Origin of the sequence: Celeribacter baekdonensis (genome assembly GCF_900102315.1) — a bacterium.
Classification (GTDB): Bacteria; Pseudomonadota; Alphaproteobacteria; order Rhodobacterales; family Rhodobacteraceae; genus Celeribacter; species Celeribacter baekdonensis.
Genome location: NZ_FNBL01000004.1, coordinates 112563 through 169251, shown reverse-complemented (window position 1 = coordinate 169251; position 56689 = coordinate 112563). Strand labels below are relative to the sequence as shown.

The following is a 56689-nucleotide window of genomic DNA, read 5'->3' as shown; positions in this document are numbered from 1 at the left end:
CCGTCGACCGTGATCTCTCCGGCTTCCGGCATCACAAGACCTGCGATAGAATAGAAACAGGTGGTTTTGCCTGACCCGTTGGGACCCAGCAGCGCCACAACCTCACCACGGCCAAGATCAAGCGATACGTCGCGGATCACGGTGCGTTTGCGATAGCCTTTGCGCAGGTTGCGGACCTTTAGCCCGGTTGTGTCGGACATTACTTTTTCCCAGGCTGGAGTATGGTTTTCACGCGCCCGTCCATGCGACCGGTGCCAGTGTTGAGATCAATCAGCATGCGTTCACCCGAAAGTGCGCTGCCCGCTTGGGTCAAAAGCACGTTACCCGTGAGCAGTACAGTTGATGATTCGAGGTCATATTCGGCCTGTGCGGCTTCTGCCGTTTCGCCCGCATTGGTGATCGTCACGCCGCCAGAGGCCAAAAGCCGGGCGATTGTGCCGCCGGTTTTGGCATAGACAACCTCAACGGTTTGCGCCGTGAGGCGAAGTGTGCCTTGGCCGATCACCACATTGCCGGAAAACAGCGCTTTGCCGGTTGCTTGGTCAACACTCAACTGATCTGAAGTGACTTCAACGGGTTGCGAGCTGTCATGTTTGAGGCCGCCGAACGCAATCTGCGCGCTTTGAGCCATCACGGGGAGGCTTTGAAATGCCAATGCAATGATCAGCGCCACGCTCAGGGACAGGGTTTGAATGATGCGCACGGGATTTTCCTTTAAATTCACGGTTGATATACCAGCTTTACACCGTCCTTGAAAACCAGAAGGTAGGTATCCGTCCCCTCATCATGTGAGATTTGCATGGCCCCGGCGGTCAGATGCCCGGTTGGTCCGTCGGCTGTGACTGTGCCGGGGCTTTCGATGTTGGAGACATCAAGCATCGTCGCGATCCGATCAGAGTGGATCGTGTAGCCCGTTGATGTTTTGATTTGCACCTGACCTGACAGTTCGGCAATTTTTCCAGATCCGTCAATCACGCCGTCATTGGCCTGAAGTGTGACAGAGCCATTACCAGGAATGCGCAGGGCACCACGAATGGCGGAAGAATTTACCACGTCCTGAGTGGACAGGTCCGGGCGAACTTGATCGGCAGACAATTCCAACTGCGCACCATCTTTGGTCACTGTCGCAAAGGCCGGACCATCCACACGTTGTTCGCGCGCCAGTGTTTCTAAATCGACTTGCGCGTAGGGAATGGACATTTCGAACTCGCGCCCGCGCGCAAACAAAAACAGCGTGGCCAACACCACAAGGCTGGCCAGGGGGAGGACGATCTTTGCGAGCGCCACGAAACGAGAATAGCTGTTGTCAAACCGCGCCATAGGGCTGTCTTACACGACGCCGGCGCGAAGACAGTCCTGTATTTTCAAAATCCCACAAGGACGGCCATCCTCGGCAGGATCCCGCACAAAAAGACAGGTGATTGCCCGCTCATCCATCCGCGCCACGGCTTTTTCGGCCAAAGCGTCGGGGGAAATGGTCATGGGGGCGGCGGTCATGATGTCGCCTGCGAATTTATCGAGCAATCCGTCAATGTTACGGCGCAAATCGCCGTCTGTGATGATGCCTGTCAGGTGGCCCTGGGCGTCAACCACGCCGACAACGCCAAAACCCTTTGCGGAAATTTCTGCAAGCGTATCCCGCATTGGCGTCTCGGCGGTCACCAAGGGCATGTCCTCATGCATCAACGCGCGGACCTTGGTCAGGCGTGCGCCCAGTTTGCCACCGGGATGCAGCACACGGAAATTATCGGCGGTGAAGGCATGTTGCTCCATCAAAGCCACGGCGATGGCGTCGCCAAGCGCCAGCGTCATCGTGGTTGAGGTGGTCGGGACGATGCCATGACCACAGGCTTCGGGCATTTTCGGCAGGATCAGAGCCACATCACAGGCGCGGATCAGCGAGCTGTCCGGGTTTGAGGCCACGCCGATCATCGGGATTTTAAACCGGCGGGTGTAGGCGATGAGATCGGCAAGTTCGGGGGTTTCGCCGGAGTTGGACAGAACCAGACAGACATCGTCGCTGCCGATCATGCCAAGGTCGCCATGGCTGGCTTCGGCGGGATGGACGAAATGCGAAGGCGTGCCCGTGGATGCCAAAGTGGCGGCGATTTTGCGGGCGACATGGCCGGATTTGCCCATGCCTGTTACAATCGTGCGTCCCTTGGCGGCAAGAATAAGCCCGACAGCTTCGGCAAAATTTGCGCCGATGCCTTCGGCCAATTGGGTCAGCGCCTCGGCTTCGAGGCGGATCACGCGCTGGGCGGTGGCGATAAAGGCGTCCGATTGGGTCATGGCGACCTCCTCAGTGGCAAAATGGGCAAGAGCAGATCAGTGGGTGAAAATGTCGATCTCGGGCCAGCCTTCGAGATCCAATTTGGCCCGCGTTGGCAAGAAGTCGAAACAAGCCTGAGCGATCTCCATCCGGCCTTCGCGTTCCAGCATCACGTTGAGCTTTTCACGCAGTTGGTGCAGGTACAAAACGTCTGAGGCGGCATAGTCGAGCTGCGCATTGGTGAGATCTTCGGCCCCCCAGTCGCTCATCTGTTGGTATTTGGAAATATCGACCTTCAAAAGCTGTTCAAGCAGGTTTTTCAATCCATGCCGATCGGTGAAGGTGCGGACCAGTTTGGAGGCGATTTTGGTGCAATAGACCGGTTCGGTCACGGTGCCAAAGGCGTGATACATCGCGGCAATATCGAAACGGCCGAAATGAAACAGCTTCAACACATTCGGATCGGCCAGCATTTTGCACAGATTGGGGGCCTCGGTCTGGCCGCGCGCAACCTGAACCAAATGCGCATTGCCGTCCCCGCCGGACATTTGCACAAGGCACAAACGATCCCGATGCGGATTCAGCCCCATGGTTTCACAATCAATGGCGACAATCGGACCAAGATCAAGATCATCGGGGAGGTCATTTTTATAAAGGAAATTCGCCATGGAGAGGGGCCTTTGCGCTAAATCTGGCTATCGCCTGTCAATACGCATTCTGCCCATCCGGGGCAAGGGATCGCACTCTTTGATGTCGGGAAAATGGTTTGATCCGGCCAAAGACATATGGTTAATCCGGCCAGTGCTGAGTTGATTTTGAGTTAGATCGGCACTTTCCCATCGGAAAGTGGTGGTGCCCAGGAGAGGACTCGAACCTCCACATCGTTGCCAATACTAGCACCTGAAGCTAGCGCGTCTACCAATTCCGCCACCTGGGCAGGTGTCGTAGAGCCGCGATGTAATGGGCCTGAAGGGCACTGTCAACGACGATTTTAAAGGATTTGTGGAACAGCAATAGCGTCTTGTTCATTTCCGCTCTAAAAGCTAAAGAAAAGCGGTAATTGGCATTGGAGATGCAGATGACGAAACTGGTCACCATCTATGGCGGCGCTGGCTTTGTCGGGCGGTATATCGCCCGTCGTATGGCAAAGGAGGGCTGGCGTGTGCGTGTCGCGGTTCGTCGCCCCAACGAGTCGCTTTATGTAAAACCTTACGGCGCTGTGGGTCAGGTCGAACCGATCTTTTGCAACATTCGCGATGACGCTTCTGTGCGTGCGGCCATGACCGGAGCGGACGCGGTTGTGAACTGTGTTGGTGTTTTGACCGAGCGCGGCAAAAATTCTTTTGCGGCGATTCAGACCGATGGCGCGGGACGCATCGCGCGCATTGCCGCCGAGCAAGGTGTGGAACAGTTGGTTCATGTGTCCGCCATTGGGGCCGACATGCAATCGGACAGCGCCTATTCCCGCACCAAGGCGGAAGGCGAGGCCAAGGTTCTTGCTGCCTTCCCGAATGCTGTGATCCTGCGCCCTTCGGTGATCTTTGGCACCGAGGATGAGTTCTTTAACCGCTTCGGCAAAATGGCCGAGAAAAGCGTTGTTTTGCCCTTGGTTGGCGGCAACACGAAATTTCAGCCGGTCTATGTGGACGATGTGGCACAAGCCGCAGTGAAAGCGGTTTTGGGTCAGGCGGATGCTGGTGTTTACGAACTCGGTGGCCCGGATGTGGACACACTCAAAGGGCTGATGGGCGAAATGCTTGTCGTGCTTCATCGCAACCGTTTGGTCCTGAACCTGCCGTTCTGGGTCGGCAATATCATGGGCGGTGCGCTGTCCTTGCTGCAATCCCTGACGGGCGGCCTGTTCCACAATGGCATTTTGACCCGCGATCAGGTGGCGAACCTTCGGGTTGATAATGTGGTGTCAGAGGGGGCAAAAACCTTTGCGGATCTCGGCATGACGCCAACCGCGCTTCAGGCTGTTTTGCCGGATTACATGTGGGTCTATCGCCCGTCAGGTCAGTATGACGCGATCCGCGAAAGCGCAAAGAACATGAATATCTGAGCGATCAGAACCGCAAGACTTGAAACGCGCGCTCATTCGGGCGCGCGTTTTTATGAGCTGTAAGAGACCACCAAAAGCACCACGCCCAGGATCACGCGATAGATCACATAGGGTGTAAAGCTCACGGATTTCAAAAGCTTCATCATCAGAGACAGGGCGAGGATGGCGGCGCCAAAGGCAAAGACTGCACCAATGGCCGCGTCTTTCATCATCGCCCAATCTGCTTGGCCAACAACTTCTGCGCCCAACAAAATGCCGGAGGCCATGATCGTCGGGATCGACATCAGCATCGAAATTCTTGCCGCATCTTCGCGTTTGTACCCCATGGCGCGTGCGCCTGTGATGGTGATGCCGGAGCGCGATGTGCCGGGGATCAAGGCGACCGCCTGCCAAAGGCCGAGTTTCACGGCGTCCTTGATCGACCAGTCCCGCGCCACTTTTTCTTCAGCGCCTTTTTGGTCGAACCAATAGAGCACGATGCCAAAGACCAGCATGGCCCAGCCGATCACTGCGGTGGAGCGCATCAGGTCCGACAGACCGGTAACTTTCAGGACAAGGCCAAGAAGGACGACAGGGATGGTGGCGATGAGCAGGAGAAAGGCGAGTTTCGATCCGGGGGTGTCGATCCGCCCGGTTGCAAGTCTGGGAATGCCCAAAAGGCCTTCGCGTACATCGCGCCAAAAATAGACGATCACCGCCCCAAGTGTGCCAACGTGAACCGCGACATCAATCGCCTGACCTTGGTCTTGCGCCCCGAGCAGGTGGGGTAGGAGAATCAGGTGGCCGGAGGATGAAATCGGCAAGAATTCCGTAATGCCTTGAACAATCGCAAGAATGAGGAGGTAAAAGAGAGACATGGGAGGTGCGCCTTTGGACAGATTTAAGGTAGCGTAAACCCATTTGTTATCAATAAGAAGGATGAATATAAGTCAGCATATATTACCTAAATACACCATTTTCCCGCTTGATTTTGACCGACTGGCCCAAAAGAAAAGAAAATAAGACAGTACTTCTGACTTTTCTTTTTTCCCGACTGCGCGTATTTAGACACAAACTCACAACCAACCTATTCGGAGATGTGGTGTCATGGCGAAAGAGCCGATGCTCAAATTCGTGACCGTAGGCAGGGATATGCCATCCAAGCGGGACGCGGAGGATCGTAAAGACGATTTCCTTGAAATCTACGGCGAGTACGTGGAGGCCAAGGCCGAAGAACAGGCGTCGCGCTGTTCGCAATGTGGTGTGCCCTATTGCCAAAGCCATTGTCCGTTGCACAACAACATCCCGGATTGGTTGCGCCTCACCGCAACAGGGCGGTTGAAAGAGGCTTATGAGCTGTCACAGGCCACCAACACCTTCCCGGAAATTTGTGGTCGCATTTGTCCGCAGGACCGGTTGTGCGAAGGCAATTGTGTGATCGAACAATCCGGCCATGGCACTGTGACCATCGGTTCGGTTGAAAAATACATCACCGATACGGCATGGGAAAACGGTTGGGTCGAAATGATTGCGCCCACTGTTGAGCGCGAGGAAAGCGTGGGCATCATCGGCTCTGGCCCTGGTGGTCTTGCGGCCGCGGATCGTCTGCGTCGTGCCGGATTTAAGGTCACGGTCTACGAACGCTCTGATCGCGCTGGCGGTTTGATGATGTACGGCATTCCGGGCTTTAAGCTTGAAAAAGACATCGTGCTGCGTCGGGTGAAACAGCTCGAAGACGGCGGTGTTGAATTCGTACTGAACTGCAATGTCGGTGAAGACATTTCCTTTGATGCGATCCGTGGCAAACATGACGCTGTGCTGATCGCAACCGGCGTCTACAAATCCCGCGATCTGAAAGGTCCGGGCTCTGGCTCCGCCGGCATCGTGCGCGCGCTTGATTATCTCACGGCCTCCAACAAAGTGTCCTTTGGTGATGAGGTTGAGGATTATCTAAGTGGCGAATTGAACGCGGCGGGCAAAAAGGTTGTCGTGATCGGGGGCGGTGATACCGCGATGGACTGTGTCCGTACCGCGATCCGCCAAGGCGCGACTTCGGTGAAATGTCTCTATCGCCGCGACCGCGCCAACATGCCCGGTTCACAGCGTGAAACCCAAAACGCCGAAGAAGAAGGCGTCGAATTCGTCTGGCTCTCTGCGCCGAAAGGCTTTGCGGGCGATCCGGTCTCGGGCGTCATGGTTCAGAAAATGCGCCTCGGTCAACCCGACGTCTCCGGTCGTCAATCACCCGAGGTGATTGAGGGGGCGGATTATGTCGAAGACGCCGATCTGGTGATCAAAGCACTTGGCTTCGAACCTGAAGACCTCCCCACGCTTTGGGGAGTTGAGGGTCTTGATGTCACGCGTTGGGGCACCGTCATGGCGGATTTCAAATCCCATGTGACCTCGCTTCCGGGTGTTTATGCCTGTGGGGACATTCAACGCGGTGCCTCCCTTGTGGTGTGGGCGATCCGTGACGGGCGCGAAGCGGCGGATGCGATGATCGAGTATATCGACCAATCCGTCTCTGTGGCCGCCGAATAATCCTAGTTTTTCAGGAGGGTCCACCCTCCCGCCTTTATCCGAAAGGTATCCGATATGACGAAGTTTGACCAAGACTGGGCCGCCCGCGAAGACGCCAAGCGCCAATGGATGACAGAGCATTCCCTGTTCCGCGAGGAGGATGAACACTCCTCTTGTGGTGTGGGTCTTGTGGTGTCGATTGATGGCTCCAAATCCCGCAAGGTTGTGGAAAACGGCATCACCGCGCTCAAAGCGATCTGGCACCGCGGTGCCGTGGACGCCGACGGGAAAACCGGCGATGGCGCGGGCATTCACGTTCAAATCCCGCATCATTTCTTTGGCGACCAAATCCGTCGCACTGGCCACGAAGCGCGCGATGGCGAACTTTTGGCTGTCGGCCAAGTGTTTTTGCCGCGCACGGATTTTGGTGCTCAGGAAACCTGCCGGACCATCGTGGAAAGCGAAGTGCTCCGCATGGGCTATTACATTTACGGCTGGCGCCACGTTCCGGTGAACACCGAATGTTTGGGCGAAAAGGCCAATGCGACACGGCCCGAGATCGAACAAATCCTCATTTCCAACACCAAGGGTGTGGATGAGGAAACATTTGAGCGCGAGCTTTATGTGATCCGTCGTCGGATTGAAAAAGCCGCCCAAGCCGCGGGTGTCAGCAGCCTTTACATATGTTCGCTGTCCTGCCGCTCGATCATCTACAAAGGCATGATGTTGGCTGAACAGGTTGCGGTGTTTTACCCGGACCTGATGGACGAACGTTTTGAATCGGCCTTTGCGATTTATCACCAGCGCTATTCCACCAACACCTTCCCGCAGTGGTGGTTGGCCCAGCCGTTCCGCATGTTGGCGCATAACGGCGAGATCAACACGATCAATGGCAACACCAACTGGATGAAGTCGCACGAAATCCGCATGGCTTCGACGACATTTGGCGACATGGCTGAGGACATCAAGCCGATCATCCCGCAAGGCGCCTCCGATTCCGCCGCACTCGATGCGGTGTTCGAAGTCTTGGTGCGTGCAGGTCGTTCGGCACCTATGGCGAAGACCATGTTGGTGCCTGAAGCGTGGTCGAAAAACGCCGAAGAACTGCCGCAGGCATGGCGCGACATGTATTCCTATGTGAACTCCGTGATGGAGCCGTGGGATGGTCCGGCCGCTTTGGCGATGACCGATGGCCGCTGGGTCTGTGCCGGTCTTGACCGCAACGGGCTGCGTCCGATGCGCTATGTCGTGACCGGGGATGGGCTGGTGATTGCGGGTTCTGAGGTGGGCATGGTGCCGACCGATGAGGCCACTGTGGTCGAAAAAGGCGCGCTTGGGCCGGGGCAATTGTTGGCCATCGATATGGCCGAGGGCAAATTGTACCACGATGTCGAAATCAAGGATCGCTTGGCCAATGCCCGTCCGTTTGGCGACTGGGTTGGCAAGATCAACGATCTCGAAGATGAGCTGTCTGGTATCACCGAGACCGCTTACTACACCGGTGCCGAGCTGAAAAAGCGTCAGATTGCAGCCGGGTACACGATTGAAGAACTGGAACAAATCCTCGCGCCGATGGCCGAAGATGGCAAAGAGGCTTTGGCGTCGATGGGGGACGACACGCCCTCTGCCGTGCTGTCGACCAAATACCGACCGCTGTCACATTTCTTCCGACAGAACTTTTCTCAGGTGACCAACCCGCCGATCGACAGCTTGCGTGAATTCCGTGTGATGTCGCTTAAAACCCGGTTCGGAAACTTGAAAAACGTGCTGGATGAAGACAGCTCCCAGACCGAGATTCTTGTGTTGGACAGCCCGTTCGTTGGCAATGCGCAATTTGATGCGCTGAAAAATCATTTCAATGCGCCGATGACGGAAATCGACTGTACGTTCCCGGTGGATGGCGGCCCCAACGCGCTGCGCGATGGGTTGGATCGGATCCGCGCCGAGGCCGAAGAGGCCGTGCGCTCCGGTGGTGGTCACATCATCCTGTCCGATCAAGGACAGGACGAGAAAAACGTCGCCATGCCGATGATCCTTGCGACCTCGGCGGTGCATAGCTGGTTGACGCGTAAGGGCCTGCGGACTTTCTGTTCGCTGGGTGTACGCTCCGCCGAATGTATCGACCCGCATTATTTTGCGGTGTTGATCGGTTGCGGCGCAACCATCGTCAACGCCTATCTGGCGGAGGACAGCCTGTCCGACCGTATTGATCGTGGTTTGTTGGATTGCACCCTTTCCGAGGCGGTTTTGCGTTACCGTGCCGCTGTGGACGCGGGTCTGTTGAAAATCATGGCCAAGATGGGGATTTCGGTGATTTCCTCCTATCGCGGTGGTCTGAATTTTGAGGCCGTGGGGCTGTCTCGGGCTTTGTGCGCCGAGTTTTTCCCAGGGATGCACAGCCGGATTTCCGGCATCGGCATCGGCGGTATCCAAAAGAAACTTTTGGCGGTTCACAAACAGGGCTGGCTTGGTGGCAACACGCTTCCGATTGGTGGTTTTTACAAAGCGCGTAAATCGGGCGAAACCCATGCGTGGGAAGCGCAGTCGATGCATATGCTGCAATCGGCCTGTGACCGTGCCTCCTATGAAATGTGGAAACAATATTCCGCAAAGATGCAGTCCAACCCGCCGATTCACCTGCGCGATCTGTTGGATTTCAAACCGCTGGGCAAACCCGTTCCGATCGAAGAGGTCGAATCGATCACCTCGATCCGCAAACGCTTTGTGACGCCGGGCATGTCTTTGGGCGCTTTGTCTCCTGAGGCGCACCGCACACTTTCCATCGCGATGAACCGGATCGGCGCGAAATCCGACTCGGGCGAGGGTGGCGAATCCCCGGATGATTTCACACCGGAACCCAATGGGGACAACGCCTCTGCAAAGATCAAACAAGTGGCTTCGGGGCGCTTTGGCGTTACGGTCGAATACCTTTTGGCCTGTGAAGAGCTTGAGATCAAAGTCGCCCAAGGTGCGAAACCCGGTGAAGGTGGGCAGTTGCCCGGTATGAAGGTCACCGACCTGATCGCCAAGCTGCGTCATTCGACCAAAGGCGTGACGCTGATTTCTCCGCCGCCGCACCACGACATCTACTCGATCGAAGACCTTGCACAGCTCATCTATGACCTCAAACAGGTCAACCCGCGCTGTAAGGTGACGGTCAAACTTGTGGCTTCCTCCGGCGTTGGCACGATTGCTGCCGGTGTGGCCAAAGCGAAAGCCGACATCATCCTGATCTCTGGTCACAATGGTGGTACGGGTGCCTCGCCTGCGACGTCGATCAAATTCGCGGGACTGCCGTGGGAGATGGGACTCACCGAGGCGCATCAGGTCTTGGCGATGAACAATCTGCGCGAACGTGTGACGCTGCGCACCGATGGCGGTTTGCGCACGGGGCGTGACATTGTCATGGCCGCGATGTTGGGGGCCGAGGAATATGGGATCGGCACCGCCGCATTGATCGCGATGGGCTGTATCATGGTCCGTCAGTGTCAGTCGAACACCTGTCCGGTGGGCGTCTGTACCCAAGACGAAGCGCTGCGCGCCAAGTTCACGGGCAATGCCGACAAGGTCGTAAACCTCATCACCTTCTATGCCCAGGAGGTGCGTGAATTGCTGGCTTCTCTTGGCGCGCGTTCTCTGGATGAGGTGATCGGCCGTGCGGATCTGTTGACGCAGGTCTCGCGGGGGGCGGCGCATCTTGACGATCTCGATCTGAACCCGCTTTTGATCTCCGTCGATGGCGCGGATAAAATCGTCTATGATCGCTCCAAACCGCGCAATGCCGTGCCAGATACGCTTGATGCACAAATCGTCTCGGATGCGGCGCGTTTCTTGAATGATGGCGAAAAGATGCAGCTGTCCTATGCGGTGCAAAACACGCACCGGACCATCGGCACACGCACCTCGTCGCATATCGTGTCGAAATTCGGCATGCGCAACGCGCTTCAGCCGGACCATTTGACGGTGAAACTCACCGGGTCTGCCGGTCAGTCTCTCGGTGCTTTCGCGGCACCTGGTCTTAAGATCGAGGTGTCGGGTGATGCCAACGACTATGTCGGTAAGGGTTTGTCGGGGGGCACGGTCGTGGTCCGTCCGCCGATGCATTCGCCGCTTGTCGCTTCTGAAAACACGATCATCGGCAACACCGTTCTTTACGGCGCAACCGACGGTTATCTCTTTGCGGCGGGGCGTGCGGGCGAACGGTTTGCTGTGCGCAACTCTGGCGCCACGGCAGTGATCGAAGGCTGCGGGTCCAACGGGTGTGAATATATGACCGGTGGTTTGGCCGTGATCCTCGGCTCCATTGGCGCAAACTTTGGCGCCGGTATGACGGGCGGCATGGCTTATCTCTATGACCCAGATGGGCTTGCGCTCAATCTGATCAATATGGAAACACTTGTCACCTGTCCGGTCACTGTCGATCATTGGGAAACACAGCTCAGAGGCTTGGTTGAACGCCACGCCGTGGAAACCGGATCGGTGAAAGCCAAGGACATTTTGCTCCATTGGGATGAACAAAAAGGGTATTTCCTTCAGATTTGCCCGAAAGAGATGTTGATCCACTTGCCGGTGCCGCTTGCCATTGAAAGAGGCGCGATGCCGGCCGAGTGAATGTGACCCGAACTTAGCGAAAAGCCCCCGATTTCGGGGGCTTTTTTCGTTTTGTCGAACCGACCACTTGACCTTAATACGGCCCGCGTGGTTCCTCGTCCGCATGGCACGCAAGACACAGAAAAAATCGACCAAAAAAACGACCAACACCGGCCCCGGTCTGTTTCGGCGCATTCGTCGGCGGGTGTTGCGATTGGTCGCGGTGGTCGCGGGGTTGGGTTTGCTGTGGATTCTGGCCTATTCCATCCTTCCTGTTCCGACGACACCCTATATGATGGCCGAAGCTGGCCGTCAGAGTGGATCTGTGGATTATCAATGGACACCCATCGAGCGCATATCCCCGGCGCTTGCGCGTTCTGTTGTGGCCGCCGAGGATGCTAATTTTTGTACCCATTGGGGGTTTGACCTGACTGCCATTCGTGCGGCGATTGACGCGGGTGGGCAACGTGGGGCGTCGACGATCACGCAGCAAGTGGTCAAAAATAGCTTTTTGTGGCACGGGCGAAACTGGTCTCGCAAAGCGCTTGAGGCCCTGATAACTCCCATTGTTGAGCTGACGTGGAGCAAGAGGCGCATCCTTGAGGTCTACCTCAATGTCGCTGAATTTGATGCGGGTGTCTTTGGGGCTGAGGCTGCGTCACGCCATTATTTTGGCGTCGGACCAGAGGCCCTCACAGTGCAACAGGCGGCCCAGCTTGCCGCGGTTTTGCCCGCACCCAAAGACCGGGATGCCGGAAATCCCGGTCCGTTTGTTCGGCGGAGAGCCGCCCAGATTGTCGATGGAGCCGCGACAATATCCCGTGATGGCCGCGCATCTTGTTTCGACCATTGAACTGATCGCACAATCGCGGCAAGTAGAAGAAAAACAAGAGTAGCGAACATGATCCGACTTTTTCACGTCCCCCTTTCCCCGTTTTGCCGCAAGGTGCGTCTCTGCTTGGCGGAGAAAAGGCTTGAGGTGGAGCTGGTTGAGGAGCGCTATTGGGAACGCGATCCCGATTTCATGCGTCGCAATCCCGCTGGCAAGGTTCCGGTGTTGCGGATTGACGATATGCACCTCGCTGAAAGCACACCGATTTGCGAATACCTTGAAGAGCGCTATCCAACGCCGCTCTTGATGCCCAAAGACATCGAAGGCCGCTACGAGGTCCGGCGGTTGGTGGCATGGTTCGACGATAAGTTTCACAGAGAGGTCACCGCAAATCTTTTGTACGAACGAGTCAATCGCAAGTTGATGAAGGGCGGTTATCCGGTGTCCGCCAATGTGAAAGCCGGGGCGAAGGCGGTCAAATATCATCTGGATTACATGGCGTGGTTGTTGGAACGTCGGCGCTGGCTTGCAGGCGACGCGATGACGCTTGCCGACTTTGCCGCCGCCGCGCATTTGTCGTCTTTGGACTACATTTCCGATGTCGATTGGAACCGGCATGAGGTGGTCAAGGATTGGTACGCAAAGATCAAATCGCGTCCAGCCTTTCGATCGCTTTTGGCGGATCAAGTTTCCGGTTTCCCGCCGCCGTCCCATTACGCAGACCTTGATTTCTGAGGCTCAATCTGAGGAAAACTGACCCAAAAGGGGCGCGATTTGGCTGGATTAGACAAAGAAACAGTGCGCGCCCGTGCTTTGGAGGAAGGGTTTTCCAAGGTGGGCTTTGCCCGACCTGATTTGCCCGATGCCATGGATCGGTTGAAAGCCTTTGTCGATGCGGGACATCATGGCCAAATGGGCTGGATGGAAGAGCGCATGGCGTGGCGTGGCGACCCGACCGCCCTTTGGCCTGAGGCAAAATCGGTGATCATGTTGGCCGAGGTTTACACCCCTGACGATGATCCGATGGAGGCTGTGAAGAGACCCGAATCCGGCGCAATTTCCGTCTATGCTCGCAACCGTGATTATCACGACATGGTCAAAAAGCGCCTTAAACGGCTGGGGCGATGGCTGATAGAGCAGGCGGGTGAGGGGACGGAGATCAAGGTGTTTGTCGACACCGCTCCGGTGATGGAAAAGCCTCTTGCCGCCAAGGCGGGGCTTGGATGGCAAGGCAAACACACCAATCTTTTGGCGCGGGATTTGGGCAGTTGGTTCTTTCTCGGTGCGATTTTCACAACCCATGATTTCGACCCTGATCCAGCAGAAAAAGACCATTGCGGGTCTTGTCGCGCCTGTTTGGATGCCTGTCCGACGCAAGCGTTTCCTGCGCCCTTTCAACTCGATGCGCGGCGGTGCATTTCGTATCTGACGATTGAACATCACGGGCCGGTTGACCTTGAGTTGCGCGAAAAGATGGGCAACCGGATTTATGGCTGTGACGATTGCCTTGCGGCCTGTCCGTGGAACAAGTTCGCGGCCACAGCGAAGGAGCTTCGTTATGCGGCGCGGGATGATCTCATTGCGCCGCCTTTGCGTGATCTGGCGCTGCTGGACGACGCGGCGTTTCGGGCAAAGTTTTCGGGCTCTCCGATCAAGCGGATTGGTCGTGACCGCTTTGTGCGCAATGTGCTTTACGCGATTGGCAACTCGGGCGCGGCTGATCTTGAACCCATCGCGCGAGCGTTGTGCGAAGATGCCGATGCCACCGTGCGCGATGCTGCGCAATGGGCCGTTGCACGGCTTGGCTCCGCGTGAAACCCTTGGCCTGTCTGATCAGCGCGCGGAATCGTTCATATGACCCCCTTTCGAGGCATAGCCCTCAAACTTGCTTCGGTGTTTTGCTTTGTCATTATGGCCGCGCTGATCAAAGCCGCGAGTGATGAGGTGCCGCCGGGTGAGGCGGTGTTTTTCAGGTCGTTTTTTGCGTTGCCAATCATCTTTATCTGGCTTGCGCAGCGGCATGAATTCACTGCGGGACTTCGGGTTAAATCTCCGATGGGGCATGTCTGGCGCGGGATGATCGGCGCAAGCGCGATGTTTTTGAATTTCTATGCTTTGGCCTTGTTGCCGCTGCCCGAGGCAACAGCCATTGGTTACGCTTCACCGCTTCTTTTGGTGATTTTTGCCGCAATGTTTGCGGGGGAAAACGTCCGGTTGTTCCGGTTTTCCGCTGTGCTGGCCGGGCTTGTTGGGGTGATTGTCGTACTTTTGCCGCGCATTACCGTTATGCAAGGTATGCCCGACCCGCTTGAACAATTGGGGGCAATAGTTGCTCTTGGTGGGGCCTGTCTTGCGGCAATTGTGCAGCTGCATGTGCGCAACATGGTGCGCAGTGAGTCAACGACGTCGATTGTCTTTTGGTTCTCAATGTCCTGTACCGTAGCAGGCCTGTTGACCATTCCCTTTTCCGAGTGGGTGATGCCCAGCCCGACCGTCTTTATATTTCTTATTCTTGGCGGCTTGATTGGTGGCGTTGCGCAAGTGTTTTTGACCTCCTGCTACCGCTACGCCGATGCATCTCTTCTGGCACCATTTGACTATGCGTCAATGCTTTTTGCTTTGATCATTGGCTATACGGTTTTTGGCGAGGTGCCGACTGTGCCGATGATAATTGGGGCCAGCATTGTGATCTCTGCCGGGATTGCGATTATTTTGCGGGAGCGCGCCCTTGGGCTGAGCGCCGATCGGCGGCGCAAAACGGATACATTTTAATCAAATATCTTTTGCCAAAATGCACTTTTTGTCATGGACGCACGCCGCTCCTGCTCCTTTGCCACAGAGTGCCTCTGGGCGACGATCATCCGTTCCGCTTGCGCGGCAGCAAGAACACCCTCGGCTGCGCGTTCAACGGGAAAAGGCCCAATTCGACTTTCACCGACAATATAGGTGATCGTTGTTTGGGTACTTCCAGGGACAGAGCGAAATTTGACATTCGCTTTGGTTTCAAGCCGATCAAAGGTGGTTTCGATCGCTTGCTTATAAGACTGTTTGCTGGCGGTGCCTTTGGCCTCAGTCCCGATGTCGATCACTGCGATGATCAGGCTTTTGTTTTCAAGCTGACCAGCTTCTGACAGGCGTTCGACCGTGATGCCGAGGGGGCGCAATGACGGGTTTTTCGTCACAAAATAGGCCCCAAGCGCAAGAATGGCCGGAGTCACGATGAACACCGTGATCAAAAGAATAACAATGGTGTCTTTTTTGAGCACAAGAACCTCCCGCCAATCCGTTCAGACACAGATTGGCAGAAAGGCCTTATTTCTTGGTTAAATTTAGCTGCGCACCAGCGTTTCGTAGCTTTCCGCGATGTCGCGGGTCAAAGCGCCCACTTCGAATGTGTAGTCCCCAATCTGACCGACAGGCGTGACCTCCGCTGCCGTCCCGGTCAGCCAGCATTGTTCAAACCCTTCGAGCTCTTCGGGCTGGATGCGACGCTCATGCACAGTGATGCCTTTTTGTTTGAGCATCTCGATCACGGTCTGCCGGGTGATGCCATTGAGGATTGCGTCGGGGATCGGCGTGTGAACTTCGCCGTTTTTGACGAAAAAGATGTTCGCACCAGTCGCCTCGGCCACATAGCCGCGATAATCCATAAACAGTGCGTCAGAGCACCCTTTGGCTTCGGCGGCATGTTTGGACATGGTGCAGATCATGTACAGACCTGCGGCTTTTGCAGCGGTCGGGATGGTTTCTGGCGAGGGGCGTTTCCATTTTGCGATGTCGAGTTTTGCGCCCTTCATTTTCGCGTCGCCGTAATACGCACCCCATTCCCAAGCTGCGACCGCCATGCGCACGGGGTTCTTGTTCGACGCCACGCCCATGTCTTCGCCAGCACCGCGCCATGCGATCACGCGGACATAGGCATTGTCCCAGCCATTGGCCTCAAGCACTGCATATTTCGCCGCCTCAATCTCTTCGACGGTGTAGGGGATCGGCATATCAAGCAGCGCACCGGAGCGCAGAAGACGCTCGGAATGTTCGACGGATTTGAAGATCTTGCCATTATAGCAGCGCTCACCCTCGAATACGGACGAGGCATAATGCATCGCATGGGTCAGGATATGGACCTTGGCGTCTCGCCAATCGACCAATCCGCCATCCATCCAGATTTTGCCGTCCCGGTCTTCGTAGCTTCCCGCCATGAGGTATCTCCCTTTTATCCGCCGCTTGAGTTCACGATAGTTGCGCAATAAGGTCGCTCAAAAGACTTATTATTGCGCGAAATCCCAGTTTCGCTATCAATTCAAACTTGGAATGTCAACAACACTGACTTAAAGTGGTCTCAAAATATGCAATTTGTGAGCGGGGCATGACATGGCGGATGGCAAGGCAGGCGGGACAAAGGGCGGACAAGCGCTTTTGTTTCTCACAGATGAGCAGCTTCGAAAGGGGATCGAAGCCATGTTCTTTGCCTACCGTGGATTTACCGCCGACCCGGACCGCATTTTGGAAAAATACGGCTATGGTCGGGCTCATCACCGGGCAATCCATTTTATCAGTCGCGCGCCCGGAACCAATGTGAACAACCTGCTTGGGATTCTTGGCGTTACCAAACAATCTCTGAACCGTGTCCTGCGTGCTTTGATTGAGGACGGTTTGGTCGAAAGCCGGGTGGGGGTTCAGGACAAACGCGAACGCCACCTCTACCTGTCTGAAAGCGGCAAGGCTTTGGAGGCGGAACTGTCAGAAGCACAACGCGCCCGGATGCGCGTGGCCTACCGTGAGGCAGGGCACGAAGCCGTCGCTGGCTTTCGCCGGGTTCTTGAGGCAATGATGGACCCAGATCAGGCCGCATATTTTAATGCGATGGCAACGAAGGAGGACAAAGGGTGAGTGGTGAAATTCACCTTTTGATTGTCGATGACGACGAACGAATCCGGGGGCTTTTGCAAAAGTTTCTGATCCGCCATGGCTTTTGCGTGACGGCCGCCCGCGATGCCGCCCATGCGCGGCGATTGCTTGCGGGTCTTGAATTCGATTTGATTGTTTTGGACGTGATGATGCCCGGCGAAGATGGCATCAGCCTGACTCGCGATCTGCGCAGTAAAATCGCCACGCCGATCATGCTTTTGACCGCAAAGGGTGAAACCGAAGATCGCATTGCCGGGCTTGAGGCGGGGGCGGATGACTATCTGCCGAAACCGTTTGAGCCAAAGGAACTGCTGTTGCGGATCAATGCGGTTTTGCGCCGGATGCCTCAGCTCGAAGAAATTGAAACGGCTCCGAAATATATTCATCTGGGCCGATTCCGCTACGATGTGGAGCGCGCGGAGCTTTGGGAGGGGGATCAGATCGTGCGTTTGACCGCGACCGAATCCCAGCTGATGCGGATTTTTGCCGCAGCGCCTGCTGAGCCCGTGACACGCAATGATTTGGTCGAACGGCTTGGACGTGATGGTGGACAGGCGCAGGAACGCGCCGTTGATGTACAAATCACCCGGCTGAGGCGCAAGATCGAGGATGACCCACGCCAACCGCGCTATCTTCAAACCGTGCGCGGATCGGGTTATATGCTGACCCCGGAATAGGGCCATTGGATAAACGGGAACTGGTCAATCGGGGCGGTTTCCCTATATGCAGGTCACAAAGCAATCGGGAGCACATCAAATGAGCGAAACGCCAGTATCCGAGATGTCCTTTGAATCCGCTATGGCCGAACTTGATCAAGTTGTGGGCAAGCTGGAGCATGGTGATGTTGCGCTGGAAGACAGCATCAAACTCTATGAGCGCGGCGCTGCTTTGAAAGCGCATTGCGAGACCAAGCTGAAAGAAGCCGAGGAAAAGGTCGAAAAGATCACGGTTGGCCCTGATGGTACAGCCGCCGGCACCACGAAAGTCGAAGGCCTCTGATGCAAGACGATCTCGCACGCTGCAAAGCGGCTGTTGCGGCCTGTCTTGAGACGGCTTTGGCCCCGCTTGGGTCCATGCCGGTCGAGGAGGGGATGCGCTATGCCTTGACTGGCGGCAAGCGATTGCGGGCATTTTTGGTCATGGAGGGCGCGACCCTTCATGGCGTGTCGGCTGAGCACTCCGTTTGGGCCGCCGCCGCGATTGAGGCGCTCCACGCCTATAGTCTGGTGCATGATGACTTGCCTTGTATGGACGACGACGACCTGCGTCGGGGCCAGCCGACGGTGCATAAACGTTGGGACGAGGCGACGGCTGTCCTTGTCGGCGATGCGCTTCAGACCCTAGCGTTCGCGTTATTGACCCGGCCAGAAATGGCGGTTTCAAGCCAGATTAGGGTCGAATTGATTGCCTCTTTGGCCAAATCATCCGGGGTTCAGGGTATGGTTTTGGGGCAAGCCCAAGACATCGCCGCGGAGACCTCCGAGACACCGCTTGATCTGGCGCAGATCACCGAGCTTCAGGGCCATAAAACCGGTGCGTTGATTGAATGGTCCGCTTGCGCCGGGGCCATTCTTGGCGGGGCCGATCCTGCCCCGTTACGTGCCTATGCCAAAGCCCTTGGGCTTGCCTTTCAAATTCACGATGACATTTTAGATGTTGAGGGCGACGTTGCCAAAACCGGCAAAGCCGTGGGCAAAGATGCCGATGCCGGGAAGGCGACATTCGTGTCTCTGCTTGGTCTTGAAGAGGCCAAAGCCCGTGCCGAACGCCTTGTGGAACAAGCCTGTGCGGCATTGAGCCCCTATGGAAGCCGCGCCGAACCCTTGCGAGACCTTGCCCGCTTCGTTATTTCGCGGGAAACCTGAGAAAGCGAGACGCTATGTCTGACCGTCCAGCCACACCCACCCTAGACCGTGTTCATGTTCCGGCCGATCTCAAGGCTCTCTCTGATACGGAGCTAAAGCGTCTGGCGCATGAGTTGCGGCAGGAAACCATTTCAGCCGTCTCTGTGACGGGCGGGCATTTGGGTGCTGGGCTGGGCGTGGTCGAATTGACCGTGGCACTGCATGCGGTGTTTGATGCGCCAAAAGATCGTCTGATCTGGGATGTGTCGCATCAATGCTACCCGCATAAAATCCTCACCGGACGTCGTGACCGTATCCGCACCTTGCGCACCGAAGGTGGCCTGTCCGGCTTCACCAAGCGCTCGGAAAGCCCCTATGACCCCTTTGGTGCGGCGCACAGTTCGACTTCGATTTCTGCGGCTCTCGGTTTTGCCGTGGCGCGTGATCTGGGCGGTGCGCCTGAGCACGGTATCGGTGATGCCATTGCGGTGATTGGCGATGGATCGATGTCCGCCGGCATGGCCTTTGAGGCGATGAACAACGCGGGCCATTTGGGCAAGCGGTTGATTGTGATCCTCAATGACAATGAGATGTCGATTGCGCCGCCCACGGGTGCGTTGTCCTCCTATCTCACCCGTCTTTATGCGGGGGCGCCGTTCCAAGAGTTGAAGGCGGCTGCCAAAGGGGCCGTCTCGCTTTTGCCGCATCCGTTCCAAGAAGGGGCAAAACGCGCCAAGGAAATGCTTAAGGGCATGGCCGTGGGCGGCACCCTGTTTGAAGAGTTGGGATTTTCCTATGTCGGCCCGATTGATGGTCACGATCTGGATCAACTCCTGTCGGTGTTGCGCACTGTGAAAGCGCGTGCAACCGGGCCGATCCTGATTCATGCGATCACCCAGAAAGGCAAAGGCTATGCCCCCGCCGAAGGTCGGGCTGACAAAGGTCATGCCACTGGCAAATTCAATATGGTCACCGGCGAGCAGAAAAAAGCCAAATCCAATGCGCCGTCTTATACCTCTGTCTTCGCCAAGGCTTTGATCCAAGAGGCCGGGTTTGACGATAAGATCGTCGCCGTCACGGCGGCCATGCCGGATGGCACGGGCTTGAACCTCTTTGCCGAACGGTTTCCGAGCCGTTGTTTTGACGTTGGCATCGCCGAACAGCATGGCGTGACCTTTTGTGCCGGCTTGGCGGCTGGCGGGATGAAACCGTTTTGCACGATGTATTCGACCTTCCTTCAGCGCGGTTATGATCAGGTCGTTCATGATGTTGCGATTCAGCGGTTGCCTGTGCGCTTTGCCATTGACCGCGCGGGGCTTGTCGGTGCCGATGGGGCAACCCATGCGGGGGCTTTTGATGTGGCGTTTCTCGCCAATCTGCCTGGCATTGTGGTGATGGCGGCCGCGGATGAGGCGGAGTTGGTCCATATGGTTGCCACAGCCGCCGCCCATGATGACGGTCCCATTGCCTTTCGCTATCCGCGTGGGGAAGGCGTGGGCGTGCAGATGCCTGAACGTGGTGTGCCGCTTGAGATTGGCAAAGGTCGTGTCGTGTGTGAAGGCACGCGCGTGGCGCTTTTGTCCTTTGGAACCCGTCTCGAATCCAGCCTAAAAGCTGCGGAAAACCTCGCCGCCAAAGGCATTTCCTGTACCGTGGCTGACGCGCGTTTTGCCAAACCGCTCGATCATGATTTGATCCGAGATCTGGTCGCAAATCATGAGGCTCTGATCACGATTGAAGAGGGCGCAGTGGGTGGATTTGGGTCACATGTGGCCGATTTTCTGGCCAATGAGGGTCTGTTTGATCGCGGTCTCAAATTCCGCTCGATGACCCTGCCGGACACGTTCATTGATCAGGCAAGCCCTGAGGCAATGTATGCGATGGCGGGTCTCAACACACCTGATATCGAGGCCAGGGTACTGTCGGTGCTTGGCGTGACCGATCTGTCGAGCAAGCGCGCCTAAGGCGCGGTTCGCCAGATTTTGCAAGGCGGCTATGAGCAAAGCATTGCGGCCTTGTTGTTGAACCACATTGCCGAATAGGGGAAGTGTGGTGAGCACCCTTTTCAGGACTCAACACAATGGCAACCGCCTCCTACGTCCCTTCTGCTACGCGCCCGGGGATCGTTCTTTTTGCGCTCGCGATGGGCGGGTTTGCGATTGGAACAACCGAATTTGCTTCGATGAGTCTTTTGCCTTTCATGGCAGAGGGGTTGGACATCACGGAAGCCACGGCGAGCCGGTTGATTTCGGCCTATGCATTGGGCGTGGTCGTCGGCGCGCCTTTGATCGCTGTGGCCGCGGCGCGGATTGAGCGGCGGCTTTTGCTCATCGGTCTTATGGTCGCCTTTTGCTTGGCACATGTTTTGTCTGCGCTTGCCGCCAATTATCCGATAATGTTGGCCGCGCGGTTTCTCAGCGGTGTGCCGCATGGGGCCTATTTCGGTGTTGCGGCTCTTATGGCGGCGTCCTTGGCGGGGCCGAAAAATCGCGGCAAGGCGGTGGCGCGGCTTATGCTTGGGCTGACCGTGGCGACGGTTGTCGGTGTGCCTGTCGCGAATGTGTTGGGGCAAACGGTGGGCTGGCGTTGGGCCTTTGCTTTGGTTGGGATTTTAGCTGCGATTACGGCGCTGATGATCCTGATCTTTGCCCCAAAAACCGAGATCGGCACCGGCGCCAACGCCCTGAGTGAACTGGATGCGCTTAAGAATCGTCAGGTGCTTTTGACGCTTTTGAGCGGGGCCATTGGGTTTGGCGGCTTTTTTGCCTTTTATACCTATCTGACCTCAACGCTCATCGACGTCACTCATGTCACCGAGGGCAGCATTCCGCTCTATCTCGCCCTGATGGGCGCAGGGATGACGATTGGTGCGCTTTTGGCCGGGTGGGCGGCAGATCGGGCGCTCAATGTCTCGGTCTTCGCCACCTTGTTCATCAACATCGCGCTGCTGTTGATCTATCCGCTGATTGCCGATCAGGCCTATGCGATGGCGGTTCTGGTGCTCGCCATGGGCATTGCGAACGGGTATCCGATCTTGCTCCAAACCCGGCTTATGGATGTGGCACGCGACGCGCAATCGCTTGCCGCCTCGTTGCACCATGCCGCCTTTAACGCCGCAAACGCATTGGGGCCCTTTGCGGCTTCGATCTTTATTGCCAAAGGCTATGGATTTCCCTCGTCAGGCTATGTCGGTGCCGTGCTTACATTTGCAGGCGTCATCCTTTATGCAGTCACGGTGTTCGACCATCGCCGAAACTGGCAAAACAGTCACTGATCCTGCGCCAAAAGCGCCTTTAGACCCGTTTTGTAATCGGGATAGATCAGTTTCACGTCCAAATCTCGCTTCATCTTTTCATTGCTGACTTTTTTGCTCTCGGCATAAAAGCTGCGGGCCATCGGCGTCATGTCGGCAGTTTCAAAATCCTCTTCTGGTGGCAAAGGCAGACCCAAAAGTTCGGCTGCATAGCCAATCACATCTTGTGGTGGCACGGGCAGATCATCGCAGACATTGTAAATCCCGCTGAGTTCGGGTCGATGGATTGCGGCCTCAACCACTTGGGCGATGTCTTCCACATGGATACGCGAAAAAATCTGACCCGGTTTGATGATCCGCCGCGCTTTGCCAGAGCGCACTTTGGCAAACGGACCGCGTCCGGGGCCATAGATGCCAGCAAGGCGGAAAATCGACAGATTAAGACCCAAATCCCGCGCAAAAGACTGCCAAGCGGCCTCGGCTTCGACCCGGGCGATCCCGCGTTTTGTGGCGGGGGCGAAGGCCGTTTCCTCTGTCACCCAATCCCCGGCGTGATCGCCATAAACGCCAGTGGTCGACAGATACCCGACCCAAGTCAGATGGGGCGCTGCTTTCACCAGTTCGTCCCGATAGTGCTGTAACATCGGGTCGCCGTCAGGACCGGGCGCGGCGGATATCAAAAGATGCGTGGCTTGGGACAGTTGCGGTAAAATCGGATCTTGTCCGAGAACCAAAGGGGTCACGCCTGCACTGTCAAATTCTTGTGCTTTGTCTGCGCTACGGGTTGTACCTGTGATCGCCCAGCCGCGGGGCAAAAGGCGGCGCGCAAGAGCCTGGGCGCTATAGCCATGGCCGAAGGAAAACAGGTGCGGTTGGATCATTGTTGGCCTCTCGTGTCTGATCTCAGGTCACATCTCTGGGCCTTGCGCCCGTCGCCCACTTGGTCTCAATTGGACAGCAAGGCTGATTTCTCAGCATTCGACAAAACGGACCCCAAGAGAATGAGGGACCGTCTTACCGCAAGAGGATATAAGAGTGAATACGACAAGCAAAAGCCTCGCCCTTGAGACGCCGCCCTTGAGCGCGCCGCGCAATTTTACCGATCCGGCGGCAGCGGTCGCTTTCCTCGAAGAACTCTATTTCGAGGCCACATCGTTTTTGGCGGAAAAGTTTTCCCAAGTGGCCAGCGGGCAGGCGCCAACCGCGCGCTACCGGGCCTTTTATCCCGAAATCCGCGTTGTGACGACCTCCTATGCCGCAATGGACAGCCGTCTGTCTTTTGGACATGTCGCCAAGCCGGGGATGTATTCCACCACGATCACGCGCCCAGATTTGTTTCGCAATTACCTTACCCAACAGATCAAACAGATCGTGCGTAACCATGGTGTGAGCGTCGAAATTGGCATCTCTGACACGCCGATGCCGGTGCATTTTGCTGTCGCCAACGACGAATCCGTGACCGTCCCGCAAGAGGGAGTCATGTCCTATCCGCTGCGCGATGTGTTTGATGTGCCGGATTTGACCACAACCCATGACGATATCGTCAATGGGTTTGGCTTTGTGCATGAGGATGGGTCTGCCGCGCTTGCGCCCTTTACGGCGCAGCGGATTGATTACTCACTGGCCCGTCTGTCCCATTATACTGCGACGGACGCGAGTCATTTTCAGAACCATGTGCTGTTCACCAACTATCAATTCTATGTCTCGGAGTTCGAAGCCTATGCTCGTCAGGTTCTGGCCGATCCGAACAGCGGTTACACAAGTTTCGTCTCAACCGGGAATGTTGAGATTTTTGATGCTGAGACCGAGATCCCGCCCACGACCAAAACGCCACAAATGCCGACCTACCATTTAAAGCGTGCCGACGGCTCGGGGATCACTTTGGTCAATATCGGCGTGGGTCCGTCGAACGCAAAAACCGCAACCGATCATATTGCGGTCTTGCGGCCTCATGCCTGGATCATGGTTGGACATTGCGCCGGTCTTCGCAACTCTCAGCGGCTGGGTGATTTCGTTTTGGCGCACGCCTATCTGCGTGAAGATCATGTGCTGGATGCCGACCTGCCGGTCTGGGTGCCGATCCCTGCCTTGGCGGAAATTCAGACCTCTTTGGAAACCGCTGTCGAACAGGTGACCAAATTGGAGGGCTATGAGTTAAAGCGGATCATGCGCACCGGCACGGTCGCGACCATCGACAACCGAAACTGGGAATTGCGCGATCAATCCGGGCCGGTTCAGCGTCTCAGTCAGTCGCGGGCCATCGCGCTTGATATGGAATCTGCCACCATTGCCGCCAACGGATTCCGGTTTCGGGTGCCCTATGGCACGTTGCTTTGCGTGTCTGATAAGCCGCTTCATGGTGAGCTAAAGTTACCCGGTATGGCCTCTGATTTCTACAAATCACAGGTTGCGAGGCATCTTTTGATCGGCATTCGTTCGATGGAAATCCTCCGTGAAATGCCTATCGAGCGCATCCATAGCCGCAAATTGCGGTCATTTGAGGAGACTGCTTTCCTTTAAGGGAGGTTTTTTCACCCAAAATGCGCGAAAACATACCGCTCTGTTACACTAGGCGTTGTGCGGCCCCTCAATATTCGCTTAGAAATGCGCAATAACCCTCTACTGCATGAGGGACTACGAGGAGATACAGACATGTCGAAACCGATGACCAAGACCCAACTCGTTGCTGCTCTCGCCGAAGAGATGGGCTCCGATAAAAAATCTGCAGGGGCTGCTCTTGATGCAATCACTGCGCTCATCACCAAAGAAGTTTCCGCCGGTGGCGCTGTGACTCTTCCGGGTGTTGGCAAAATTTATTGCCGTGAACGTCCTGCACGCATGGTCCGCAACCCGCAAACGGGTGACCAGATGCCGAAAGACGCCGACAAGGTTGTGAAAATGACCATCGCCAAAGCGTTGAAAGACAGCGTAAACGGCTAATCGGTCGATTGAGTTATTTCTGGGAGGGGTCGCGCACAGTCGCGGCCCCTCTTCGTTTGGGGACGTAAATATGGATATCAGAGCGATCGTAATGGGTTTGGCCTTCGTGCTGATGTGGTCCTCGGCCTTCACATCGGCGCGGATCATCGTTGCGGACGCGCCAGCGCTTGCGGCCTTGTCCGTGCGGTTTGCCCTTTCTGGTTTGGCGGGGGTAGCGCTTGCCAAAGTGTTTGGTCAATCTTGGAATTTTACCCGTACACAATGGAAAAGCATCCTCCTCTTTGGCTTGTGCCAAAACGTGGCCTATCTGGGTCTGTATTTTTTGGCGATGCGGACGGTCGAAGCCTCTCTTGCTGCGGTTCTTGCCTCCTCTATGCCGCTTGTCGTGGCTTTGCTATCAACTCTAATCCTGCGCGAAACCTCTAAACCTATGGCGATCTTTGGCCTCGTGTTGGGGTTCATGGGTGTGTTGATCATCATGGGCACACGCCTGTCGAGTGGCAGTGATCTTGTGGGGATTGCCATGTGTAGTGTCGGCACTGTCGCGCTTGCGATTGCGACGCTGGCTGTGCGGTCTACGAATGCCGGAGGCAATGTTTTGATGGTGGTTGGTGTGCAAAGTCTGATCGGATCGGCTGTGCTTGCTGTGCTATCCCCGGCGATTGACACATATGAGCTCACCATGTCCGCCAAATTGGTCTGGGCGATGCTCTATACAACCTTCGTTCCGGGGCTCATGGCCACTTGGATTTGGTTCAAACTGGTTGAGCGCATTGGAACCGTCAAATCCGCAGCCTTCCACTTTCTCAACCCGTTTTTTGGCGTCGCAATTGCGGCGCTTTTGCTGGGCGAACATGTCAGCCAATGGGACATTTATGGCGTTTTGACCATCATGGCGGGCATTTTGGCAGTTCAGATGTCTAAGGCATGATTGGGTCGGATTGGGGTCTTATTTGGCCCCAAATCTACCTCGCAATCCTTCGCCAACTTGACCACGATGCAGCAGCAGGTGATCCAAGATGACGCAAGCCATCATTGCCTCGCCCACAGGCACAGCGCGGATACCGACACAGGGGTCATGACGCCCCTTTGTGATCAGGTCGGTGTTTTCGCCCGCCTGATTGATCGTTTTGCGCGACGTGAGGATCGAAGAGGTGGGTTTCACCGCAAACCGCACAACAAGGTCTTGCCCGGTCGAAATCCCACCGAGAATACCGCCCGCATGATTAGACCCAAACTCAGGCCCATTTGGCCCCATCCGCATCTCATCGGCGTTTTCTTCACCAGACAGACAGGCGGCATTCATACCTTCGCCAATTTCGACACCTTTCACCGCGTTGATCGACATCATCGCCGCAGCCAAATCCGTGTCTAACTTGGCATAAATCGGCGCTCCAAGCCCGGCTGGCGCGCCTTTCGCGACCACCTCGATAATGGCTCCAATAGAGGACCCGCTTTTTCGAATGCCAGTCAGATAAGCGGCCCAGTTTTCGGCGGTTTTGGCGGAGGGCACCCAAAACGGGTTGTTGTCGATCTCAGAGAAATCGCGTTCGCCTTCGATCCCATGCGGGCCGATCTGGGTCATGTAGCCCTTGATCTCAAGGCCCGGCACCAATTCGGCCAAAACCGCGCGTGCAATACCGCCAGCGGCCACACGCGCCGCGGTTTCGCGCGCACTGGAGCGGCCGCCCCCGCGATAATCGCGGATGCCATATTTTTGGAAATAGGTGATATCGGCATGGCCCGGACGAAAGGCTTGCGCGATCTCACCATAATCCTTTGAGCGCTGATCGGTGTTGCGGATCAGCAATTGGATCGGCGTACCCGTGGTCTTACCCTCAAACACCCCAGACAGGATTTCCACTTGGTCCGGTTCGCGCCGCTGAGTGGTGTATTTCGATGTTCCCGGCTTGCGTTTATCAAGCCAGACCTGAAGCATCGCCTCATTGATTTCGATACCCGGAGGGCAACCATCCACCGTCGCGCCAAGCGCCGGACCGTGGCTTTCACCCCATGTCGTGAAACGAAAAAGATGTCCGAATGTGTTCATGCTCATCGGGTGCTCCTCAGGTTTCCCCTGCTTTACCCGATGTCACTTGTTTGAGCAATCAAGGGAAATCATTCTATGGCGCTCATAAAGCACATCCTGAACCAACCGGTCTCTCCCGCACTGTAGGAGGGGCTTGAACTTCCTTCAAAGGGGCAATAGCGTCACGGACACCTCGGGGTGCCCGTGTGCAACACGGCTGAGATGCGAAAGCGGACCCGTTGAACCTGAACCGGCTAACACCGGCGGAGGGAAGGTATCAGCGATCACCATTCGCCACCTTTTTCTTCGCCCATTTTTGAATGGAGCGAGCCATGAAATATGGATTTACACTTGCGGCACTGGTTGCGGCCTCGGCGGCTCACGCAGACCCTCTGACCATCTATGCCCCCGATTATTTTGCCTCAGAGTGGGGTCCGGGCCCTGCGATTAAGGCGGCATTTGAGGCCGAATGTGACTGTGAGATTGAATATGTCACAGGTGATGTGTTGCCGCGTATTCTGTTGGAAGGCGAACGGACCAAGGCGGATGTGGTTATCGGGTTCAATTCAGATGTGACCAAGAAGGCACGTGAAACCGGGCTTTTTGCGCCGCATGGGTTGGACCTGTCGCCGTTGACCCTGCCGCTTGAGTGGACGGACGACACGTTCTTGCCGTTCAACTGGAGCTATACGGCCTTTGTTTATGACAACACCAAGATTAAAAATCCGCCCGCGTCCTTCCATGACTTGGTGAATTCGACTGAGGATTGGTCCATCGCAATCCAAGATCCGCGCACGTCGATCTCGGGGCTGGCTCTGGTGCTGTGGGGCAAAGAGGTGTTTGGGGACGACGCCGAAGCGGAATGGGCAAAATTGGCACCGAAAGTCACGACAGTGACTAAGGGCTGGTCCGAAGCCTACGGCCTGTTTACCGATGGTGAGGTGGACATGGTACTCTCCTACACGACCTCACCCGCATATCACATCATTGCTGAAGAAGATGAAACGAAATCCGCCGCGCTGTTCGACGAAGGCCACTATTTCATGGTCGAACTCGCCGCAAAACTGAAAGGCACCGATCAGCCGGAGCTTGCGGATGCGTTCATGGCCTTCATCCTCTCACCGACGTTTCAAAACATCATTCCGACGGCCAATTGGTCCTACCCCGCCGCTTTGCCGCGTGATCAATGGCCCGAGGCATTCTCTGAATTGAACTACCCGGAAAAGGCCATTTTCCTTGATGAAAATGAAGCGGATGCGTTGCGGGACAAGGCGATTGCCGAATGGCGCACCGCGTTTTCGCAATAAGACTTTGGCCGGGGCTCATCGCGGCGGCTTTGGTCGCCGCCTTGAGCCTTGGCACTCTGGGCGTTGTTGCGCTTCGGGCTGAAAGCTTTTCAACACTGTCCAAATTTGACTGGATGGCGGTCCGTTTCACCGTTGTTCAGGCACTGATCTCTGCGGCGCTGTCGGTGGTCTTGGCGGTTCCCGTCGCACGCGGCTTAGCGCGGCGTGATTTCCCTGGGCGTCGTTTTTTGATCACCCTCTTGGGCGCACCATTTATCTTGCCAACGATTGTGGCCATTCTCGGATTAACGGCGGTGTTTGGCAAAACGGGATTTGTCTCGATTGCGCTCAGTTGGGCTGGATTAGAGCCTGTTTCGATCTACGGATTCCATGGTGTGATCCTTGCGCATGTGTTCTTTAATCTGCCGCTTGCAACGCGGTTGTTGCTTCAGGGTTGGGGCGCGATCCCGTCCGAGAGGTTCCGCCTTGCGGCCTCGCTTAATTTCGCTCCGCGCGACATGTTTCGCCACATCGAAGGACCGATGCTCAAAGAGATTGTGCCCGGCGCGTTTGCCGTCATTTTTCTGATTTGCACCACCTCCTTCGCCGTCGCCCTGACCTTTGGTGGCGGCCCCAAAGCCACCACCGTTGAACTCGCGATCTACGAAGCGTTTCGCTATGACTTCAACCTCGGTAAAGCCTCACTTTTGGCGCTGATCCAAGTGGTGATCTGTGCGGTTGCTGCGTTTATCTCGCTGAAATTTCGCGTGCCTCAGGTGGGAGGGGCTGGATTGGACCGCCCTGTGCAGCGGTTCGATGTTCGTAGGTTGAGTGCTCGGGGGTTGGATTTGTTTTGGATCGTGATGGTCAGTCTCTTCTTGCTCCTGCCGCTTCTGTCCATCGTCCTGCGCGGCGCACATGGGGTGTTTGATCTGCCCATCTCCGTTTGGTCCGCGGCCCTGCGTTCCCTTGTGACGGCCCTCGGATCGGCGGCTTTGGCGATCATCTTGTCCCTGTCTCTTGGCCTTTCGGCGCTACGGTGGCGATGGTTGGAAGGTGTCGGCATGACGGCCATCGCAGCCTCGCCCCTGGTCATGGGCACAGGGCTTTACATTGTGCTTTTTGCTGTGGCCGATCCGGCGGATTGGGCTTTGTTCATCACCGCTTTGGTCAATGCGGTGATGGCCTTGCCGTTTATCTTGCGCGCGATTGGGCCCGCTTTGGCGGCAACGGAGCGGACCTATGGGCGCTTGTCTGACAGTCTTGGGCTGACGGGATGGACCCGCGTGCGGCTTGTGCTGTGGCCCCGGTTGCGCGGGCCTGTGGGCTTTTCGGCCGGGTTGGCTGCGGCGCTGTCGATGGGGGATCTTGGGGTGATCGCCCTTTTTGCGCGTCCAGATTCCGCAACGCTCCCGCTTCAAATCTACCGCTTGATGGGATCATACCGGATGGATCAGGCGATGGGGGCGGCTTTACTGCTTCTTGGGCTGAGTTTGGCTCTGTTTTACATCTTCGATCTCTGGGGGAGACGCCGTGCTTGAGTTCCGAAATTTGCACTTAACGCAGGGCGATTTTACCCTCACCGCCGATTTCCAAGTGCCAAAAGGCGCGCGGGTGGCGGTGATTGGACCTTCGGGGGCGGGAAAATCGACGCTTCTGTCGCTCATTGGGGGATTTGAGACTCCAGATGATGGCGATATTTTTTGGCAGGAGAAGCCCTTTGGCCTTTCCGCGCCTTTTGAGCGTCCGATTTCTCATCTGTTTCAGGACAACACGCTTTTTGCCCATATGACAGCGGAGCAGAATGTGGGTCTTGGGCTTAAACCAAACTTACGGCTGTCGAAATCTGAGCAGAGCGCAGTATCCGAAGCGCTGCGGGCCGTAGGGCTTGAGGGTTTAGAAAACCGGCACCCTGGCGCGCTTTCGGGCGGACAACAAAGCCGCGTGGCCTTGGCGCGTGTCCTTGTGCAGAAAAAGCCGCTGATCTTGCTGGATGAACCGTTTTCGGCGCTTGGTCCGGCGATGCGCCATGAGATGATTGATCTGGCGAAAGAGGTGGCCGGACGCTTGCAGGCGACGATGTTGATGGTCACCCATGATGTGTCGGATGTGGACCGTTTCGCCGATCTGGTGATTTGGGTTGAGGAGGGTCTCTGTCATCCTCCGCGACCTTGGGCAGAGATGATGTCTGAGCCGCCACAGGGACTTTTGGATTACATCGGCACATGAAAAAAGCGCCCCAATTTGGGGCGCTTTCTCATTTCAAACTCTTCAGTCGCTTAAAGCGACGTCTTTTTGCCTTTATGCGGCGCCCAGAGTTTTTTGTTGGTCAGGTAGAGCAAAGAGGTCAGCAGCACCAAGAAGGTCACGGCCATAAAGCCAGCCCGCTTGCGTGCCATCATCTTTGGCTCAGCGGCCCACATCAAAAAGGCAGCCACGTCTTCGGCTTCATGGTGCAGCTCATTGGAGTGACCATCAGCATATTCGACATCTTCCCCGTAAAGGGGCGGAGCCATGGCGATCCAACCCGTCGAGAACGCGGTGTTCTCGTAATAAGTGGTGCCAGCTTCGACCTTTTCCTCACCGGTGTAGCCGGTCAGGATGGAGACGATGTGCTCCGGGCCACCGATGCCTTTGAGGAACTGGTTGATGCCAGTGCCGTAAGGGCCGTGGAACCCTGCACGCGCTTTTGCCATCAAGGACAGGTCAGGTGCGTTTTGCGAATTGTTGGCCGGGAAGTGGTCGTTCGCGGTCAACGGGCGCGCAGCACCTTCGTTATAGTCGAAAAGCTGCATGTTGGAGGCTTCGTCATTCACCGACAACTGGGCCGCATAAGCGCGGACCTGATCTTCGGGGAGTGCCGGGCCACCTTCGTCGGCCAGCGTGCGGATCGGCACGAATTTCATGCCGTGACACGCCGAACAGACCTCGGTGTAAACTTGCAGACCGCGTTGAAGCTGCATCTGATCAAATTTACCGAACGGTCCTTCGAAGGAGAAATCCACATCCTGGACATGTCCACCTTCGCCTGCGGCGATCGCCCCACCGGTGGACAAAGCCAGCGCGGTGAGGGCGGAGAGGGTAAGTTTTTTCATCATCGTCCCTGTTTCCTTTCTCACTCGGCCGCGCCCGGGTAATGGGCGGCAAAGTCTTCTTCGATCGTGGCCGGGGTCGGCAGCGGTTTCTCGATCACACCCAAAAGCGGGAGGATGACGAAGAAGTAGGCGAACCAATAGGTTGCACCGATCAGCGAGATATACGGGTAAATCCCATCGGTCGGCATGGCGCCCACCCACATCAGCACAACGAAATCGACGGCCAACAGCGCAAACCACCATTTGAACATCGGACGGTATTTGCCCGAACGAACCGACGATGTGTCGAGCCAAGGCACGAGCGCCATGGCGATGATCGCACCAAACATGGCCAAGACGCCGAAGAATTTCGCATCAACGATGCCGCCGGTGATGAAGGAGACGGCTTGTACAGCCCAAACATCGGCGGTGAAGGCACGCAGGATGGCGTAGAACGGCAGGAAGTACCATTCCGGCACAATATGTGCAGGTGTCGAAAGCGGGTTTGCTTCGAGGTAGTTGTCCGGGTGACCGAGGAAGTTCGGCATAAAGCCAACAACCGCGAAGAACACGACCAAAACCACGCCCAAGGCGAAGAGGTCTTTGATCACGAAATACGGCCAGAAGGGCAGGGTGTCTTTCTTGGCTTCGGCTTTCGAGGTGCGACGCACTTCAACACCAGTCGGGTTGTTGTTGCCGGTGGTGTGGAAGGCCCAGATGTGAACAATCACCAAGCCCGCAATCACGAAAGGCAGCAAATAGTGCAGCGAGAAGAAGCGGTTCAGCGTGGCGTTGTCCACAGCCGGCCCACCCAAGAGCCAGGTTTGGATCGGTTCGCCGACAAAGGGGATCGCGCCAAAAAGGCCGGTGATCACGGTGGCGCCCCAGAAGGACATTTGACCCCAAGGCAAAACGTAACCCATAAAGCCGGTTGCCATCATCAAGAGGTAGATGATCATGCCGATGATCCAAGTGATCTCGCGCGGGGCTTTGTAAGAGCCGTAGTAGAGACCACGGAAAATGTGCAGATACACGGCAAAGAAGAACATCGACGCGCCGTTGGCGTGCAAGTAGCGCAGCATATGACCGCCGTTCACGTCACGCATGATGTGTTCGACAGAGGCAAAGGCCATATCGACATGCGGCGTGTAATGCATCACCAACACAATGCCGGTGACGATCTGAAGCCCAAGGCAGAACGCGAGCACGATGCCCCAGATCCACATCCAGTTCAGGTTTTTGGGGGTCGGGATCATCAAGGTGCCGTGGATCAGGCCGATGATCGGAAGGCGGGACTCGACCGCCTTGGTGAAGCCCGTTTTGGGCTCATAATGGTCGTGCGGAATACCAGACATAAGTTCCTCCCTCAGCCCAGAACGATTTCGGTGTCGCCATCAAAAGCAGCGACAGGAATATCGAGGTTGCGCGGAGCCGGACCTTTGCGGATACGGCCAGCGGTGTCGTAATGCGACCCGTGACAGGGGCAGAACCAACCACCGAAATCACCAGCACCATCACCCAGAGGCACACAGCCAAGGTGGGTGCAAACACCCATCATCACCAACCATTCACCCGCTTCATCGAGCGTGCGGTTTTCGTCGATGGCGGTTGCGTCAGCGGCGATGTTGGCGTTTTCAGCTTTTGGATCAGCAAGATCGCTCAGCTCAACTGCGCGGCCCATGTCGATCTCGTCCTGGGTGCGGCGGCGGATGAACACCGGCTTGCCGCGCCATTTGACGGTCAGCTGCGTGCCAACTTCGACGCCGCTGATGTCAACACGGATCGACGACAGCGCCTGAACATCGGCAGAGGGGTTCATTTGATTGACCAGCGGCCAGACGGCGGCGCCTGCTGCGACTGCACCTGCGCCACCAGTGGCGTAGTACAGGAAATCGCGGCGGGTGCCTTCGTGTTCTTCTACATGGGACACGAGCAAATCTCCATTGTCTCAAGCCGGGTCCGTCCGGCGAATGCATGAGAGGCCGCAATTGGATGCAGCCCTTCCGGGCCGCTTTTAGCGAGGCGATGCGCTCACGTCCAGCATACAATGGGACGCAGGGGCGCGCGATCTGTCGCGGTGTGGCGCAAGAGGAACGACATTTTGGTTTTCGCACGATCTGTGACCGCTAACGAAACTGAAAATGCCATAACTCAAGGAAAAACCACCGGAATCGCTAAGGTTTCCCATTTGGGATACCGCGTCATGATGGCTGCAAAGCGATCTGATGCAAGAAAGCGGTCAAGCCATCCGCGCAGCCCTGGCCAGTCCTGCGCGTCAAACCATGCGCGATCCACATTTGCGTATTGCCGCACGAAGGTGAGTGTGGCCAGATCGGCAAAGCTCGGATGAGGGCCATAGAGCCACAGGGCCTTTTGCAGTTGCGCCTCGGCGCGGTACAAAATCTGTGCCGCCACGTTACGTTCGGCCATTGGATCAGCGCCGTTATAGCGCGGGGCGTATTTGTACCGATCCAGTGCGGATTTGAACGGACCTTCGATGGCGGCGATCCAATCCTGAGCGTCCGGCGGCATATCCAAAAGCCCCTCAGGGTCATGTTGTGCCAAGGCCCATTCCATAATGTCGCGGCTTTCGTCGATCACGCGATCTTTGAGGATCAGCACAGGCACGGTGCCTTTGGGCGAGGCGTCCAACATCTCTTGCGGCTTGTCACGCAACAGGATTTCGCGCAGTTCAACCTCTATCCCCGCGCTCAAAATCGCAAGACGTGCGCGCATGGCATAAGGGCAGCGGCGGAAGGAATAGAGGATCGGCCTCATGTTTGACGTCACTTAGGCTAAGAGTTGCGTGCCTTTGAGGCCGCGTATCGTGGCCCTGATAATCGCGCCTTCGGTTTGTGGAGTGGCGAAGGTGACTTCGGTGAATTGTTCAGTCCGACCCATATGCGGGTTTTCCATGAGGATGATGTGGTCCCGCCCAACCTGCGCCTCAAGGTGGCGTTGTACCTGCGCGTCTCCGGCCTTACGCAGCCGTGCGGCGCGGGCTTTGATGACAGTCCCATTCACTTGGTTGGGAATCTTCGCCGCCGGGGTGCCTTCGCGTTTGGAATAGGGAAAGACATGCAGCCAAGTGAGGTCGCATTCGCTTACCAATTTCAGCGAATTCTCAAAATGTGCCTCGGTTTCGGTCGGAAACCCGGCGATGATATCGGCGCCAAAGGTCATATCCGGGCGCAGTTTGCGCGCCTCTTCGCAAAACCGGATCGCATCGTCGCGCAGGTGGCGGCGCGCCATACGTTTGAGAATCAGGTCATCGCCATGCTGAAGCGACAGGTGCAAATGCGGCATCAAGCGCGGCTCGGTTGCAATCGCCTGCATCAGCATCTCGTCGGCCTCGATGGAATCGATCGAACTGATCCGCAGGCGCGGCAGGTCCGGCACCAGTTTCAAAATCCGCATCACCAGATCGCCGAGATGCGGTTCTGCCGGTAAATCTGCCCCCCAAGAGGTCAGATCGACCCCGGTCAGCACCACCTCATTATAGCCTTTGTCCACGAGTCGTTTGATCTGATCGACCACGACCCCGGCGGGCACAGAGCGGGAATTGCCGCGACCATAGGGGATGATGCAAAAGGTGCAGCGGTGATCACAGCCATTTTGAACCTGAACATAGGCGCGCGAGCGGGTTCCGAAACCGTCAATCAAATGTCCGGCGGTTTCCGTCACCGACATGATGTCATCGACCTGAACGCGCTCGGTCTGGCCAATGAAATCGGGGCCCATGCGGGACCAGGTTTCCGGCTGCATCTTTTCCGTATTGCCAATGACCAAATCGACCTCGGCCATTTTGGTAAAGGTCTCTGGCTCCGTCTGGGCGGCACAGCCCGTAACGATGATTTTGGCGTCGGGATTGTCGCGTCTGAGTTTGCGAATCTCTTGTCGGGCTTTGCGCACGGCTTCTGCGGTCACGGCACAGGTGTTGACCACCACAGCGTTTTCAACCCCGGCTTTCGCGGCGAGGTCTTTCATCGCTTCGGTTTCATAGGCGTTGAGGCGACAGCCAAGTGTCGCGAAGACAGGTGCTTTTGTGGACATCAAATACGCTCCAGAAAGGAGGCATCAAACTCCGCCTTGAACACCAATTGCGTGGGTCCGGTCATCCAAACGCCATCGTCGCGCCACTCGAGCGTCAGCCAGCCGCCATCGACCTCCATCCGCACCTTTTTGTCGGTGAGGCCGCGCAGGTTCGCGGCAACGGCCGTGGCACAGGCACCCGATCCGCAGGCCAGCGTGATACCCGTGCCGCGCTCCCAGACCCGCATTCTGATCTCATCGCGCGCGCGCACTTCGGCAAATTCCACATTGGTCCGTTGCGGAAACAGCGGGTCGAATTCGACCTTGCGGCCCCATCCGGCGACATCGGTTTCCTCGGCACTCTTTACAAAGAACACCGCATGAGGGTTGCCCATACCAACAGCAACAGGATCGCCGTCCAGCGGCAGATGTTCCACATCCACCGGGCGCGAAAGAGGCACCTCATCCCACATCAGTTGCGGGTGGCCCATGTTGACCGACACCTCATCGCCCGCACGCCGGGCAGTCAAAATCCCGCGTTCGGTGCGAATCGTGACCTCGTCTTTGCCGGTCTCATCCAAAATCAACCGCCCGACACAGCGCGTGGCATTGCCACAGGCGCCTGCGCGCGAGCCGTCCGAATTCCAGAAGTCGAGATCAATATCCGCCATGTCTGACGATCTGATCTCTGCCAGTTGATCAAATCCCACGCCCCGGTTGCGATCGCCAATGGCGCGCGCAAGCTCCGGTGTGACCACAGCAGTGCTGCCCCGAGAATCAAAGATCACGAAGTCATTGCCAAGCCCATGCATTTTCAGAAAGGGGAGGCGGGAAGGGGTGTGCTCATGTTGCATGTGCGGGCATATAAACCTTGTTCGAACCTTTTCCAAGAAAATCTCTGATTTCTGCTTGACGCCCCCGCGCTGCAACTGTAGTTCCCCCGGCACAGCCGAAAGGCAAAGAGAGTGGGCCGGTAGCTCAGTTGGTAGAGCAACTGACTTTTAATCAGTAGGTCTCGGGTTCGGATCCCGACCGGCTCACCATTTCTTCCCTTGAAAGACGATAGTAGGTTTGTCGCTTACGACAATGCCTCTATCGCATCCTCGCAGTCTTGCAAACCCAGAGGGTCAGATGCGCGGTGCAGGATGTTTTGTTGATCTGGATTGACGGCACACATTCTTTCAGTTCTTCCACCATCCAAGCGAGGGCGATATCGCTCAGGCGGGACTCGGCTTCGGGATACCCGATGATCACTTGGAACCACGCACACCCCCCAATCCCTACAATTATTTGGCCTTATCCATAACAATTGGCGCGGCTCACGAAACGGCGTGAATGTCGGGTTGATGTTTGGGATTTCATGCCGGTTCGGTTTGAAGATTTCGCATGCCGTGCCAAATCGCTGTCCGTGAACAAGCTCTGGCAGGATGTTGAGCACAATGCGAGGGAGATCAAGTGGTGGAAAACATAACATTCTTTGGGTTGGAGATCGTCAACGGTCGCGGTGTTCGGCCCGTCGACATCGCAGAGTTTCGGTGCGGTTTCACAGGCCGATGCTTCAATACGGTCGGTCACATGAGCAACGCAGTATACGGTCTTTACCTGCTGGAGGTGCGAGATTGACATGAATCATGATTCATGTTTCATATTAATTAGAGGAGAAATCAGGGAGGAGACCCTAATGCTGCGCTTGTTTGCGTTGACGGCTGCTGGTGTGTTGATGTCATCGACAGCCTTTGCCGAAATCCGGATTGCCCATGTCTATGGCAAGACCGGCTCGCTGGAGGCCTATGCCGCCCAGTCGCACAATGGTCTGATGTTGGGGCTGGAATATGCCACCAACGGCACCATGGAGATCAACGGTGAGAAGATCATCTTGATCGAGAAGGACACCCAGCTGAAGCCGGATATCGGGCGTGCGCTGCTCGAAGAAGCCTATGGCGACGACGACGCACATATCGCCGTGGGTCCGGTCAGCTCGGGCGTGGCCCTGGCCATGCTGCCGGTGGCCGAGGAATATGAGCGTGTGCTGATCGTCGAGCCCGCAGTGGCGGATTCGATCACCGGCGAGAACTGGAATCCCTATATCTTCCGTACCGGTCGCAACTCCTCGCAGGACGCGATTTCCAACGCGGTCGCTCTAGGTGGCGAGGGGGTGGTCGTGGCGACGCTGGCGCAGGATTATGCCTTCGGTCGTGACGGAGTCGCGGCCTTCCGCGAGGCGCTGGAAGAGACCGGCGCCACCATCGCCCACGAGGAATACGTGCCCACCGATACCACGGATTTCACTGCGGCGGCGGAGCGTATCTTTACCAACATGGCCGACTTGGAAGGGGAGAAGAAGCTTTTCATCATCTGGGCCGGGGGCGGCAATCCCATGGGCAAGATCAATGCCATGGAGCCCGAGCGATTTGGCATTGAGATCGCCAGCGGCGGTAACATCCTTGCGGCGCTGAAAGCCCACAAGGAAATCCCAGGCATGGAGGGCGCAACCTACTACTACTACGAGATTCCGCAGAACCCGATCAACGAATGGCTGGTGAAGACCCATTTCGAGCGCTTCGACAGCCCGCCGGACTTCTTCACCGCCGGTGGTATGGCGGCGGGGTTGGCGATCGTTGAAGCGATCAAGCGGGCCGGTGGTGCCGAGGATACCGATGCGCTGATCGAGGCCATGGAGGGGATGACCTGGGAGACGCCGAAGGGCCCGATGCAGTTCCGCGTCGAGGACCACCAGGCGATGCAGTCCATGTATCACTTTCGGACCGAGATCCAGGACGGCAAGGACTACGGTGTGCCGGTTCTCGTGCGTGAGATCGGTATGGATGAAATGAATATCCCGGTCCGCAACCAGTAACACGCGACGCGTGCCCTTCACTTGTGCCACCCCGGGCGGCCGATGCGGCGGCTCGGGGTACAAGGAAAAGAGACCCATGACCCAGACACTTCTTGAGACCGATGCACTGACCGTGCGTTTCGGTGGCCATGTGGCTGTCGACGCGGTGTCGTCCAGCTTCCGCGCGGGCGAGTTGACCGCCATCGTTGGCCCGAACGGCGCGGGCAAGACCACCTATTTCAACCTGATCTCGGGGCAGATCCCCGCCAGTTCGGGGCGCGTGAAACTGCTGGGCGAGGACATCACCCGGCTTGGCGTGGCGGACCGTTGTCGCCGCGGGCTTGGCCGTGCCTTCCAATTGACCAACCTGTTTCCCAGTCTGAGCGTGCTGGAGAACGTGCGCCTGGTCATCCAGTCCAAGCAGCACAAGGGGTTCGGTCTGTTCTCTATGGCCGATAGCCACCAGGAGCTGACCGTTGCCGCCATGGCGATCCTGGAGCGGGTACGGCTGGACATCCAAAAGGGCCAGCTTGTCTCGGAGCTGTCACATGGGGACCAGCGCAAGCTGGAGGTTGCCCTGCTGATCGGCCTCGACCCGATGGTCTACATGTTCGACGAACCGACCGCCGGGATGAGCGTGGACGAGGCGCCGGTGATCCTTGACCTCATCGCGGAAATCAAGGCGGACCGCGCGCGCACGGTATTGCTGGTCGAGCACAAGCTTGATGTGATCCGCAGCCTCGCCGACCGCATCATCGTCCTGCACAACGGGGCGCTGGCCGCCGATGGACCGCCTGCCGAGGTCATGGCCTCCGCCGTGGTGCAGGAGGCCTATCTGGGCAAGGAGCTGGACCATGTCTGAGCCAATCCTTTCACTGCGCGGGTTGCACACCGACATCGCGCAATATCACATCCTCCAGGGCGTTGACCTCGAGGTGCCGCGCGGCCAGGTGACCATGCTGCTGGGGCGCAACGGCGTGGGCAAGACCACGACGCTGAAATCGATCATGGGGCAGTGGAGCGCCAAGTCCGGCCAGATCCTCTATGACGGTCAAGACATAACCCGGCTGCCCGTCTCGACGCGCGCCCGCGCTGGCATCGGTTTCGTGCCGGAGGACATGGGCATTTTCCGCGACCTGACGGTTGAGGAGAACATGGTGCTGGGCTGCACCACAGGGCCGCTCGACCCCGCGCGCAAGGACTGGCTGTTGAGCGCCTTTCCGGCCCTAGGCACCTTCTGGCACAGCGAGGCGGGCAACCTCTCCGGCGGCCAGAAGCAGATGCTGTCCATCGCGCGCGCCATGGTAGAAGAGCGCAAGCTCTACCTGATCGACGAGCCGACCAAGGGGCTTGCTCCCGCCATCGTCTCGACCATGGCCCAGGCTCTGCGGGAGCTGAAGGCGCAGGGTGCCTCCATCCTGTTGGTGGAACAGAATTTCTCGGTCGCCCGTGCCTTGGGCGACAGCGCGGCGGTCATGGACGACGGTCGGGTGACCTGGACAGGCGAAATGGCCGAACTGGCCGCGAACAAGGACCTGCAGGAGCGCCTGATGGGTTTGAGCATGGAGACGCACTGACATGACCCTTGCCCCTGACCACAAGCCGACCTTCGCCAATCTCAGCCTCACCGACCGGCTGGGCAAGGCCATGCCGGTCATACTTGTTCCGATCCTGATCGTGCTCGGCTTCGTTGCCATCGGTGCGCCCTCGTCCTGGCTGACACTGACGGTGTCCGGCCTGGCAATGGGCATGATGATCTTCATCATGGCCTCCGGCCTGACGCTGGTCTTCGGCCTCATGGACGTGATCAACTTCGGCCATGGCGCCTTCATCTCTGTCGGCGCTTTCGTCGGCGTGTCTGTACTGATCGCTCTGGGCGACTGGACCGGTGCCGCCTCTCTACTGCTGAACATGGCGGCGATCCTACTGGCCGTGGTGGCGGCCATGGCCGTGACTGGTGCCCTCGGCTGGGGCTTCGAGAGGGTCATCGTGAAGCCGGTCTACGGCGCCCATCTCAAGCAGATCCTGGTGACGGTCGGCGGGCTGATCGTCATTGAGCAGCTGATCTATGTGATCTGGGGGCCGGATGAGATCTTCATCAACCGCCCGGAAATGCTGAAAGGAGCGGTGACTTTCGCCGGAGCGGCGATGGAGAAATACCGCCTGCTGGCGGTGGGGATCGGCCTTGTACTCTTCATCGCTATGCGCATGGTTCTCCGCCGCACCAAGATCGGCCTGATTGTCCGCGCCGGGGTCGAGAACGGCCCCATGGTTGAGGCGCTGGGTTACCGCCTGCGCATCGTCTTCGTCGGCGTGTTCATCGCAGGCTCGGCCCTGGCGGGCCTGGGCGGCGTGATGTGGGGGCTTTACCAGGAGGTGATCACCGCCGGGATGGGCGAGGAGATGATGGTTCTGGTCTTCATCGTGGTCATCATTGGTGGGCTGGGCTCCGTCGAGGGGGCCTTCATCGGCGCGCTGCTGGTGGGGCTGCTCCAGAACTACATCGCCTTTCTGGAACCGAAACTGGCGCTGGTGTCGAACATCGCGCTGATGACTGCAATCCTGATGTGGCGGCCGCAAGGCATGCTGCCTGTCGTGAAGGCAAAATGAAATGATCGTCAAACTTCTTTCCGGGGATCAGCCGCGCTCTGTCCTCCTGACCCTGCTGCTTCTAGTGACCCTGGTCTGCCTGGCTGGCGCGCCCTTCCTTTTTGACGGTGTGCGCGCGCTGGACACGGCGGCGCGGATCTGCATCTTCATCGTTCTGGCGGCGAGCTACGATCTGTTGCTGGGCTATGGCGGCATCGTCAGCTTTGCCCATACCATGTTCTTTGGCCTCGGCGCCTACGGGGTGGCGCTGACGTCGTCGCATATGGGGCGCGGCTTTGATGCGCTGCTGGTTGGCTCCGTATCCGGCGCCGTGGCTGCGATCATCCTGGCGCTGCTGATCGGGCTCTTCAGCCTGCGGGTGCGGGCGATCTTTTTCGCGATGATCACCTTGGCTGTGGCTTCGGCACTGGCGGTGCTGGTCTCGCAGTTCTCCGGTCTGACCGGCGGCGAGGACGGGCTGACCTACAAGATTCCGCGCGTTCTGACCTCGGCCAACCGGATGGGCGAATTCATGGGTACGCAGGTCAGCGGCAAGATTTTGAACTACTATCTGGTGTTCACCGCTGCGCTGATCCTGTTCCTGCTGCTGCTGCGCATCGTGAACTCGCCCTTCGGACGGGTGCTGCAGGCGATCCGCGAGAACGACTTCCGCGCCGAGGCCATCGGGTACCGGGTGATCTGGTATCGCACCATGGCCACCTGCCTCTCGGCAGCGGTTGCTGCCCTGGCCGGGAGCCTCTTTGCGATCTGGCTGCGCTACGTCGGGCCGGACACCACGCTGAGCTTCGAGATCATGCTGGACATCCTGCTGATGGTGGTGATCGGCGGTATGGGCACCATGTACGGTGCGGTGATCGGGGCCACGCTGTTCATCCTAGCGCAGACCTACCTGCAGAATCTGATGGGGAGTGCCTCTGAAGCCACCTCGGCCCTGCCATTGGTGCCTGATTTGCTGGACCCGGACCGTTGGTTGATGTGGCTGGGAGTGCTGTTCATTCTCAGCGTCTATTTCTTCCCTACGGGCATCGTGGGCCGGCTGCGCGAGCGCCGTGCATCGTGACGGTTCCGGTTCTCTTCCTGCATGGCTGGGCCATGAACGGCGCGCTCTTCGACGACATTGCCGGGCGGCTGGGCACGGACTTCGATTGCCATGCGCCCGACCTGCCGGGCCATGGCAGCCGGGCCGCGGCAGAGCCCAGCCTCGACAATTGCGCGGCGGTTGCCCGGCAGTGGATCGAGCGGCTCGACCGGCCGCTTCTGGTCGGCTGGTCCATGGGGGCAGCGGTCGCCTGGCGCCACCTGTTCCGGCACGGCACCGATGGGTTGCGCGGGCTGGTCACCATCGACATGAGTCCACGCATGCTGCCGGACGCGAACTGGGATCTGGGGCTGATTGGCCAGAGCCCCGCGGCGATCCTAACGACCTCCGAGAAGATCGTGCCGCGCTGGTCCGTCATGGCCGAGCGCATTGCCTGCAACATGTACGCGCGCGACAGCGAGCCGACAGTCAGCCGCGAGACGATCCGGGACCTGCTGTTGGCGCAGGACCCCGAACGCCTGCGCGCGCTTTGGGACGATCTGACCGCCATGGACGAGCGCCGGACGATGGCCGGGATCAACATCCCCTATCTCGTTTGCACAGGCGCCCGGAGCCGCCTTTACAGCCAGGAGGTGGCGCATTGGATTGCGGCACAGGCGGGGCAGGCGCGGGTCGCACGCTTTGACCACTCCGGCCATTCGCCGCACCTAGAAGAGCCCGAGGCCTTCAGCGATGCCCTCCGGCGTTTCGTGGCGCGGGAAGGGCTGGCGCAAATGGTCTCGGAGCAGGAAGGCGACACCCCATGACCAGATCAACAGGGGCCAGACCCAAAACAAAACGCGGCATCGAGCGGCGTGCCAAGATCCTCGCCGCCGCCGAGCAAGTGATCGGGGAAAAGGGGTTCAATGCTGCCTCCATCGCCGACATCACCCGTGCGGCGGGGACCGCGCTGGGGACCTTCTACATCTATTTCTCCGGCAAGGACGTGCTGTTCCGCGAACTGGTGCAGGACATGGGGCGCGCCACCCGGTCGCAGGCAGCGGAACGCATTGCGGGTGCGGCCAACCGGCTCGAGGCGGAGCGCGCCGGTCTGGAGGCCTATTTGACCGTCGTGCGCGACCGTCCGATGCAATACCGCATCGTCGAGGAGGCCCGTTTCGTCGATCCCGACGCCTACCGCGACTATTACATGGCCTTCGGCAAGGTCTACGCCGAGCAACTGGAGAAGGCCGAGCGCCGGGGCGAGATCTCGGCCGGTGACGCCGAGGTGCGCGCCTGGGCGCTGATGGGCATCGCCAAGGCCCTGGGCGAGCGTTTCGTGCTCTGGGAAGAGGAGGTCGATATCGAACGCGTGGTGAGAGAGACGCATGCCTTCATCTGCAAGGGGCTGGCACCATGACCGACCTGATTTCCCGCGAAATCTTTGACCTTCCCGGTGGGGAGGCCTGCTTTCGGATCACCATGACGGCCCCGCGCGCCAATGCACTGGAACCGGGATTGCTGGCGGCGCTGCATGCTGCGTTCGATGCACTGGAACGCTCCGGCGCGCAGAAGGCGCTGATCTGCGGCGGACGAAATTTTTCCACCGGTGGCGACGTGGGCCGGTTCTTCGAGGCGGCACAAGAGGGTCGCGCGGAAGACTACGCCCGGACGGTGGTGCCGGCCCTGCAGGACCTGATCGCCCGCATGATCGCCATGCCCGTGGTCATCGCGACCGCCCTGTGCGGCGCAGCGACCGGCGGCTCGGCGGGCCTGCTCTTTGGCTCCGATCTCGCCGTGGCGGCGCCCGGCGCCTTTGTGCAACCCTATTACGGCACCATGGGTTTCGCGCCTGATGGTGGCTGGACTGTTGTCCTGCCGGACCTGATCGGCACAGCACAGGCGCGGGGCTGGCTGATGGCCAACCGCCGGCACGAGGTTGAGGAGTTGCTGCGCCTGGGGCTGGTGCAGGCCGTGGATGATGCGCCCGAGACCCGGGCGCTGGCCCTGCTGGGCGCGATCGAGACGGGCTCTGCGCTGGCGACCAAGGCGATCCTCTGGAACGCCCCTCGACGGGCAGCCCTGCGCGCCGGGCTGGATGCGGAAACCTCGGCCTTTCTCGACCTGATCGGGCGGCAGGTGACCCTGTCGCGCATGAAACAGTTTCTTCAACCGAGTGGATGATTGCGATGTTTGATCTGATTCCGGATATGGCTGCGAAACGGGCGGAGTTGACACCCGAGGCTCTTGCCTTTCACGACACCACGACGGGCCGTGACTGGAGCTTTGCCCGGATCAACGAAGCGGCCAATGCGGTTGCCGACGGGTTCTTGGCACGCGGCTTGGCCGAGGGCGATCGCGTTGCCATCCTTTGCCAGAACCGGGCGGAATTCTTCATCACGCTCTTCGCCTGCCAGAAGACCGGCGCCATCCTCTGCCCGCTGAACTGGCGCCAGCCGGTGAAAGAGCTGGTGGAGACCCTAGCGCCGGTGGGCGTATCGCTGATGCTGACTGATGCGGCCTTCGCCGCCACGGCCCGCGACACAGCCGAGGGTCTCGGCGTACCGGTTCTGACGCTGGAAGAGGATCTCGCCAGATGGATCGAGGTGGGCGGTCCGGCGCTGACGGCGCTTGTCCCGGCAGAGCGGCCCTGGTATCTGCTCTCCACCTCCGGCACCACGGGGCTGCCGAAATCTGTGATCCAGACCGCCCGCATGGCCTGGGTCAATACGGTCAATATCGGGCAGGCCATCAACATCGCCTCCACCGACCGGGCGGTCTGCTACCTGCCGCTCTTCCACACCGCTGGCATCAATCTCTATACGCTGCCGATCTTCCTGAGCGGTGGCAGCTCCACCATCCTACCGAAGTTCGAGGTCGGTGTGGTGCGGCACCTGCTGGCATCGGGGCAGATCAACCAGTTCTTCGGCGTGCCCGCGATCTACCAGGAGCTATCGCTGATGGCGGATATTGGTGCGATGGACTGGGCGTCGATCCGTTGCGGCTGTGGCGGGGCGCCACTGTCGGAGCCGCTGATCCGCTTCTTCGCGGAGAAGGGTGCCAAGGTCCTGAACGGCATGGGCATGACGGAGACCGGTCCGACCGTCTTCCTGATGGACCCGGTCCAGGCCGATCGGAAAATCGGCTCTGTCGGGAAGCCGCAAAGTCTGGTGGAGGTGCGCTTGGCCGGTGTCTCCGACAGGGCCGAGGGCGTGGGCGAGTTGCAGCTGCGCGGGCCGGGCATCACGCCGGGCTACTTCGGCAACCCCGAGGCCACGCGCAAGACCTTCACCGCGGACGGCTGGCTGGCGACGGGGGACGTCGCGCGGCGGGACGCGGATGGCTACTACTTCATCGTCGATCGCATCAAGGACATGTTCATCTCTGGCGGCGAAAATATCTATCCCGCCGAGGTCGAGCGCGTGCTGAACCAACACCCTGCCATCCTTGAAGTGGCGATCGTGGGCGTGGCGGACCAGAAATGGGGGGAGGTCGGCGCGGCCTTCGTCATGCTGAGGCCCGGCCAGAGCCTCGATCCGGCCACGTTGCGGCCCTGGTGCCGGGAACGGCTGGCCGGATACAAAGTGCCCGCGCATGTGCGGATCGTCGCGGATTTTCCGCGCACGGCGGCGGGCAAGATATGCAAACCCAAGCTGCATGAGGGTCTCTAGAATGATTGATTTGCAAGAGCGGTGGACGCCGACACAAGCGGATTTCGACGCCTTCGCCGCCGTGTCGGGGGATGACAACGCGATCCATGTGGACCCGGCCTTCTGCGCCGAAACCACCTTCGGGCGCACGGTCAGCCACGGCATGCTTCTTTACGCGAAGCTCAGTGGGATGTTGAAACGGCATGACGCGGGACTGACCCAGGTCAGCCAGACGCTGATGTTCCCGAACCCGGCCTTCACCGGTGAGGAGTTGATCCTGAGCATCAAGGAGGATGCCTCGGGACACCTGCGGATGCAGGTCACCCGCGCGCAGGATGGGGCCGAATGCCTTACGGGGGAGGCAGTGGTGACATGCTGATGGTTGGACAGACGGCGCAGATCACACGCAGCTACAGTAAGGACGACTTGGCGGCCTATGCCGCGCTGAGCGGCGCTGGCAGCAGCTCCGATCATGTGCCCGAGCCGCTGATCGCGGCGCTCTTTTCCTACCTGCTGGGTGTGGAGCTGCCGGGGGCGGGCACCAACTACCTCAAGCAAGAACTGAGTTTCAAAACTGACGCACCGCTTGTCGGTCCGCTTGTGGCTAAGGTCGAGATCATGCGCCTACGGCCTGAAAAACACCTCGTAGACCTTTGGGCCTGCTGCAGCGGCCCCGATGGCACTGTCATCTGTGAAGGCCGCAGCTTGGTAAAGGCAAAGGATGTGGCTGGCGCATTCTAAAGCGTCACGCCTTTAACCTGAGACAGGGAAAAGGCGTGACGCTGCCCGACATATCAATGGTGTGGGCGTTTCGCCCTAAACCCGTGATTCAGGTTTATGGCGGAACGCTTTAGCTGTACCCTTCTGCCTCAATTCTCTGACAGCCGCCAAACCAAGTGTTGAAAAGCGCCGGATTGATGTCGAACGCCATCCTGTAAGTCGCGAAAACAATGGCTTACATAACCTTAAGGCGCCAAACTACGTGTCGCTGACATCCATTTTGGACACGGCAATGATTTCGTGATCTTTGATTATCAGGGCTGCTGTGCGCAAATGATTTCTGGTACGGTCTCCAAAGGCGCTCATCCCAGATAGACCGTACCAGACGGATAGGAAATCCGCTTTGGTTTGCGTGTCGCAAGCAGGAAACCCAGCGTCAGAGGCCCTACGCGTCCAACAAACATGATGAACATGATGACAATGCGGCCGGTTGTGTCGAGGTCACCGGTCACCCCACGTGACAGCCCGACGGTCCCAAATGCCGAGATGGTCTCAAAGGCAACATCGAGAAATTCGCCCTCATGGAAGACGAGCATGACGAAAAGGGCAAAAAGGATCAGCAGGACACTCACCATTGCGAGGGCAAGAACCTTCATCACCTGATCGGCGCCCAACCTGCGCCGGAAAACGTCAAGATGCTGATGTCGTTTGAAGAAAGCATAGGTAGCAAGAAGCAGGACGATAAATGTCGTGACCTTTATGCCGCCACCCGTCGAGGTGCTGCCTGCGCCGATGACCATCAGCGTCATGAACATGAGGGTCGTGCCATCGGTCAGACTACCGATATCAACCGTATTAAACCCTGCAGTGCGTGTTGAGGCGGCTTGAAACCAACTGGCCCAAAGGCGGGACGCCCAATCGAGTTGCCCCAATGTGGCAGGATTACTCCATTCCATCACCGCGAAGGCCGTTGTGGACCAGATGAGGAGTGATGCGGTCCCCACAAGCATCAGCTTGGTATGCAGTGCGAAACGATGCCATTTCCGGGTTCGCCAGATATCAGTGGCAACCGTGAAACCGAGACCTCCCAAGATAAAGAGCAAGGGGACCACGATATTGATCACTGGATTGCCCACCCATTGGCTCAAACTGTCGGGAAAGAGAGCAAAGCCGGCATTGTTGAAGGCAGAGATCGAGTGAAAGAGTGAGTGCCAAATCCCCATACCCCAGCCGAACTCAGGAATGAAAACCAACGCGAGCAGAGCCGCGCCGATCAATTCACAGAGCAGAACGACACGGAGGATCATTTTGGTCAGTTCGAGAAGGTCGGTCGCAGAAGTCTGGTTCAGATCTTCACGCAGATACAGATGATGGGTAAACCCCACCGGCATCCCGAGCATGGACAGGATCAGCACGGCGAATGTCATCAAGCCAAGTCCACCAAGCTGGATTAGAAAAGCGATCGCGACTTGGCCGAAGATGGTGAAATTGCTTCCGGTGTCGAGAACGGCAAGACCTGTGACAGTCACAGCCGAAGTTGCCGTGAACACCGCATCGGACCAGGTGATTGGAGCGGTGGTAGAAAACGGCAGCATCAGCGTCACCGCGCCGAGCACGATGAAGGCTGCGTAGATCAGAACAAGAACGAGTGGCGGAGGAAGGTGCGAGACCTTCCGTTTTGCAACAGGGCGCGACATAGATCAGCTCCCGTAGCGGAGATCATCCCCGAAATGACGAAGGTCAACGCGCTTGCCGAGCAGCAGGAGTTTGTCGCCTTCCTTGAGTTTCAGATCACCGCTTTCGCAAGAGAGGAACTGATTCTCGCGCATGGCGCCAAGCGGTCGCAGATCGTATTTTGAGAATATGGCAGGATCGTTCACAGGCTTGCCGTCAAGCCGCGCAGGAACCTTGAAGTCGACAACATGGTATCCGTTGCCAAGGCTGACATAATCCCGCACCAGCGGGTTGTGCAGCATCTGGGCGATATGCTGACCAACCTCTTGTTCGGGCAGGATCACCCGATCCGCGCCGAGTTTGGTCAAGATGCGGTGATGTGTCCGGTTCAGGGCTTTGACCCAGATCGTCTCTATGCCGAGCAGTTTGACATTCATGGTGCACAGGATGTTCGCTTCGAGGTCTTCACCGATTGCCACAATGGCAACATCGTAATTCCCCACACCAGCTTCCTTGAGGGCCGCTTCGTCCTTGCCATCCGCAATGATCGCTTCGGTCAGTGTATTGGCCAACCGCGTGACATGCCGTTCATCGGTATCAATCCCGAGCACAGGGTTGCCAAAGCGGGCAAGTTCACTGGCAACTGTGCTGCCAAAGGTTCCAAGGCCGATCACGGCAAAGCTTCTGGTTTTCAAAGGTCCGGCCTTCCGGCTGTTAATGTTGCCCGCATGTAACGCGCTTTTTTGAGGAAATGGCAAGTTGATGGTCCAAATTGGCAACCAACGGTCCATTACATTCTGTGTGGCGGCTCGAAACTTGATGCGGCCCGTTATGAACAAAGTATCGGACAGGCTTGAACTCCACACACAGCCGCGCCAGATCAATAACCGTTGAGCGTGCTTCAAGGACTGGTCTTGGATCGCGCACGGCTTCCAAAGATGCGGCGCGTTGTTGCCCCCTCTTTTTGCAGAGCTGCCATTTACAGAGCTGCCATCGTCATATTTTGGCTCCGCAACCCGACCTCAAACTGTGCAAGTCTTGCATTAATGCATCCGTTGCTGAGATTTGCCTTATCGATTGTCATAGAGGCGTTGGACATTTGCGCGAACTCTGATAATCGGCTTCCAACGAACATGGAGCCGGGTGAAATTCCCGGCTGGCTCCTCCGGCCGCCTATCCGCCGGATAACCCATCAACAGATGACATCAACAAAGACCGCTGGAATTGGCTGGCGGCCTATGGATACAGAACTGTTCATGATCTCTCTTTCTCAATACAAGCGTCAGTGGACGCATAATATTCGCGGTGATCTTCTCTCTGGACTCGTGGTGGCTCTTGCCCTCATCCCCGAAGCGATCGCCTTTTCCATCATCGCGGGCGTGGACCCCAAAATAGGCTTATACGCCTCATTCTCTATCGCGGTGATCGTTGCGATCACTGGCGGCCGGCCGGGTATGATTTCGGCAGCGACCGCTGCGACGGCCGTTCTCATGGTGACGCTTGTGCGTGATCACGGGCTGGAATATCTGCTCGCGGCCACTGTGCTGGCGGGGCTTTTGCAAATCGGCGCGGGGCTGTTGAAGCTGGGCTATGTCATGCGTTTCGTGTCGAAATCCGTCATGACGGGTTTTGTGAATGCCTTGGCCATCCTGATCTTCATGGCGCAATTGCCGGAACTTGATCCGGCGAAAGTGCCGATGTTGACCTATGCGCTGGTGGCTGGCGGCCTTGCCATTATCTATCTGTTCCCGCGGATCACCAAGGCCATTCCCTCGCCGTTGGTCACCATCGTGGTGCTGACGATTTTGACCCTTGTGATGGGCTGGGATGTGCGCACTGTCGGTGATATGGGCGCGCTGCCCGACACGCTGCCGGTGTTCCTGATCCCGGATATTCCGCTCACTTTCGAGACGCTGTCGATCATCTTCCCCTACTCCGTCGCGGTCGCCGTTGTTGGCCTTCTGGAAAGTCTGATGACACAGCAGATCGTCGATGAACTGACCGACACGCCCTCGGATCGCAATCAAGAGTGCATCGGGCAGGGCATCGCCAACACCGCCACCGGCTTTATCGGCGGCATGGCGGGCTGTGCCATGATCGGCCAGTCGGTCATCAACGTGAAATCCGGCGGTCGCGGGCGGCTTTCGGCCTTTGCCGCGGGTGTCTTCCTTTTGATCATGGTTGTGGCGCTTGGCGATATCGTGGCGATGATCCCGATGGCAGCCCTTGTTGCCATCATGATCATGGTCTCAATCGGGACGTTCTCATGGTCGTCTATCAAGAACCTGCGCGAGCATCCGAAATCCTCGTCCATCGTGATGCTGGCGACGGTGTTTTTCGTGGTTTACACCCATAATCTCGCCATCGGCGTTCTTGTGGGTGTTCTGCTTTCGGGCATCTTCTTTGCCTGGAAAATTGCGCAACTGTTCCGCGTCCGCAGCGAGGTCACACCGGACGGCAGCCACCGCACCTATACCATCGAGGGCCAACTTTTCTTTGCGTCCTCTGAGGATTTCATGAAGGCCTTCGATTTCAAGGAAGCGCCGGAGAAGGTGACGATCGACGTGAGCCGTGCCCATATCTGGGATATTTCCTCGGTTGCGGCCCTGGACATGGCCGTGCTCAAATTCCGCCGGGAGGGTGCAGAGGTCGAAATCATTGGCCTCAATGAAGCATCCGAGACCATCGTCGACAAGCTTGCCGTCCATGACAAGCCGGGCGCGATGGATCAATTGATGGGCCATTGAGGGAGAACCAGACCATGACAACGAAAACACTTATCGCCCTTGTCGACGGCTCTGCCTATTCAGAGAGCGTTTGTCGTCACGCGGCATGGATCGCGGACAAGACCAAGTGGAAGGTCAAACTCTATCACGTGATGAATCGGCGCGATGACGTCGAAAAACAGGACCTGTCCGGGGCAATCCGGCTGGGCGCACGCAGCGAACTTCTTGCGCAACTCTCCGAACTCGATGCGGCGCGGGCAAAGCTCTCTCATGCGCATGGCCGTGCCATTCTTGAAGATGCCAAGGCACTCATTGTAGGCGATGGTGCTACCGAGGTGGAAACCCGTCTGCGCCAGGGGGATCTGGCTGAGACGGTGACAGCCAAGGACGAAACCGGCGACATGATCGTGGTCGGCAAACGCGGCGAGACTGCAGGCCTTGCTCTGGAGCACCTCGGTTCCAATCTCGAACGCATCGTGCGCGCCAGCCACAAACCGGTGTTCATCGCCAATCGGGCCTTCAAGCAGATCGAAAAGGTGCTGGTGGCTTTTGATGGCGCAACTTCCTCGCTCAAAGCGGTGGATTTTATCGCACGCAGCCCGCTTTTTGTGGGGCTGAAGGTTGCGCTTGTGTTCGCGGGAAAGGACACGCCGGAGATGACGAAAGCGCTGGACAGTGCCGTCTCAACGCTCAAGGCAGGAGGCATTGAAGCCGAAACGATCATTCAAAGCGGCGAGCCCGAAAAAGTTCTGTCGCAACTGACGGCGCATGAGGGGTATGATCTTCTGGTCATGGGGGCCTATGGCCACAGCCGCATTCGGTCTTTCCTTATTGGGTCGACCACGACGGAAATGATCCGCTTGTGCCATGTGCCTGTGTTGATCATGCGATGACCTGATCGCCATTGACCGAGACTGCGGGGCGCTCGATCCGAACGCCCCGCCGCAGTTCAGATCACCGCCGAAACGGTAAATTCGGTCATCATACCCGTCGCCAGATGCGGCATATGATGGCAATGCAGCATCCAGCGCGCGGCCTCGCCAGCATCGAGTGCGACATCAATCATCGACATCGGTGGTACATAGACAGTATCCCGTAACGCACCCGCATATGCGCGTCCGTTCAAGCCGATGACTTGAAACACGTGGCCATGCAAATGCATCGGGTGGCCCATCATCGACATATTATGGAACGACAGCACGACACGCTCCCCGGTGCGCGCAGTGACCGGCCTGTGTTGCCCCCAGACGGCGCCGTTGATCGTCCAGATATAGGGCTGCATCGCACCGCCGAGCATCAGCATATGAGTGCGATCCACGGCCCGGTCCGGCAGGGCGTCCAGCGGGATCAGGCGCGATTCCTGTGCCAGATCGGTGTCGAAGGCGGGCGCATCGGACTCTGCGACAGAGTCAAGTTGCCGGATTTCCGCCCCCTGCGTGGCGAGGATCAGGCCGGTGCGTTCGCGGGCGCCTTCGCGGCGGGCAAGGATCGGCCATACGCCGCCGCCAGCGGGCAGGTCAATCTCAACGTCCAGCCGCTGACCCATGGCCAGCCCGAACCGCGTACCCGAGACTGGCTGGATAGCATGCCCGTCCACCGCGACAAGCCGCGCCTGCGCAGTACCCGTTTCGATCCAGAACACCGTGGCCGCGGACGCGTTGATGACCCGGAGCCGGATGCGACCGCTCCGCTCGACCTGCACCACTTCCGGGTCCGACAGCGTCCGGTCGTTGGCAAGATAAGCGTCCCAGTCATAATCGTTCAGGTCCATGGCCATACCGTCCATGCCCATCATCCCGCCCATGTCCGGCATGTTGCCGATTGCACCATGATCCATGTCCTGCATCGGCATGACATGCGTGGGGGACGCGTTGGCGTCGGCACCATGTTCTGCGCCGTGCCCACCCGCATGGCCGCGGCTGATTTCCGCAAGAACCTCTTCAGGTGTCTTAAACGAGAAATCATGGAGGAACATCACGACCTCTTGCCGGTCGGTGGTCAGATCCTCGGGCGAGCGGACAATCAGTGGTGCGGCGAGCAGTTGCATTTCTTGTGTGGGCACATGGCTGTGCATCCAGTGTGTGCCCGGCCGCGCGTCGAAGTCATAAGACCGGGTCTCGCCCGGTGCGAGCAGGGGCATGGGCATGTCTGGCACACCGTCCTGTACGTTGGGCGGGATCTGGCCGTGCCAGTGGATGATCGTGCCAACGTCAAGAGTGTTGGTCAGATCGACCCGGAACCTTTGTCCGGGGTTGAGTGTCAGCCCTTGACCTCCGGGACCGGCAAGGCCCAAGACGGTCGCCGCTTGCCCGTCAATGTCAAGTGTGCGGGTGGTGGCGGACAATTTGAAAGGGGCCAGAGACTGCGCGATGGCAGAATGGGGCATCTGTACAGCGGCAATTGCCGAAGCACTTGCGGCAAGAAAACCGCGTCGTGAAAAGGTGTTCATGGTCGTCTCCTCGGGACATGCCGTCCCGTTCTGAATATCGATAGGACGCCGCAGGCTTTGGGCCTGGACGCACTTAGACGTTAGAAGAGACGGAGCTTGGGAGGGCGTTCGTTCAACCCTGGGACATTCACGACGTGGTTCGTATCGGGCGGGAAGGCATGGGTGGCAGAGCCGTAAGCGTGTCCGGCCACCGTCCCGTTCGCAATCAGAAAGGCGGACAGGCCCGTGCAAACCATATTGCACATTGCCTTGTCCGTAGATCCACAGTCGTGCTTTTCGCCATAGGCAGGATGCCCACTGTCAGTCGAATGGATCATCTCACTCAGATGCGATGCGTGATCCGGACCAGTTGTCAGATTCATGCGCGCTGCATGTGCCGAGGCCACCATCGTGACCACGGCGATCAAAACTATGGAAAAAAGGGTCACAAGACGGGCTGACATGCGAGAAAGATAGGCATTGCTCAGGCGAATGTCCATGGCCGCGCCGCTTGTCGGCGTTGGTCACCGATGACAAGTTTAGTCCCCGTTGACAAGCACCTTTCTCCCATCTTCGCGCCATTCCGGTAACCCGCCTTCAAGGCGCCGGGCATTGAAGCCATGCTTGCGCAGGGCGGTGACCGCCTGATGGGCATAGACACAATAAGGTCCGCGGCAATAGGCCACGATTTCGGTGCTTGGGTCGAGCGTCGATAGGTGCCGCTCCAACTCTGCAAGCGTCGTATTGCGTGCACCCGGAATATGGCCCGCAGCGAATTCGTCGGCGGGCCGGACGTCCAGTACGGTCACAGACCCCTCGGCAAGCCGCTTGGCCAAATCCTCTCTGGTGATCGGTTCGGGCGCGTCCTGCCCATCCGATAGTCCCCGCAAAATCTGATCAACCTGTGCGAGGTTGCGCTCGGCGACGACGCGCAGAAGGTCCATCAGGTCCAGCGTCTTCGCATCCGTCAGCCGGTAGATCACGGCCTTGCCCTCGCGGCGACTCGTCACCAGCGCCGCGCGCCGGAGCTGTTGCAGATGCTGTGAACAGTTAGCGAGTGTGAGGCCAGTCTTTTCCGCAAGCGCCTCTACCCCACGCTCTCCTTGGGCCAGTTGTTCGAGCAGCATCAGCCGCGCTGGGGCTGAGAGGGCGCGCGCAACGAGAGCGTATTCTTCGAGAAGGGCAATTTTCGGGCTGGTTGACACAAGTCGCATCCTGACGTTAGAACAATCAAGCAATCAATTGAATGATAGCGAATCCATCGCCCTGTGCAACCCTTGAGGCCCGTGCTGATGCCCCAATCTATCCTCAGTGCCGAACCAACCATCCGTCTTGCGGCCTTTCTGGGCGTTTTGGTGGCGATGGTACTATGGGAAATCGCCGCACCGCGCAGGCGGCGGGACATCCCGCGCGTTATCCGCTGGACCAACAACCTTGCGTTGGTGGTGGTTGATACGATCCTTTTGCGGCTCAGTTTCCCGATCCTCGCGGTCGGCCTTGCCGTGATGGCGCAGGATCGCGGTTGGGGTCTTTTGAACAACGTCGATGTGCCTGTCTGGGTCTCGGTCGGTGTCTCGATGCTTCTGCTCGACTTGGCGATCTACCTCCAACATGTCATGTTCCACGCCGTCCCCGGGCTTTGGCGGTTGCACCGGATGCACCATGCCGACCTGGATTTTGACGCGACGACGGGTCTGCGCTTTCACCCGGTGGAAATCCTGATCTCCATGGGGATCAAACTGGCGGTGGTCGCAGCCCTTGGCCCGCCTGCCGTGGCGGTGCTTCTGTTCGAGGTAATCCTGAACGCAACGGCGCTGTTCAATCATGCCAATATCGACCTGCCGCGCGTGGTGGACAGGGTGCTGTGCCTCATCGTGGTGACGCCCGACATGCACCGCGTCCACCATTCCGTTGATCCGCGCGAGACAAATTCGAACTATGGCTTCAACCTGCCTTGGTGGGACCGTCTGCTGGGCACCTATGTCGCGCAACCCGCGAAAGGGCATGAAGGGATGAAGATCGGCATCGAGCAGTTCCGCACGCGCCGCGACCTCTGGCTCGACCGGATGCTGGTTCAGCCCGTCCGCGGCCCGGCTTCGGGCCATGCGCTCGATCCACTCATCGCCGTGAAGGACGCAGAATGACATATACCCTTGGTATCCGCGAGAACCTGCGCCCGTTTCTGGAACAGCTTTTGCAGGTGTTTTTCGTCGGCCTGACCATCGGCATCCAACGCACCGTCATTCCGGCACTTGCCGAAACCGAATTCGGCGTTGTTCAGGGGTCAATGACCGCGATCTTTGCCTTCATCGTGTCCTTCGGGATCGTGAAAGGCACGATGAACTTCGTCTCCGGCCGCTTGTCGGAACGGGTCGGGCGGCGCCGCGTGCTGATCTGGGGCTGGCTGGTGGCGCTGCCGATCCCGTTCATGATCCTGTTTGCGCCCACTTGGAACTGGATCGTGGCAGCCAACGTGCTTCTGGGCGTCAATCAAGGGTTTGCCTGGTCGATGACGGTCACGGCCAAGATGGACATCGTGAAAGGCTCCGAACGTGGCCTGGCCACCGGGTTCAACGAATTCGCGGGCTATGGCGGCGTGGCGTTCGCGGGCCTTGTGACCGGATATCTCGCCAGCTCTTTCGACCCGCGTCTCAGCCTCTTCATCTTCGGACTTATCGTGATCCTCACTGCGTTGGCGGCAAGTCTATTCGCGTTCACCGAAACGCTGCCCTATGCCCGTGCCGAGGCCGCGCGGCACACATCTGGCGAAACCATCGGTCCGCGCCCTCGCTATGTCGAAGGGCGGGACAATCCTTCGTCTCGCCAGATCTTTGCCCTCGTTACATGGCGTAACCGCACCTTCATGGCGCTGGCGCAGGCGGGCAGCGTGGAAAAATTTGTTGATGCGCTGATGTGGGCGCTGGTGCCGGTGTTCATGGTCGCCAAAGGCGCAAGCCTGATCGAGATCGGTTGGGTGACGGGCATCTATGGGTTTGTCTGGGGGGGTAGCCAGCTTTGGACAGGGCCGCTTTCTGATCACTTTGGGCGCAAGTGGCCCACAGTTGCGGGGTTTTTCCTTTGCTCTGGCGGTGTCTTGGCATTTCCGTTTTTTGCCACGGTCGGTGGCTGGGCCGTGGCGGCGGCGGTGACGGGCGTCGGAATGGCGCTGCTTTATCCCACCCTCATTGCGGCGATGGGCGACATCGCACACCCATCCTGGCGCGGCTCGGCGCTTGGCGTCTATCGTTTCTGGCGGGATCTTGGCTATGCCATCGGGGCGCTCTCCATGGGGCTGATCGCGGATGCGTCGGGGATGCTCGAAGCCGGGTTCTGGCTGACCGGGTTTGCCATGGCCGGGTCCGGCCTTTGGCTGATCATCGGGATGGAGGAAACCCATCCGCGTCTC

Annotated in this window: 55 protein-coding genes, 2 tRNA genes, 1 riboswitch and 1 other annotated feature (2 of these 59 only partly in view); of the genes, 35 read left to right on the top strand and 22 right to left on the bottom strand. The window is 58.0% G+C overall.

Annotation, left to right across the window (positions count from 1 at the left end; genetic code table 11):
* The 6 genes from lptB to BLT54_RS09365 all read right to left on the bottom strand — a co-directional run.
* Positions 1-200 carry the 5' end (the start) of an LPS export ABC transporter ATP-binding protein gene (lptB, locus tag BLT54_RS09390; RefSeq protein ID WP_009570317.1) on the bottom strand. The gene continues 532 nt to the left of window position 1, outside the view, so the window shows 200 of its 732 coding nt (coding positions 1-200); the start codon lies at positions 198-200; its stop codon lies off the left edge, out of view.
* The gene (gene lptA, locus BLT54_RS09385; protein WP_083351776.1) at positions 200-703 is read right to left on the bottom strand and encodes a lipopolysaccharide transport periplasmic protein LptA; all 504 of its coding nucleotides are present in this window, start codon (positions 701-703) and stop codon (positions 200-202) included. Before lptA ends, lptB begins: the two co-directional genes overlap by 1 nt.
* A gap of 17 nt (positions 704-720) precedes the next feature.
* On the bottom strand, positions 721-1320 hold the full coding sequence (gene lptC / locus BLT54_RS09380) for an LPS export ABC transporter periplasmic protein LptC (protein WP_074644034.1): 600 nt from the start codon (positions 1318-1320) through the stop codon (positions 721-723).
* A 9-nt stretch (positions 1321-1329) separates the two neighbouring features.
* A complete protein-coding gene (locus BLT54_RS09375) occupies positions 1330-2292 on the bottom strand; it encodes a KpsF/GutQ family sugar-phosphate isomerase (protein WP_074644031.1) in 963 nt (320 codons plus the stop codon).
* A 36-nt stretch (positions 2293-2328) separates the two neighbouring features.
* Positions 2329-2940: a ribonuclease D gene (locus BLT54_RS09370; RefSeq protein ID WP_074644027.1), complete on the bottom strand. Its 612-nt coding sequence runs from the start codon at positions 2938-2940 to the stop codon at positions 2329-2331.
* A gap of 182 nt (positions 2941-3122) precedes the next feature.
* Positions 3123-3209: transfer RNA gene (locus BLT54_RS09365), tRNA-Leu, on the bottom strand.
* 141 nt (positions 3210-3350) lie between these two features.
* Between BLT54_RS09365 and BLT54_RS09360 the strand changes: the two genes are divergently transcribed.
* A complete protein-coding gene (locus BLT54_RS09360; RefSeq protein WP_074644470.1) occupies positions 3351-4334 on the top strand; it encodes a complex I NDUFA9 subunit family protein in 984 nt (327 codons plus the stop codon).
* A 50-nt stretch (positions 4335-4384) separates the two neighbouring features.
* Here the strand turns inward: BLT54_RS09360 and BLT54_RS09355 are convergent, their stop codons facing one another.
* On the bottom strand, positions 4385-5191 hold the full coding sequence (locus tag BLT54_RS09355) for an undecaprenyl-diphosphate phosphatase (RefSeq protein WP_074644024.1): 807 nt from the start codon (positions 5189-5191) through the stop codon (positions 4385-4387).
* Positions 5192-5420: 229 nt separating this feature from the next.
* Between BLT54_RS09355 and BLT54_RS09350 the strand changes: the two genes are divergently transcribed.
* From BLT54_RS09350 to BLT54_RS09325, 6 genes are all read left to right on the top strand, one after another.
* The gene (locus BLT54_RS09350; protein WP_074644020.1) at positions 5421-6854 is read left to right on the top strand and encodes an NAD(P)-dependent oxidoreductase; all 1434 of its coding nucleotides are present in this window, start codon (positions 5421-5423) and stop codon (positions 6852-6854) included.
* A gap of 54 nt (positions 6855-6908) precedes the next feature.
* Positions 6909-11444: a glutamate synthase large subunit gene (gene gltB, locus BLT54_RS09345; RefSeq protein ID WP_074644017.1), complete on the top strand. Its 4536-nt coding sequence runs from the start codon at positions 6909-6911 to the stop codon at positions 11442-11444.
* Positions 11445-11547: 103 nt separating this feature from the next.
* Complete coding sequence (gene mtgA / locus BLT54_RS09340) at positions 11548-12276, top strand: monofunctional biosynthetic peptidoglycan transglycosylase (protein WP_074644013.1); 729 nt, start codon at positions 11548-11550, stop codon at positions 12274-12276.
* A 48-nt stretch (positions 12277-12324) separates the two neighbouring features.
* Positions 12325-12990, top strand: coding sequence for an FtsZ-binding protein FzlA (gene fzlA, locus BLT54_RS09335; RefSeq protein WP_074644010.1), 666 nt, complete (start codon positions 12325-12327; stop codon positions 12988-12990).
* A 39-nt stretch (positions 12991-13029) separates the two neighbouring features.
* Complete coding sequence (gene queG / locus BLT54_RS09330; protein WP_074644007.1) at positions 13030-14070, top strand: tRNA epoxyqueuosine(34) reductase QueG; 1041 nt, start codon at positions 13030-13032, stop codon at positions 14068-14070.
* Between the two features lie 39 nt (positions 14071-14109).
* Positions 14110-15027 carry a DMT family transporter gene (locus tag BLT54_RS09325; RefSeq protein WP_074644004.1) on the top strand — a complete coding sequence of 306 codons (918 nt, stop codon included), beginning with the start codon at positions 14110-14112 and terminating at the stop codon, positions 15025-15027.
* On the opposite strand, the gene BLT54_RS09320 is transcribed toward BLT54_RS09325, so the two are convergent.
* On the bottom strand, positions 15024-15521 hold the full coding sequence (locus BLT54_RS09320) for a hypothetical protein (protein ID WP_074644001.1): 498 nt from the start codon (positions 15519-15521) through the stop codon (positions 15024-15026). The genes BLT54_RS09325 and BLT54_RS09320 overlap by 4 nt on opposite strands.
* Positions 15522-15584: 63 nt before the next feature.
* Positions 15585-16454, bottom strand: a complete 870-nt coding sequence (locus BLT54_RS09315; protein ID WP_074643998.1) for a branched-chain amino acid aminotransferase — start codon at positions 16452-16454, stop codon at positions 15585-15587.
* A gap of 172 nt (positions 16455-16626) precedes the next feature.
* On the opposite strand from BLT54_RS09315, the gene BLT54_RS09310 reads away from it, so the two are divergent.
* The 6 genes from BLT54_RS09310 to BLT54_RS09285 all read left to right on the top strand — a co-directional run bounded on the left by BLT54_RS09310 (position 16627) and on the right by BLT54_RS09285 (position 22281).
* A complete protein-coding gene (locus tag BLT54_RS09310; RefSeq protein ID WP_074643995.1) occupies positions 16627-17145 on the top strand; it encodes a MarR family winged helix-turn-helix transcriptional regulator in 519 nt (172 codons plus the stop codon).
* Positions 17142-17840 carry a response regulator gene (locus BLT54_RS09305; RefSeq protein WP_074643992.1) on the top strand — a complete coding sequence of 233 codons (699 nt, stop codon included), beginning with the start codon at positions 17142-17144 and terminating at the stop codon, positions 17838-17840. Before BLT54_RS09310 ends, BLT54_RS09305 begins: the two co-directional genes overlap by 4 nt.
* 79 nt (positions 17841-17919) lie before the next feature.
* Positions 17920-18162, top strand: coding sequence for an exodeoxyribonuclease VII small subunit (locus BLT54_RS09300; RefSeq protein WP_040401827.1), 243 nt, complete (start codon positions 17920-17922; stop codon positions 18160-18162).
* Positions 18162-19028, top strand: a complete 867-nt coding sequence (locus BLT54_RS09295) for a polyprenyl synthetase family protein (RefSeq protein ID WP_083351775.1) — start codon at positions 18162-18164, stop codon at positions 19026-19028. Before BLT54_RS09300 ends, BLT54_RS09295 begins: the two co-directional genes overlap by 1 nt.
* Positions 19029-19042: 14 nt before the next feature.
* Positions 19043-20971 carry a 1-deoxy-D-xylulose-5-phosphate synthase gene (gene dxs / locus BLT54_RS09290; RefSeq protein WP_074643987.1) on the top strand — a complete coding sequence of 643 codons (1929 nt, stop codon included), beginning with the start codon at positions 19043-19045 and terminating at the stop codon, positions 20969-20971.
* 116 nt (positions 20972-21087) lie between these two features.
* Positions 21088-22281, top strand: a complete 1194-nt coding sequence (locus BLT54_RS09285; protein WP_074643985.1) for an MFS transporter — start codon at positions 21088-21090, stop codon at positions 22279-22281.
* Here BLT54_RS09285 and BLT54_RS09280 read toward each other — a convergent pair.
* Positions 22275-23141 carry an SDR family oxidoreductase gene (locus BLT54_RS09280; protein ID WP_074643982.1) on the bottom strand — a complete coding sequence of 289 codons (867 nt, stop codon included), beginning with the start codon at positions 23139-23141 and terminating at the stop codon, positions 22275-22277. The genes BLT54_RS09285 and BLT54_RS09280 overlap by 7 nt on opposite strands.
* A gap of 154 nt (positions 23142-23295) precedes the next feature.
* Here BLT54_RS09280 and BLT54_RS09275 point away from each other — a divergent pair, with 154 nt between their 5' ends.
* The 3 genes from BLT54_RS09275 to BLT54_RS09265 all read left to right on the top strand — a co-directional run bounded on the left by BLT54_RS09275 (position 23296) and on the right by BLT54_RS09265 (position 26131).
* A complete protein-coding gene (locus BLT54_RS09275; protein ID WP_176832860.1) occupies positions 23296-24780 on the top strand; it encodes an AMP nucleosidase in 1485 nt (494 codons plus the stop codon).
* A 132-nt stretch (positions 24781-24912) separates the two neighbouring features.
* Positions 24913-25200 (top strand): HU family DNA-binding protein, encoded by a 288-nt coding sequence (locus tag BLT54_RS09270; protein WP_074643980.1) that lies wholly within the window; start codon positions 24913-24915, stop codon positions 25198-25200.
* A gap of 70 nt (positions 25201-25270) precedes the next feature.
* Complete coding sequence (locus BLT54_RS09265; RefSeq protein WP_074643977.1) at positions 25271-26131, top strand: DMT family transporter; 861 nt, start codon at positions 25271-25273, stop codon at positions 26129-26131.
* An 18-nt stretch (positions 26132-26149) separates the two neighbouring features.
* Here the strand turns inward: BLT54_RS09265 and aroC are convergent, their stop codons facing one another.
* The gene (aroC, locus tag BLT54_RS09260) at positions 26150-27256 is read right to left on the bottom strand and encodes a chorismate synthase (RefSeq protein ID WP_074643975.1); all 1107 of its coding nucleotides are present in this window, start codon (positions 27254-27256) and stop codon (positions 26150-26152) included.
* A gap of 157 nt (positions 27257-27413) precedes the next feature.
* Positions 27414-27518: riboswitch (TPP riboswitch) on the top strand.
* Positions 27519-27561: 43 nt separating this feature from the next.
* On the opposite strand from aroC, the gene thiB reads away from it, so the two are divergent.
* The 3 genes from thiB to BLT54_RS09245 are packed head-to-tail and all read left to right on the top strand — an operon-like array spanning position 27562 to position 30744.
* A complete protein-coding gene (gene thiB / locus BLT54_RS09255) occupies positions 27562-28536 on the top strand; it encodes a thiamine ABC transporter substrate binding subunit (protein WP_074643972.1) in 975 nt (324 codons plus the stop codon).
* Positions 28512-30056, top strand: a complete 1545-nt coding sequence (locus BLT54_RS09250; protein WP_074643969.1) for a thiamine/thiamine pyrophosphate ABC transporter permease ThiP — start codon at positions 28512-28514, stop codon at positions 30054-30056. The genes thiB and BLT54_RS09250 overlap by 25 nt, the downstream gene beginning before the upstream one ends.
* The gene (locus BLT54_RS09245) at positions 30049-30744 is read left to right on the top strand and encodes a thiamine ABC transporter ATP-binding protein (protein ID WP_083351773.1); all 696 of its coding nucleotides are present in this window, start codon (positions 30049-30051) and stop codon (positions 30742-30744) included. Before BLT54_RS09250 ends, BLT54_RS09245 begins: the two co-directional genes overlap by 8 nt.
* A gap of 50 nt (positions 30745-30794) precedes the next feature.
* Here the strand turns inward: BLT54_RS09245 and BLT54_RS09240 are convergent, their stop codons facing one another.
* The 6 genes from BLT54_RS09240 to dapF all read right to left on the bottom strand — a co-directional run bounded on the left by BLT54_RS09240 (position 30795) and on the right by dapF (position 36475).
* A complete protein-coding gene (locus tag BLT54_RS09240) occupies positions 30795-31613 on the bottom strand; it encodes a cytochrome c1 (RefSeq protein WP_074643967.1) in 819 nt (272 codons plus the stop codon).
* Positions 31614-31630: 17 nt separating this feature from the next.
* Complete coding sequence (gene petB, locus BLT54_RS09235) at positions 31631-32944, bottom strand: cytochrome b (protein ID WP_009570287.1); 1314 nt, start codon at positions 32942-32944, stop codon at positions 31631-31633.
* Positions 32945-32955: 11 nt separating this feature from the next.
* Positions 32956-33519: a ubiquinol-cytochrome c reductase iron-sulfur subunit gene (gene petA / locus BLT54_RS09230; protein WP_074643965.1), complete on the bottom strand. Its 564-nt coding sequence runs from the start codon at positions 33517-33519 to the stop codon at positions 32956-32958.
* A gap of 221 nt (positions 33520-33740) precedes the next feature.
* Positions 33741-34367 carry a glutathione S-transferase gene (locus BLT54_RS09225; RefSeq protein ID WP_074643963.1) on the bottom strand — a complete coding sequence of 209 codons (627 nt, stop codon included), beginning with the start codon at positions 34365-34367 and terminating at the stop codon, positions 33741-33743.
* Positions 34368-34379: 12 nt separating this feature from the next.
* Entirely contained in the window at positions 34380-35642 is a 1263-nt protein-coding gene (mtaB, locus tag BLT54_RS09220) for a tRNA (N(6)-L-threonylcarbamoyladenosine(37)-C(2))-methylthiotransferase MtaB (protein WP_074643960.1), read from the bottom strand.
* Positions 35642-36475 carry a diaminopimelate epimerase gene (dapF, locus tag BLT54_RS09215; protein ID WP_074643956.1) on the bottom strand — a complete coding sequence of 278 codons (834 nt, stop codon included), beginning with the start codon at positions 36473-36475 and terminating at the stop codon, positions 35642-35644. The genes mtaB and dapF overlap by 1 nt, the downstream gene beginning before the upstream one ends.
* Positions 36476-36588: 113 nt before the next feature.
* Here dapF and BLT54_RS09210 point away from each other — a divergent pair.
* The 12 genes from BLT54_RS09210 to BLT54_RS09155 all read left to right on the top strand — a co-directional run bounded on the left by BLT54_RS09210 (position 36589) and on the right by BLT54_RS09155 (position 46476).
* A tRNA-Lys gene (locus BLT54_RS09210) sits at positions 36589-36664 on the top strand.
* A gap of 638 nt (positions 36665-37302) precedes the next feature.
* Positions 37303-38478, top strand: coding sequence for a substrate-binding domain-containing protein (locus BLT54_RS09205; RefSeq protein WP_074643953.1), 1176 nt, complete (start codon positions 37303-37305; stop codon positions 38476-38478).
* Positions 38479-38554: 76 nt separating this feature from the next.
* Positions 38555-39319 (top strand): ABC transporter ATP-binding protein, encoded by a 765-nt coding sequence (locus BLT54_RS09200; RefSeq protein ID WP_009570496.1) that lies wholly within the window; start codon positions 38555-38557, stop codon positions 39317-39319.
* Entirely contained in the window at positions 39312-40034 is a 723-nt protein-coding gene (locus BLT54_RS09195) for an ABC transporter ATP-binding protein (RefSeq protein WP_074643950.1), read from the top strand. The genes BLT54_RS09200 and BLT54_RS09195 overlap by 8 nt, the downstream gene beginning before the upstream one ends.
* 1 nt (position 40035) lies before the next feature.
* A complete protein-coding gene (locus tag BLT54_RS09190) occupies positions 40036-41067 on the top strand; it encodes a branched-chain amino acid ABC transporter permease (RefSeq protein WP_074643946.1) in 1032 nt (343 codons plus the stop codon).
* A gap of 1 nt (position 41068) precedes the next feature.
* Complete coding sequence (locus BLT54_RS09185; RefSeq protein WP_074643943.1) at positions 41069-42127, top strand: branched-chain amino acid ABC transporter permease; 1059 nt, start codon at positions 41069-41071, stop codon at positions 42125-42127.
* Positions 42043-42912, top strand: a complete 870-nt coding sequence (locus tag BLT54_RS09180; RefSeq protein WP_342707847.1) for an alpha/beta fold hydrolase — start codon at positions 42043-42045, stop codon at positions 42910-42912. The genes BLT54_RS09185 and BLT54_RS09180 overlap by 85 nt, the downstream gene beginning before the upstream one ends.
* A complete protein-coding gene (locus BLT54_RS09175) occupies positions 42909-43505 on the top strand; it encodes a TetR/AcrR family transcriptional regulator (RefSeq protein ID WP_074643936.1) in 597 nt (198 codons plus the stop codon). Before BLT54_RS09180 ends, BLT54_RS09175 begins: the two co-directional genes overlap by 4 nt.
* Positions 43502-44269, top strand: a complete 768-nt coding sequence (locus tag BLT54_RS09170) for an enoyl-CoA hydratase/isomerase family protein (protein ID WP_074643932.1) — start codon at positions 43502-43504, stop codon at positions 44267-44269. Before BLT54_RS09175 ends, BLT54_RS09170 begins: the two co-directional genes overlap by 4 nt.
* A gap of 5 nt (positions 44270-44274) precedes the next feature.
* Positions 44275-45756, top strand: coding sequence for an AMP-binding protein (locus BLT54_RS09165; RefSeq protein ID WP_074644461.1), 1482 nt, complete (start codon positions 44275-44277; stop codon positions 45754-45756).
* A gap of 1 nt (position 45757) precedes the next feature.
* Positions 45758-46114 carry a MaoC family dehydratase gene (locus BLT54_RS09160; protein WP_074643929.1) on the top strand — a complete coding sequence of 119 codons (357 nt, stop codon included), beginning with the start codon at positions 45758-45760 and terminating at the stop codon, positions 46112-46114.
* Positions 46108-46476: a hotdog family protein gene (locus BLT54_RS09155; RefSeq protein WP_074643925.1), complete on the top strand. Its 369-nt coding sequence runs from the start codon at positions 46108-46110 to the stop codon at positions 46474-46476. Before BLT54_RS09160 ends, BLT54_RS09155 begins: the two co-directional genes overlap by 7 nt.
* A 341-nt stretch (positions 46477-46817) precedes the next feature.
* Here the strand turns inward: BLT54_RS09155 and BLT54_RS09150 are convergent, their stop codons facing one another.
* Both BLT54_RS09150 and BLT54_RS09145 read right to left on the bottom strand, forming a co-directional pair.
* Positions 46818-48152, bottom strand: a complete 1335-nt coding sequence (locus tag BLT54_RS09150) for a TrkH family potassium uptake protein (protein ID WP_074643922.1) — start codon at positions 48150-48152, stop codon at positions 46818-46820.
* A 3-nt stretch (positions 48153-48155) separates the two neighbouring features.
* Entirely contained in the window at positions 48156-48920 is a 765-nt protein-coding gene (locus BLT54_RS09145) for a potassium channel family protein (RefSeq protein WP_083351772.1), read from the bottom strand.
* Positions 48921-49261: 341 nt separating this feature from the next.
* Positions 49262-49319: a sequence feature (sul1 is cis-regulatory element that is thought to sense ions involved in sulfur or methionine metabolism; They are found in Alphaproteobacteria), on the top strand.
* 66 nt (positions 49320-49385) lie between these two features.
* On the opposite strand from BLT54_RS09145, the gene BLT54_RS09140 reads away from it, so the two are divergent.
* Together BLT54_RS09140 and BLT54_RS09135 are read left to right on the top strand one after the other, a co-directional pair.
* Positions 49386-50876 (top strand): SulP family inorganic anion transporter, encoded by a 1491-nt coding sequence (locus BLT54_RS09140; protein WP_074644453.1) that lies wholly within the window; start codon positions 49386-49388, stop codon positions 50874-50876.
* Between the two features lie 14 nt (positions 50877-50890).
* On the top strand, positions 50891-51748 hold the full coding sequence (locus BLT54_RS09135; RefSeq protein ID WP_074643918.1) for a universal stress protein: 858 nt from the start codon (positions 50891-50893) through the stop codon (positions 51746-51748).
* 56 nt (positions 51749-51804) lie between these two features.
* Here the strand turns inward: BLT54_RS09135 and BLT54_RS09130 are convergent, their stop codons facing one another.
* From BLT54_RS09130 to BLT54_RS09120, 3 genes are all read right to left on the bottom strand, one after another.
* A complete protein-coding gene (locus BLT54_RS09130; RefSeq protein ID WP_074643915.1) occupies positions 51805-53304 on the bottom strand; it encodes a multicopper oxidase family protein in 1500 nt (499 codons plus the stop codon).
* Positions 53305-53384: 80 nt separating this feature from the next.
* Positions 53385-53783 (bottom strand): hypothetical protein, encoded by a 399-nt coding sequence (locus tag BLT54_RS09125; RefSeq protein ID WP_074643912.1) that lies wholly within the window; start codon positions 53781-53783, stop codon positions 53385-53387.
* A 39-nt stretch (positions 53784-53822) separates the two neighbouring features.
* Positions 53823-54497: an ArsR/SmtB family transcription factor gene (locus BLT54_RS09120; protein ID WP_176832858.1), complete on the bottom strand. Its 675-nt coding sequence runs from the start codon at positions 54495-54497 to the stop codon at positions 53823-53825.
* Between the two features lie 78 nt (positions 54498-54575).
* On the opposite strand from BLT54_RS09120, the gene BLT54_RS09115 reads away from it, so the two are divergent.
* Positions 54576-55427: a sterol desaturase family protein gene (locus tag BLT54_RS09115; protein WP_074643905.1), complete on the top strand. Its 852-nt coding sequence runs from the start codon at positions 54576-54578 to the stop codon at positions 55425-55427.
* On the top strand, positions 55424-56689 hold the 5' portion of the coding sequence (locus BLT54_RS09110) for an MFS transporter (RefSeq protein WP_074643901.1). The gene runs 36 nt beyond the window's last position; only the first 1266 of its 1302 coding nucleotides appear in the window; its start codon is at positions 55424-55426; its stop codon lies beyond the right edge, outside the window. Before BLT54_RS09115 ends, BLT54_RS09110 begins: the two co-directional genes overlap by 4 nt.

Coding starts and splice junctions, on each gene's coding strand:
- BLT54_RS09175 (WP_074643936.1), top strand. CDS start 42,909: ATGACCAGATCAACAGGGGCCAGACCCAAAACAAAACGCGGCATCGAG.
- BLT54_RS09185 (WP_074643943.1), top strand. CDS start 41,069: ATGATCGTCAAACTTCTTTCCGGGGATCAGCCGCGCTCTGTCCTCCTG.
- BLT54_RS09300 (WP_040401827.1), top strand. CDS start 17,920: ATGAGCGAAACGCCAGTATCCGAGATGTCCTTTGAATCCGCTATGGCC.
- BLT54_RS09295 (WP_083351775.1), top strand. CDS start 18,162: ATGCAAGACGATCTCGCACGCTGCAAAGCGGCTGTTGCGGCCTGTCTT.
- BLT54_RS09325 (WP_074644004.1), top strand. CDS start 14,110: ATGACCCCCTTTCGAGGCATAGCCCTCAAACTTGCTTCGGTGTTTTGC.
- BLT54_RS09240 (WP_074643967.1), bottom strand. CDS start 31,613: ATGATGAAAAAACTTACCCTCTCCGCCCTCACCGCGCTGGCTTTGTCC.
- BLT54_RS09350 (WP_074644020.1), top strand. CDS start 5,421: ATGGCGAAAGAGCCGATGCTCAAATTCGTGACCGTAGGCAGGGATATG.
- mtaB (WP_074643960.1), bottom strand. CDS start 35,642: ATGTCCACAAAAGCACCTGTCTTCGCGACACTTGGCTGTCGCCTCAAC.
- BLT54_RS09170 (WP_074643932.1), top strand. CDS start 43,502: ATGACCGACCTGATTTCCCGCGAAATCTTTGACCTTCCCGGTGGGGAG.
- dapF (WP_074643956.1), bottom strand. CDS start 36,475: ATGCAACATGAGCACACCCCTTCCCGCCTCCCCTTTCTGAAAATGCAT.
- BLT54_RS09355 (WP_074644024.1), bottom strand. CDS start 5,191: ATGTCTCTCTTTTACCTCCTCATTCTTGCGATTGTTCAAGGCATTACG.
- BLT54_RS09165 (WP_074644461.1), top strand. CDS start 44,275: ATGTTTGATCTGATTCCGGATATGGCTGCGAAACGGGCGGAGTTGACA.
- BLT54_RS09195 (WP_074643950.1), top strand. CDS start 39,312: ATGTCTGAGCCAATCCTTTCACTGCGCGGGTTGCACACCGACATCGCG.
- BLT54_RS09190 (WP_074643946.1), top strand. CDS start 40,036: ATGACCCTTGCCCCTGACCACAAGCCGACCTTCGCCAATCTCAGCCTC.
- BLT54_RS09280 (WP_074643982.1), bottom strand. CDS start 23,141: ATGATCCAACCGCACCTGTTTTCCTTCGGCCATGGCTATAGCGCCCAG.
- BLT54_RS09160 (WP_074643929.1), top strand. CDS start 45,758: ATGATTGATTTGCAAGAGCGGTGGACGCCGACACAAGCGGATTTCGAC.
- fzlA (WP_074644010.1), top strand. CDS start 12,325: ATGATCCGACTTTTTCACGTCCCCCTTTCCCCGTTTTGCCGCAAGGTG.
- BLT54_RS09130 (WP_074643915.1), bottom strand. CDS start 53,304: ATGAACACCTTTTCACGACGCGGTTTTCTTGCCGCAAGTGCTTCGGCA.
- thiB (WP_074643972.1), top strand. CDS start 27,562: ATGAAATATGGATTTACACTTGCGGCACTGGTTGCGGCCTCGGCGGCT.
- BLT54_RS09310 (WP_074643995.1), top strand. CDS start 16,627: ATGGCGGATGGCAAGGCAGGCGGGACAAAGGGCGGACAAGCGCTTTTG.
- BLT54_RS09270 (WP_074643980.1), top strand. CDS start 24,913: ATGTCGAAACCGATGACCAAGACCCAACTCGTTGCTGCTCTCGCCGAA.
- aroC (WP_074643975.1), bottom strand. CDS start 27,256: ATGAGCATGAACACATTCGGACATCTTTTTCGTTTCACGACATGGGGT.
- BLT54_RS09115 (WP_074643905.1), top strand. CDS start 54,576: ATGCCCCAATCTATCCTCAGTGCCGAACCAACCATCCGTCTTGCGGCC.
- BLT54_RS09155 (WP_074643925.1), top strand. CDS start 46,108: ATGCTGATGGTTGGACAGACGGCGCAGATCACACGCAGCTACAGTAAG.
- BLT54_RS09360 (WP_074644470.1), top strand. CDS start 3,351: ATGACGAAACTGGTCACCATCTATGGCGGCGCTGGCTTTGTCGGGCGG.
- BLT54_RS09225 (WP_074643963.1), bottom strand. CDS start 34,367: ATGAGGCCGATCCTCTATTCCTTCCGCCGCTGCCCTTATGCCATGCGC.
- BLT54_RS09250 (WP_074643969.1), top strand. CDS start 28,512: ATGGCGCACCGCGTTTTCGCAATAAGACTTTGGCCGGGGCTCATCGCG.
- BLT54_RS09265 (WP_074643977.1), top strand. CDS start 25,271: ATGGATATCAGAGCGATCGTAATGGGTTTGGCCTTCGTGCTGATGTGG.
- BLT54_RS09125 (WP_074643912.1), bottom strand. CDS start 53,783: ATGGACATTCGCCTGAGCAATGCCTATCTTTCTCGCATGTCAGCCCGT.
- BLT54_RS09120 (WP_176832858.1), bottom strand. CDS start 54,497: ATGCGACTTGTGTCAACCAGCCCGAAAATTGCCCTTCTCGAAGAATAC.
- BLT54_RS09200 (WP_009570496.1), top strand. CDS start 38,555: ATGACCCAGACACTTCTTGAGACCGATGCACTGACCGTGCGTTTCGGT.
- mtgA (WP_074644013.1), top strand. CDS start 11,548: ATGGCACGCAAGACACAGAAAAAATCGACCAAAAAAACGACCAACACC.
- BLT54_RS09150 (WP_074643922.1), bottom strand. CDS start 48,152: ATGTCGCGCCCTGTTGCAAAACGGAAGGTCTCGCACCTTCCTCCGCCA.
- dxs (WP_074643987.1), top strand. CDS start 19,043: ATGTCTGACCGTCCAGCCACACCCACCCTAGACCGTGTTCATGTTCCG.
- BLT54_RS09140 (WP_074644453.1), top strand. CDS start 49,386: ATGATCTCTCTTTCTCAATACAAGCGTCAGTGGACGCATAATATTCGC.
- BLT54_RS09135 (WP_074643918.1), top strand. CDS start 50,891: ATGACAACGAAAACACTTATCGCCCTTGTCGACGGCTCTGCCTATTCA.
- petB (WP_009570287.1), bottom strand. CDS start 32,944: ATGTCTGGTATTCCGCACGACCATTATGAGCCCAAAACGGGCTTCACC.
- BLT54_RS09285 (WP_074643985.1), top strand. CDS start 21,088: ATGGCAACCGCCTCCTACGTCCCTTCTGCTACGCGCCCGGGGATCGTT.
- BLT54_RS09375 (WP_074644031.1), bottom strand. CDS start 2,292: ATGACCCAATCGGACGCCTTTATCGCCACCGCCCAGCGCGTGATCCGC.
- BLT54_RS09370 (WP_074644027.1), bottom strand. CDS start 2,940: ATGGCGAATTTCCTTTATAAAAATGACCTCCCCGATGATCTTGATCTT.
- lptC (WP_074644034.1), bottom strand. CDS start 1,320: ATGGCGCGGTTTGACAACAGCTATTCTCGTTTCGTGGCGCTCGCAAAG.
- BLT54_RS09315 (WP_074643998.1), bottom strand. CDS start 16,454: ATGGCGGGAAGCTACGAAGACCGGGACGGCAAAATCTGGATGGATGGC.
- gltB (WP_074644017.1), top strand. CDS start 6,909: ATGACGAAGTTTGACCAAGACTGGGCCGCCCGCGAAGACGCCAAGCGC.
- BLT54_RS09205 (WP_074643953.1), top strand. CDS start 37,303: ATGCTGCGCTTGTTTGCGTTGACGGCTGCTGGTGTGTTGATGTCATCG.
- BLT54_RS09145 (WP_083351772.1), bottom strand. CDS start 48,920: ATGGACCGTTGGTTGCCAATTTGGACCATCAACTTGCCATTTCCTCAA.